The organism is Bdellovibrionales bacterium, assembly GCA_016714165.1.
Classification (GTDB): domain Bacteria; phylum Bdellovibrionota; class Bdellovibrionia; order Bdellovibrionales; family UBA1609; genus JADJVA01.
On the sequence record JADJNU010000002.1, the window covers coordinates 576,715 to 634,385 of the forward strand.

Below are 57,671 nucleotides of genomic sequence, written 5' to 3' on the forward strand. Positions count from 1 at the left end.
CCGAAGGCGGTCATCGTCTTATTTGAGGGATATCAGCGTCCCACCATTCACCTTGGATAAGATCGCAGACATCATGGGGCAGTGACCGCAGACATCAATGATTTGATTGGGCTAAAAGTATTTCAAGCCAAACTCTGGCATTTATTGGAATCGCATCTCGCGAAGTCAATAAGCCTGCCCTCAGGCTCTGATCAGAACATTTGCAGTCTTTAAACAAGGTGTCCCCAGTATCCAAAATTTTTTCTGTCATTTGAATTGCCTTGGCATTATTTGCACGCATCGTCTGAATCACATCGTCCAAAGTCACATGCGGTATCGAGTCATCCCAGCAGTCATAATCTGTCACAAAACAGCAGGGAAGGTACGGGAGACCAGCCTCTCGGGCCAAGGCATATTCTGGAAAATGGGTCATTCCAATAATATCCGCGCCCATGGAACGATAATGGATAGACTCCGCCTGAGTTGAAAAATAAGGACCTTCCACACAAACGTAGGTTTGGCCCATATGGCTCTCGAAAGGCAAACCCTCTGCAAGCCCGAGCGCTCTGCTTGCCATAGACTGACAAATTGGCTTAGCTAAAGACACATGGCCAACGACGCCGTCTCCACAGAAGGTATGATGACGAAGACCTTTGGTCCGATCAATATACTGAATCGGAACGACCATATCTCCAGGCTTATAATGCTGTTGCAGGCTGCCCACGGCCGAAAAGCTAAGGATGGCCTTCGCACCATATTTTTTTAAGGCCCATATATTTGCTCTATAGTTAACTTCACTCGGCAACAGTTCGTGATGATCTCCATGCCGAGAAACAAATAGACACTCATGATCCCCTATTTTGACGGTCTTTAATCCACTCGATGCAGATCCAAATGGCGTTTCCCTGCCTAGTAAGGAAACCGTTTTAAAATTTTCAAACTTTTCGAAACCTGACCCGCCTATAATGGCCCACATATTAAAATCTCCTCATAAATTAAAAAATAAAATATTCATAAAGTTCTCTCGCCTATACCCCGGCGCATCTCACGTAAGGCCTCAACCTCTTCAGATGGCAAAAAACTGAGCCCACCCAATTGCTTCGCTAGTGCCAGTATTTGAGCAGAATGTTCCAATCTCTCCATTCCGTTCACCGCTTCATCTAAATCCTCTCCCCAACTCAAACCACCATGCCGACTCAGTATCATCAAACGGTGATGAGGAAGAAAGGAACCTAAAACCTCTCCCATTCCCACAGTTGTCGGTCGCGCGTAGGGAACTATAGGTATGGAGCCAACAGCCAAGATTATTTCACTCAGACACTCACTCGGTAATTCTGAAAGTTGCGGATGAGATACAGACCACGCCACTGCGTAAGGGGGATGAGCATGGACAACAGCTCTTGCCTTTTTAACTTGTCGGTAGACCTCAAGATGCATCGACATTTCTCCAGAAGGCTTTCCCTCCAAAATGCGACCCTGAAGGTCAATGACACAGAGATCTTCGACCTTAATAAAAGCCTTGGCTACTCCAGAAGGAGTAATGATAATTCTCTCGTCACTTAATCGATAGCTGAGATTCCCATCTGCAGAGGCGAGCATACCTCGATCGTAAAGGCGCCGAGAACCCAAAATGATCTGTTGTCTCACAATCAACTCTAATTCTAAGCTCATATAGAATCCCTTCTGGCAGTTAAGTATTCTATGCAGGAGAAACTGAGTCAAGCTAGACGAACTCAGAATTACGTGCAATATTCCGCCATCATGAAGATTCGACACTTGCATCATTTTAGTCTCCCAGAAACCATCACCGAAAGAATTCAATGGGGACTTGCCCGAGAGCAGTTCAATTTGGAACAAAAGCATTCATTGAGTGAAGCAATATTAGATCTTTCAAGGCAATATTTGGATAGAAAAATAGACGCCAAACTGTGGACGAATCGCCGTCATCGCGCAGCCTATTGGGCTTACTTCCTCCCACTCAACTTTCTGCGTCTCACCGCAGTTCTCGAAGAGGGACTCCGTCTTAATTTTTTGAAGAACATCAAGGAAGTTATTGATTTTGGATCTGGTCCGGGAACGGGATTGCTCGCATGGGATCACCTTCAAATCCCACTGCCTATCCAATGTTACCGATCTATCGACTCAGCTCGCGAGCCGCTGGATATCATCAGAGCTATGGTTGAGAGATTTCCAATGGCCATGAAAACAGAAATTCACCAGAGCCGTACACTTCCGCGATCCTCCCAATCAGAGAGTCTCGCCTTATTGAGTTACTCACTTAACGAAGGACTTTCAATACCCGAAAATTTGGACAGCTATTCACATATTCTCATCTTAGAACCTAGCAGCCGGATGCAAGGACGACAGCTCATGACCTTGAGGAAGGAGCTGCTCGACAGGGGCTACTATATGTGGGCTCCCTGCACCCATCAGATGGCTTGTCCATTACTTGAAATGTCAAAGTCAGATTGGTGCCACGATCGCATTTTATTGCGACGACCTGATTGGCTCATTCGCCTGGAAGACCTGCTTCCCCTTGATAACCGCAGTCTCACCTTTTCCTATTTGATGGCCTCTCGGATCGCGCCTCCCGAATTTTCTGGGGCTAGGATCATTGGTGATACTCTTGAAGAAAAGGGAAAAACAAAACAAGCTCTGTGCCGAGGCCCAAAGAGAGAGTTCTTATCATGGCTCAAGAAAGAAGGGCGGGCTCCTCTTATTCCTCGCGGTTCAAGGATTGAGTTGCCATTGGAATTGACGATCAAAGCAAATGAGCTGCGTCCAAATTCGGAAATTATCATTCATTCAACACACGGAAAAATCTAATTCCAGATTTATAAAACCTTGGAAGATCGAAACCCTGATTCGATTTTAGGCAACTTTTGTATTTGTTAGAATCTCAATAATACTATCGTAAACTGCAACTCTCTCGGGCGTTTCCTTATAAGCTCTTCTTCGAACGCCCATCGCTAAATCAGCTGCCGTAATACTCAAGTTCGGAGACCTATAGGTTGGATCGGCTCCAAATGAAAGAAATAGCTTGGTAGATTCCAAATCGCCCTCACGTGCCGCGTACATCAGCGGATTCCATCCCTTGTTATCAATGTCATTTACATTGAATCCGCCGAGGTTCCAGACCATTTGCGCCATTTCGACCCGTCCGCTTTGGGCGGCCGCAATCAGAAGGGTCGCTCGTTCATTTGAAACAATCCTCTGATCTGAGCCCTTCGCAATTAAAATCTTAACGGCTTCGATGTGACATTTTCGAACGGCCTTCATCAAGGCATTCTCTCCCAGCATGTCTTTGCATGCAACGTCAATAGAAGGGGTATCAAGTAGGTTGAGCACGATATCCTCTGCTCCCATTGTCTCCAAAGCAATCATGAGAGAATTCTTCCCTCTTGTAGAGACGAGATTTCCTCCTCCTCCCATCCAATTTGGATCGGCCCCTTTACTCAAAAAATATTTGACCTCTTTTTGATTTCTCTCCAGAATCGCCTTCACCAAAGGGGAATACCCTGAGGGAAGGATCGTATTCATGCTCGCCCCTTGTTCCAAACACCAGTTCATCTGGTCGACTAAGTTTTCATCTATGGCCCACACAAAGGCGTCTTGAATATCCGCACCGGCCTCTTTAAAAAAGAGGGCCACTTTGGACTTTCCCTTCTCAAGAGCTATGTTGATAAGGTTTCGCCCGCGATGGTCAACTTTCTCTAGACCCTTTTCAGGACTTTGCATCATTGCCACAATGGCCCTCTGAAAATTGAGCTCAGTCGCTAGCATAATCGGGGTATATTTTGTGGATCTTTCAGAGATATCGGCTCTCGCCTTGTTTTTTATCAGCAATTCGATAAGTGGCAAAGCGTTAGCTTCAACAGCAAAATACAAAGCGGTCTTTCCCGTGTCACGATCAATGGTATTAATATCCGCACCCAAATTAATTGCCATCAAAACACCAGAGATATTTCCACCACGGGCCTGTGATATAAGCATTTTCTCGTTCTTGCCTTGATGACCATCCGCCGATGTCTTCGGCTGCACCATTTTTTCAAAAATTCGCTTTATTCGAAATGGAACCATAATCTCCTCAATTGATCCTTTGATCTTATCAAACAATCATTTTATGAGGTCCAACTTATGCCCAAAATCTCTAGAATCAGGTCGAAAGTATTTGACCATTCAACCCCAAATATTGATTTGAACTCGCAATATCAGGATTTTTGTCCAGAATTAAGGGAGCCTCCCATTTGCTGCCCTGAAATGTCTCTTGACGACGAAATTCGTCCAGAAACATTTGATAGGTTTCCATTTTACTCGATGCCCAAGCTGGAGCGACCAATTCATCATGACGACTCGCAACTGCAGCAAGTCGATGCACAGAGAGCTCCGGCCGAAGGTGTTCGAGAAACAAGATCGTTCTTCGAATGTAAATCTCACGAGAGAGAGGGATAAATTGACCATCATTCCAGATCTTCTCGAGCGGAGTGTTTCGCAACACATGAAGATTATGGAGCTTCACGTTATTGATCGGCAAACGATTAACCAGTCTTGCGGTCGCAATAACTTGGTCATCCGTTTCTCCGGGCAATCCAAAAATCAAATGAATCCCAAGGTCTACCTGAGTTTTCTCCTTTATTCGCAAAATAGAATCGATTGCTCTTTTTCCGGTGTGCCCACGTTGCATCCACACGAGTTGTTTTTCATCAAAAGATTGGACTCCCAGCTCAACTCCCACAAACCGACCTGATCTTGTTGTCTCATTCCATAAATCGAGAACAGCATCTGAAATGCAATCAGGCCTGGTCCCAACAACCACTCCCTTTACATCAGGAAATGAAAAAGCCGTTTTAAACTGCTCACGCAAATGAGCAGTTCGACTAAAAGTAGACGTGTAGGCCTGAAAGTAGACCAAAAACATATCCCCATTGAATCGTCGCTGCAATCTCGAGCGAGTCTCCTCAATTTGCCGGCGCAAAGGTTCTTGAGAGTATTCGGGAAAAGCAGCTGACCCCCACTGATCACAGAAAATACAAATTTTTCCGCCTCCCAACCCCTCCCGATTAGGGCAAGTTTCAGAAACGCTAACGGGAATTTTATACACCCTTCCACCAAACCGATGGCGATAAAACTGGCTGATCGCATGATAGGGCAAGCCTTGCCACTGTGGAGCTAATGACATATGTGATGTTTAAGCAAATTATTGGAGTTTGGCAATGCCATTGAGAGATGAGTTTGATGCGAACAATCCGTTTCAGATTGAAATCACCAAAGACGGCAGTCCGACCCTCAGACTAAGGGATTCCTCTGGCCTTGGAGAATCCATGCATAATCTTAAGGGGGCTTTTTCTGAAACTATTTATATTTATCTCCCCACCCTTCAAACGGCCTTCCAATGGCAGGAACCAGAGACTCGCCTGCTTTCAGTAGGGCTGGGGCTTGGCTACAATGAGCTTCTGACCGCCGCCTATTCCCTCAAAAATTTCCCGAACCATCCCTGGCGCTTACTCAGTTACGAAACCAAGGATTTTCTTCGCAGCAACTTCATGAGTTGGCTCGATGGAATCCCTCGAACCACCCAAACTGATTCTGAGTTATTTGGAGTTTATGACGTTATATTGGATTTGGTGAGTCGCGAGATGAATGTGCCACAAGCCGCTGTCCGGAATCAATTAAAGAAAATGGCCGCGACAAAAACCTGGATAATATGCGAGACGCTCAGGCCTTCTGAAGATCCTCCTTTTCGAGCGCACGGAATTTTTTACGATGCTTTTTCATCTCAAACTAGCCCAGAGCTCTGGAATGAAAGTAACCTAGATCAGTTTTTTATTCGATTTGCTGACTTTCCCTGCGTGTTGTCCACCTATGCTGCCACCGGATCGCTCAAGCGGGCACTGAAAAAAGCAGATTTCAAAGTTGAATTCATTCCCGGATTTGGAGGAAAGAGACAGAGCACAACCGCGGTGAGGGATCGTCGTTGCTGAGAATCGAGAATTAATAAGCGATTTTTTTTCTCGCGGAGGCCGGCTTTCGAACTCTTAGCTCTTGGCGAGCAATGCCTTCCTTTTTCTGAGCAAGATGTGCTATCATTTCTTTATGACATCCACTGACGCAGGTGAGGCCCCAATCGCTCCCAGCATTGCGAAGTTTTTCTAGTAGATCATATCGCGTTCTGAACTCTACGAGCATTTCAGGAGTCACCATGTTGTTACCGCCAAACTGAGTTGTGAAAATCTGATGCTTTCCAGATGAATCACGAATGAGTATATTCTTTAGACCCCAGGAATCAAATTCGTAGGTCATTCTTCTGAGGAGTCCATGAGATTCAGAGGATTCTACTGCCAACAATTGATCAGCAACTCCATCTGCCCACATTAATTCCAGTCGGGGATGACTCTCATCTCTTTGTACGACCACCTCAACCTTTCTGCTTTCGCAACTTGGGATATCTACCAGCACTGTCTTCGCCAGGCTCAAGCTTTGTGACAAAACCAATTCTGCCTCAAGACAACGACTATGGGGTTGAGAAAAATACAGGGAATACATGATAGAGAGGAGAAATACTGCTCCTTTTTCTCTCGGGTAGGGATCGGTTCGTAATTTCCTCGCAAGTCCGTTATTTTCGGTATACCTAGCCCTTTTGAGGCTCAATATTTCTTCTACTCGAATCAGATCGGAAGCTATCCCTGCTGTTGGCGTCAAAAAAAATTTCTCCTCGTTAACTAAAAATTGGCCTGAATCCAAAGTCTGAATCCGAATCGCATCGACATACTCTTGCGCTCCCTTACTCCCTGTCAGATTCCAATGAACTTCAATGGCGGATTCTCTCTCTCTGATTTCAATTCGATGAGGAGCCCTTTCAATTCCTTGCTGTGATGAATAATCTATCAAACGAGATCGATTGAGGCTTTCTTGAGGAAGCAATCGCTTGATAAAATCCGTCGCTGACTCACCATTCACTACGGATTTTAGTAATCCCAAATTATGATGGATAACCGAGGGTGCTTTTGAAACGGAGGGTCTAGCCAAACTGTTATTCTGTAAGAGCGACTCTCCAATCGACAGTGAAATGAGAAGACTGAAAAATTTTACGTTCAAATTTTTCCAAGATATTTTCAAAAAAAGAACTGAAAGGATAACGAAATACACAATCTTCCCCTGATTTCCGTCAGAGCTCTCTATCGGACGTTTGTCGGGTCGAGTTAACGAAGGTAGGGGTTCGTCCCAGAATGGATCGAATCTGCTTGCTCACTCTGTCTTGTTGGAATCTGATATTGTGATGAGTACAAAAAAGCTAAGCATTTTGTTGATCCTTCTATTGTCATTGGCAACTCAAGCAACGGAATGGGACGAAAAAGATCAACTCACGCCTGCGGAGTTAAATGAACTGATCGGAATAGAAAGAGGTCCCGTTGAGAAGTCTCAATTGCTCGGAATCGAACAGGCAATCGGATTCTTCTCGCGGGGCGATCTTATTAATTCTAGCAGTCTCCCATTTGAATCCCATGGCATCCTAAAAATCATGCAGGGCAGGAATCGAGCCTATGCAACAAATGACTTGGTGCAAATATTGTCTGATGCGGCCAATAGCATCGCTCTGGATTTTCCGGGAGGAGAGCGACTTCAGATTGGCGACATCAGCGGGGCCGGCGGTGGCCCCCTGGGACGCCACGCAAGTCATCAAAATGGCCTTGATGCCGATGTTGCTTACTATCGTCGCAATCACAACGAACAGAATCCCAGCAACGATCTTGGATTTGATGAAGATTTTGCACCGAATGGAGATATCTCCATAAACTTTGACTCAGATCGAAACGGAGAAATCTTCAGCCGCCTTATTCAGACGGGCCGAGTGAATCGAATTTTTGTCGACGAGGCCATCAAAAGGCACTTTTGCCTCAAATGGAAAACTCAAGCCTCAGATGAAAAGGTGGCCGCAGTTCTCAGAAGTCTACGTCCATTGAAAAACCACCACGATCATTTCCACCTACGACTGATGTGTCCACCAACAAGTCCACGCTGCATAGAGCAGGAACCTCCTCCTCTTGGAACAGGCTGCTAGGACTCACCTATCTTGCTCGCGCAGACTCCAGCAGCTCCATGATTTCCTGGATCACTAGTCCTTTTTCACTTTTGTCGCTTGACCCGATGGCTTTCCTCACACAATGATCTATGTGCTGTTCAATGATCTTTTCTTCCAAAGAACCCAGTGCCGAACGCACCGCTTTGATTTGAGTCAAAATGTCCATGCAGTAGCGCTTTTCTTCAACCATCTTGGCAATCCCACGAACCTGACCTTCAAGGCGCTTCAAGCGATTGAGATGACTCGTGTGAGAAGTTCCCTTTTTTTCCATTAGATTCCTCCAAGATTTTTACTTTTCAATCGGAGGCTATTGAGTACTACAGAGATACTGCTCAACGCCATAGCTAATGCAGCAAAAATAGGAGGGAGCAGGGTCCCCGTTGTCGGAAACAGAACTCCGGCCGCCAATGGGATTCCAAGACCATTGTAAACAAATGATAGAAACAAATTCTGTCGAACAACCTTCATAGTGGCCCTTGAGATTTTCAAAGCGAGCGGCAAAAGCTCCAAATCGCCATTGATCAGAGTCATGTCAGCTGATTCAATGGCGATATCCGTTCCATTGCTCATGGCAATACCTAAATCCGATTGAGCCAAGGCAGGCGCATCATTGATACCATCCCCAGCCATAGCAACTCGGTGACCTGCCGACTGCAGTTCCTTTACCTTCAAGAGTTTGGCCCCTGGCAACACCTCTCCAGAAAATTTCATGATCCCAACCTGATTCGCTACGCCACCGGCAGCCCTTTGCGAATCCCCCGTCATCATCCAAACCTCAATTCCCATTTCTCCAAGCTCACGCACAACCCGGGAAGCGTTCTTTTTTATCGGATCCGCCACTGCTATCATCATGGAAAGACTAGATTCTACCGCGACAAATACAGGTGTATGGCCCAGTTCCCCCCATTCATCCAAAGTTCTCATTACTTCCTCGTTGAGCTGGACGGATTCATTCAACATCAATTTCTGATTGCCCACCAATATTTTCTTCTTTTCTATGAGCCCGATAATGCCAAAACCTGTTAACGACTGAAAGCTCTCCACCTCCACAATAATGCCACCATTATCTTTTGCAAATTCTGAAATCGCTTGACCCAGTGGGTGCTCAGACCGACTTTCCAAGCTCAGCAGCCAGTTGTAAATTTTCGATTTTGCGACGACCTCATTGTTCAATATCTTTGCCACAAGGACTTTTGGATGACCCTCCGTGATTGTTCCCGTCTTATCCAAAATGATCGCTGTTATTTTTTCACCAGCCTCTATTGCTTCAGCACTGCGAAACAAAATTCCTCGCTGAGCTCCTCTGCCAATTCCGACGATGATTGCCGTGGGCGTCGCTAATCCGAGGGCGCAAGGACATGCAATGATGAGCACAGAAACAAATGCAACAAGACCGTATGTTAATCGAGGCTCAGGTCCCACGAGCATCCAGATGCCAAAACTCATGCAAGCCAAAACGAAAACAGTGGGAACAAAAATCGAGCTCACTCGATCCGCAAACCGCTCAATGGGAGCCTTTGAATTCTGTGCATCCTGGACCAATCTAATAATTTGAGAAAGGAAGGTTTCGCTACCCACCTTGCCAGCTCTCATCTGAAAAGCACCCTTTTGATTAAGGGTCCCACCAATAACCTCAGAACCAGATTTCTTTTCTACTGGAATTGGCTCACCAGTCACCATGGACTCGTCAACGAGGGATTTTCCATCTAAAACCTCCCCATCGACAGGAATTCTTTCTCCCGGACGAACCGAAACAATATCACCAACAACAACGTCCTCGATCGCAACCCGTTTAAGCTCACCATTGACAACCACCTGAGCTTCTTTGCTCTTCAGCTCAAATAACCCCCGTACGGCCATTGAGGTCTTCAGTTTGGCTCTGTTTTCAAGATACTGACCGATTAAAATAAATAGCACGATAAATCCAACGGACTCGTAATAGACATGCGCAGAAAGCCCCTCATATTTAAAGAGGTCGGGGCTGAGAGTCAGAACGAGACTATATACAAAGGCCGATAGGGTTCCCAGCCCCACCAAAGTATTCATGTTGGCATGACCCGTTCTCAGTGTGAGGAACAACCCAAAAATAAATCTCTTCCCAGACCAAAACAGAATCGGAAGAACCAAAAACAACTGTATCATGTGATTAAGAAAAGCCGACCAATCCCGAGCAAAAGGAACCAAATCCATTCCTAATAAAAAAAGTGGAATCGTCAATATTCCCGCAACTATCATGCGAATTCGCAAATTTTTATCTTCTTTTGATTGGTCATAATCTTCACTGAGTTCAATATGTTCTGCCGTATCAGAGAATTCTGCGGAATTTTGCAAATGACCTGATTTTATTTCGATCAATTCGTATCCGATGGACTTCGCTGCCTTGCGGACGGCGATGAGAGTTTCTTCAATTCTCCCCAAGTTTTCCTTAATGGTAATGGTCGCCCGATTGGTCACAAAATTAACTTCCATACTTTCAATCTCAGGTATCCGCCTGATGGAAGCCTCAATATTTCTCGCACAAGAGGCGCAGGTCATACCCTGAACCAAGTATTCTTGTCTCACAAAGTGCCCTCCAAGATCAGACAGCATTTAAAATTCGCAAGCTTAGATCATCAAACCTGCTCATGCTTTTTACGATTCTACTATACCCCCGTGGGGTATGTCAAATCATCTCAAATGTTGACTGAATGCTCGCGATAACGCATTCTCTGTCACCATGAGTAGACCTGTTTTGACTTTAACAACCACCTTTTCGTTTGAAGCTGCACATCGTTTGGTTAAGGATTACCCAGGACGCTGTCAGAACCTCCATGGCCATTCTTTTCGAATTACCTGTGAAATAAGGGGCTTGCAGCTCAACCAATATGGCATGCTCAAAGACTTTGCTGACTTTAAGGTCATTAAAGACTGGTGCAAAGAAAACTGGGATCATGCCACACTCTTGGCTGATTCAGATAACCTGACTATTGATTTTTTGAAATCCACCGACCAGAGGCATTTTGTATTTAATGACAATCCCACTTCTGAAGTGATCGCACTTTATCTCCTCGGAAAATCTGCAGATCTAGGATTTCCATTGGATGCCGTAACCATCGATGAAACATGCACCCATTCCTGCACAGTCAGACGTTAATAACGTTCATGTTGTGCATTTTGGAGATCATATACCAATACAGCAGGTGCAGATTATTTTTCCTTCGCACCGTGAATAAACACCCCCCCGTTTTCATCTTGAGAACGAGCGAGTACTTCAATACCAATTAGAGCTTCAAAAAAATCATCGATATTAAACCAAACCCCACCTTTGTCTCCCCACTGAGGACCCCAACTGTTTAATATGCGTATGTGGCTCACCTGATCCTGATCGTTTTTGATGAGGCCTGTAATGACGACTGCGTGATTAGCCGTGTTCACACGATTCTTATCAAGTCCCCACCGCACAGAGGCCAATACAGGCCGAGAAGCCCCAATATATTTTGAAATAATCTTAAGGATTTCAGATCGCCCCTCTTCGTCGTAATACGCCGATAGACCGGAATCCTTTACAAGCTTCCTCAGCCGAGATACGATCTCTTGGCCTGCTGGAAAAACCCAACCAGAGCTTTCATATCTAATGTAACGGTAGGCATTTTGCCCAGCGGCCTTTATTTTCTCTAAAAGATCAGGGTTTCCGGTCAGTGATCGGCCGTAAATTTTCAGCAATTCGGCATCGAGATCCGTTTTGATGGATTTCCAGGGCCCAAGGACATTCTTAGAACTGGAACCATAATTCATGCGTACAGTCTTTAATTGCTCGTGCCGATGATTAACAAAGTCGGCTAAGTCCGAAATTCTTCCGTTTCCGGACATTTCGGCAACCATCCTTGGTGGGGTCCAATCAGATTCTAGCAAATATCCATTTCTTGCGACAAGAGTTAGCAAGGTTAGCAGTGGCAAGCGAGTAAGTTCAGGATTGTTATCGCCTGTTGGCCCATGCCAAATATCATCTAATGCTTTTTCTCTGCCATATAGAGCAAGAAGGAATTCAACGGAGTAACGGCTCTGAGTCCGCGATGTCTTCCACATTAGGTGAAGGTCAAGAAAGTGAGAGACAGCATGCATAAAGCAAGTGTCAGTATAACACTGATCACGAGCTTCAATCCCAACCCACTTGAGTCCAACGACTTTGCCTTTCAGCTTCTTATTCCGGTGTTTGTGCTTAAATTGCGGCTTCCCCACCAATAAATTATGACAAGTCAGGCCGCTATCGACCGAGTCAGAAGCGGCATCGAAGTGCCCGAACGCGAGAATCACGAAAAAAATTACAAAGCCAAATGTTAGGACGTGCTTGAATTTGAACACCAAGATTTCTACCTCTCTCGCTATCTGTCGGGTCTGGAGAGTTGATTCTCAAGCAAAGTTTGAGCCAGAAACAATTTTATCTAACTCTAATCAAACTCTCCCAATATCCTGAAATCGGCGAATGCTTATAGGAAATGGCTCCCGATATTACAATAACCGATAGGCAAGTGACGTTTTATGACCAGATTTATCGGCCGGGCTTTATGAGCAACTCCTATTCCGAGCCAATCCGTTAGATGCCGATGCCATCATGTGACCGATTCAGAACACTAGACCAAAGCGATTCCTGAATTTGACCCAGCTCATCCAGCACATCCAACTCAATTTTGTGACCATCTTGTGTGGTCACAAACTGAGCTTGCCCTATTGTTTTTACTAAAAGTTCCGTCTTAAATTTGAGATTGGGAAACCGACCTTGTCGATTATTAAAATATAAAATCCCCGATTTCAGACAATCAGAAAAAAGGGCCAAACCACAATCATCATTGCGCTCAACAAGAAGATCCGACAACACTTGGTCCCTTTCAAGCTTCACTCCTTTAAGGTGATTAAAAATTCGATTCACAATAAACAAGGTATAAATATCTTGGCGAGAAAAACTTTGAGTTTCATGTGCAATTGCTGTGGTACGAGCCTTGAAATGATCTGCTTCGCTCAGTGAATTTCCCAATTTAAGGGCCATCGGCGACTGGGGGGTCAAATAAAATATAGACGCACCTAAAAGCACCGGCAAGCGAATATTGAAGGCCAAAGTTTGCATCATGCTGCCTAAGGTTTCATTGGGCAATCCCAAAATCTGATAAGATACAATCTGAAATCCCAGAGAATGTGCTTTATGAACGACTCTTATATATGATTCGAGAGTATGAGGACGCTTCGTGGTTTCTCTTACCACCTTATCAGAGCTGACCAAGGCCAAATTGAGATGAGTAAATCCTGCCTTCCACATGAGTTCAAGAAGCTCGTCATCAAGACTCAAGTAACTAATTCCATTCATCGCCACAAATTGCATTTCTCGATGTGGAAATCTCTCGATCAAAGCGCCACACAAACGTTTCATTTCATCCTTATAGAAAGTGAGATTATCGTCCTCAAAATCAATAACGCGATAGCCTTGCTGATAACGAAGTTCTATCTCGCGCAAAACATCATCGGGAGAGCGCCTCCGATATCGATGACCAAAAGTCAAATGAACTGAGCAGAAGGAGCACTTATGAGGGCAACTCCGCGAAGTAATCATAAAGGCCAAAGGTCGGTCGCCGTGTTTGTAAGTCGCTAAAGAAAATGACTCAAGATCCGGATAGGGCAGATCCCCGATGTCAAAGTTCTCCGTGATTGGGTTAAATTGGAGCTCCCCATTAATTTTATATCCGAGACCTCCTACCTCTGTTATCGCCAGCTTTTCCTGAAGGAAAGATACAAAATCAACAATAGATTTTTCACCCTCTCCGCAGATGACAAAATCCACTGAAGCATGCCGCAATACGGACTCTGGTACGGCGGACACATGCGAACCACCCATGAGAACAGGTATGTTTCGAAAACTCTTTACCCTTCTGGAAACCTCGAGAGCCTCTCGAAAATAGGGCGTGAATAAACAGGATATACCAACGACGTCGGGTTGAATTCTCGCAATGTCCTCGGCAATAAAATCGAAGCTCGCACCAAAATGATAGTAATTATAAAAAGTGGAAAATGGGCTTCGATCCAGTATCGGATAATATTCGCGGAGATATTCAAGCTCTTTGGGCCATCGCAGAGTTTGGCGTCCATATCCGGTGTGGTAATCCCGAATTATGACTTCAACCTCCGGATGATATTTCATCAAGGAAGATTTGAGATAGGCGAGGCCTATCGGTTGCAGGCGCAATTGAGTTTCATAAAAATCTTGAATAGGGGGCTGAATGAGGAGAATCTTCAAGAAACGAGATCCGGAACAGAACTTGAATCTGCACACTTTTCCGAACTAAACTCTGAGGTTGACGTGTCTACCAATTCCGCGACCCTGACATAATAACAATGGAAGAGTATTGTTTCATTTCGAAATCTCAACTCTACCGACTCTCGACCAAGCTGAATACGCCTTTTTAGATAACCAGTCGCTCAGATGAGATTTATCACAATAACTTTTGTGAATAATGATATCTCCGAGCTTCCCGTCATCTCCCGCCAAAAAAACTAGCTGCCAAGCATCTGTAACACTCTTCGAGTATCTGTGCAATAGATACGCGAGGATCTGATCGCCCCATGAGTAGCCAGTATACATGATGGCGCATCCGAGAATTCCCGCCTCATTTTCTATGTCGTTTAGATTTTTACATTTTTAAGTCAGCTTTTTGTTTCGACCGAGCGCACGATTATTTGGTTGCACCAATCAAAGGTCTAGCAAAACCAAATTTCAATCTAACACTGACCGAGCGCTAACGAAAATTCACTGTCGCATTCATATATGATCATTGACGTCCAAAGGTCGCAATACACCGTACGAGGAGGTTTTCCAAATGATGAATATTCAGACAAAGGAATTCAGAAAGCCACGATCTCGAGATATTTTTGACTTTATTAACATTCGGCAGGCATCTTGCCTCGACGATGATGATATCGGTGACCTTCTTGTGAAATCGTTCACCGAAACATACGCCGAAAAACTTCCTCACATTGCGACTCCACAAAAGAGAATCTCTGAACTCCGAAATGTCAAAAACCGGAGAGAGAACGGCGAGGTCTGTGTGCTAGAACTTGGCTATCGGATCATTGGGACCTTTTCGTTGATTAGATCGGATTCAAATCAATCGGAGAGTTGGATCCAAAAAGCGGGCAATCTCAGATGCCTTGCGATCGACCCAGAATTTCATGGTCTTGGTTTTTCAGAAGTGCTCTTGAACGAATCAGAGCGGATCGCGCGTTCTTGGTCGCTAAGTTTCATTTGTCTACACGTACAGAAAGGTGCAGACGGTGTCGCAAAGCTCTACAAAAAGAGAGGTTACATTCGCGAGCCTCATGGCGATTTTGAAAGTCACGGACTCCCGGTCGAGGGCTATTTTCTGCGATTGAGTGATATTGGCATGCCTCTGGCGGATCAGTAGATGTTGTTTAAAAAAGGGGGCTCCGCCGAAACACCTGAACAAAGTGCAAGTGCTTTGATACAACGGCGTGCCCAAACAGCTATTCTTGTGGCTTGCATTTTTTCAGCCGCAACGGGAGCCGCATTTTTCGCAGCCCATCAGGAAGAACCGAATTTTTCGAGTTTCGGAGGGAGCCTTGTACGAGTGTTAGCGAATCTCCTTTTTATTTCACTTCCGTTTATGAGATCTGATTGTCGACTCCTTCTCTCCCCCCTTAGACATAGAGCGCTTTGGTTATGGGGAGTCTTCGGTGCACTGACTGTCACAACTTATTTTGCGGCGGTCGCCTTAGTTGGCAGCGGACAGACTGCATTTTTGGGGGCAAGTAGCGGCATTTTTATCGCCGCTCTTTCTCCGATGGTCGCAAGACAGAAAGTCACTTCGATGAACTGGCTTGCCATAGCAGGTTCTCTCTTTGGTCTGTATATGATGTGCCCAAATGGGAAAATCGACGGCTCCTTTCTTGGGACTGCTCTCGCTATCGCCTCTGGTCTATTTGGTGCCGTGGCCTATCTGATGATTGCTCGAACCAAGTCTACATACTCTACTCCTCAAATCATGATGACCTGGTGTCTCTCGGCCATGACGGCACACCTGCTCATCTTCTGTTTTCACGATGTGACGTGGCCGACGAGTCCAGGGGTTTGGTTCCTACTCCTGTTGGCAGGGTTCGCGGCAAGTCTATCGCAGCACTTTACAACCTATGCCTTTCAACGAGCGCCGGCGAGTCAAATTGCATCACTGAGCTATCTTGCTCCAGTCCTGAGCCTGATCCTCGACATGATATTGTTTGGATTTACACCAACGCCAATCGCTGGTATCGGTGCATCGATCATTTTCGCCTTCGGTGTTGTTGTGCCTGTTCTCAAGCGAGATTAGTTTGAAGTTCTCACCTTTGATTCGCCCTAAAAAAATCGACGACTGCCTGAATCGCTCCATCCCGAATCAAGTCAGATTCCTGAAGCATTTCGTGCTTTGCATCCGAGAATAGCTGAATTCGACAGTTCTTTGCTTTGTCGCAAAAAGATTCGAGACCAGACGCGAGCACTAACTGGTCTCTTCCAGCCTGCAAGATCAAAATTGGCGTTTCGGCTTTCCCCGCATTCTCCAATACCTCTCGACTTCCCTGTAGCGCTTTTCGTACCCAGCGATTTGTCTGGCCAAAAATCTTCAGGTTCGGTTCAGATGCCAGAATATTTTGCCCGGCATCGTGCCGCAAACGACTTTGAGTTACAACGTTCTCTTCAAAGGAAATGGTATAAGGGTCGCGAGGCGGTTTTACATAGTCATTGTCACGACCTATCCAGGAATAAACCTGCAATACCAAATGAGCAAGCCACTTTGGCCATCCGTTCAAATTGATTTCAAACATAGGAGCAAGAAGCGCTGCCGCCTGAAATTCAGTTGGATACTCTTCAAGATACCTGGCAGAAACTGCAGCACCGAGGGAGTGAGCGACAAGAAACTTTGGCCCGTTCATATTCTCTGTCACGATTTTTTCCATGAATGAATGGAGATCGGTAACAAAATGGTCGAACTCATCAATCGTGGCTTTCTGTGGCTCGCTCAAAAGCCGCCCCGAATAACCTTGTCCGCGATGGTCGATGAGAAAAACCGAGTATCCGAGCTTGAAAAAATCATACGCGACTTCTGCGTACTTATCCATATTCTCACTATAGCCGTTCACGACGATGACAGATGCTATCGCCCTTGGATTGAGAAAAATCTTACATCTTATTTGAATTCCTTCTTGCCCTTTAAATTCACATGGAATCGAAGTATTTCTAAAAAATGGATTCACAAATGTCGCGATCTTTAGGGAGTACCCATCCTCCGGAATAGCTTCAGCTGAAAGAGAAAGAAGCGAGGCCACAATTAAGGCGAAAATAATTCTGTTGAAGAATCTGCAAGACCAATTGAGCACAGCTCTGGAATATAACCCTATTCCCCTTTTGCACTTCATATTATGCGAAGTTTATGTGAAGTGGTACCCGGGACAGGACTTGAACCTGCACACCTTTCGGCACTAGATCCTAAGTCTAGCGTGTCTGCCAATTTCACCACCGGGGCATATTATCCTTAAACATTCCGATCACTACTTGCTTATAAGCTTCCTATAATCGGGCGCTCGCATCAAATTGGCAAGCTCCTTCTCTGTGTCCATTTCGATTCGAACCATCCATCCCTCATTCATTGGATCGTCATTAATAGTTCCAGGCGCATCACCCAACGAAACATTGACCTCAATGACAGTCCCTGAAACAGGAGCGTATAGATCATTGGCAGCCTTCACGCTTTCAATCACTCCAAACGGCTCGCCCTGGGTTACTTTCGCACCTTCTTCAGGAAGCTCAACATAGACAATCTCACCCAACTGATCCTGAGCAAATTCTGTCACACCAACAGTGACCACATTTTCATCCACCTGAGCCCATTCATGTTCTTTAGTGTAATAGTTTTCTTCAGGAATCTGATAAGTTGCCATTTTTCTCCATCTCCCTTGCTTTTCTCAAAGCTCAAAATTTCAAAAGCACAAACGGTGTTTCAACAATGATAGCCTTTAACTTTCGACCCCTTATCTCTACCATTAAATCGGTTCCGATTTCCGCCAGGTCAGCCCTGACGTAACCCACTCCAATATTTTCATTGAGACTGGGTGAAACCGTTCCACTTGTTACCTTGCCGATTTCTTTATTGTCAAAAGAAAACAACCTGTAACCCTGTCGAGCTATACCACGATCCACCATTTTGAATCCAATGAGCTTAGATTTTAATCCTGAGGCCTTAACCGCACAAATTGGTTCTCTCCCAATAAAATCCTTCTTGTCAGGCTTTATAACCCATCCTAAACCTGCCTCATAAGGATTGGTCTGGTCGTCGATTTCATGCCCATACAAGGGATACTTCATCTCCGTGCGCAGAGTGTCCCGAGCCCCAAGGCCGATGGGAGCAACCCCAAGATCGCCACCCTTACTGAGTAAGCTGTCCCAAAGGGACGCAGTGTGAATTGAGGGTACAAAGATTTCAAAACCATCCTCTCCAGTATAACCTGTCCGTGCAATATAAATCTTGGAATCCAGAAATTCAGACTCAATAAACTCAAAATGAGGAATATCAAAGACCCCGGCGCCGAATATTCTCGAAGTCAGCTCTCTGGCCTTGGGGCCTTGCACTGCGATTTGGCCCCATTTTGAACTCTCATTGACAAGCTCAGCCCCACGATTATTTTCGACAATCCAGGCAAAATCCTTATCCGTATTAGAAGCATTGACACAAAGTAAATAATCTTCGTTCTTTTTTAAACAGTAAATGATGAGATCGTCGACGACACCGCCGACAAAATTTGTCAGCAAAGAGTATTGAGCCTGCCCCTTCTCAAGTCTTCCTACCCAATTGGAAGTCAGCCACTCGAGAGTTTCAAGGGCCTTTGGACCTCGAACTCTCACCTCACCCATGTGGGAAACATCAAACAGACCTAGATTTTGCCTTACATTCAGGTGTTCTTTGCGCAAGCCCGAATATTCGACTGGCATGCGCCAGCCAGCAAATTCTACCATCTTTCCGCCGAGCTCCTCATGGCGCTCACACAAGGGCGTTCGCTTTACTAAGGTCATACAACCCACCTCCCAAAAAAACTTAATCTGCCTCTCCAGAACTGACCTGTCAAAGAATAGGCCCTTTTCCGCACCTCGATGGCCCAAAAATGACAAATTAGGGCCTCAAGGGATTGCCAACTCTAAGGGATCACAGCCAAAAATTGGATTGCATTTTGCTTGTCATCTCCACAAGGAGGCTTCTCGTGAAGGGGTCAGATAGCCAACCGAAAAAATCTGAGAATAAAGGCTCGTGGGCCGGTTTTGCAAGTCCCTGGAATTTGGTGTTTTTTGCAATGCCGCTTCTGATGGGCTGTCAAGACACTTGGTACGGTGGAAAGAACAATATTCTCTCCATGCCATCAGATGATTCGCAACTCACTGGGGCCGCAAAAATTGTCGAAGACCCAGAATTTGGCGACTCAGAGCTCGTGCCGTACACTGGTTCTGGACATACATCGCAAATAAAAGAATTGCGCAGCAATATGAATCCGACCCTCTTTAGCCCAGAATTGAGTCGCCAGATAAGCAACGCAAGGGTTCTCGTTGCCTCTAAAAAGGACGGAAATCCGGAAAAGCTTCAAATTTCTGTGGGAATGCGCCCTCCGCACGGTGGCGTTTCTAGACAATTGGAATTTGAAGTTCCTCTTGAACGTCGTTCTGATGGTCATCTGGGTCACTCCTCCATCAAATCAAAGAGTCTCGAAGGCTCAGCAGATCAAGGGTATCTGATTGACGCAAATTGCAAAGATGACAACTGCTCCAAAGTAGAAGTCGTCTTAAAGCAAGAGACTGTCGGACCTCAAAAGAAACCAGAGGACAAACCCCAAATACAAGCTGAGACGGCTTTTCTATACTCAAAGGAGGAAACACAGGCCCGTGTTAAAATGCCTTCAAAACCAAAGGGAACTCCGGAGTCTTTGTCCAAGATCGATCTAGATAATCCAATCGCAGCGGTGCAAGAAAGTATCGAAGTTCTCGAGGGACCTTCTTTTGTCCGCGTGACGATACCTGGAAAGGATGCCGATCATGATATTGTAGACATCGAAGGGGAACTTCTGAGAACAACCGATCGCACTTCGGATTTGCAGAAGGCGACTATTGGAGACAATTCTTATGCGGGATCCTTAATTGGAAACGACGAAGAAGGCGATATCGCAGTTCGAATCACGATGTCACCCGACAGCAAAGATGGAATAAAAAGCGATTCTCAAACACAAAGCGGAAAGCCTGAGCCTCGCCCTTCCGACAACGGCACCACGGTTGAAAATGAAGAAGGAGATCTGACTATCTTTATTGAGAAGCCCAAAGGACGGCAAATTGTCCCTAGCAGAAGTGCTCCAACGACAGATAAGAGGCTTGATTCAAAAGAGCAACAGGGCGCCCTAAAACCTCATGAACAAAAACCTCATGAACAGGTAAAACCAAAGAATTCCGATCTCAAAGAGACGGTGCAACAAGGCGGATCCCAACGAGCTCGGCCTGTTAAACCTGCTCAACCTATTAAGCCCGTTCAGCCTATTAAACCTGTTCAACCTGTTAAGCCCGTTCAGCCTATTAAAAAACCTATTCAACCTGTTAAGCCTATTGCTGTTCAACCTGCTCAGCCTGTTAAATCTATTAAGCCTGGTCAAGATCAGACACCGAAAATCCAAAGCCCTCAGGCACCGCAACCAACACGTGAAACTCCCGCGGGCAAAAAGGCCATTTCACCACCGGTGCCGCCCGCATCTCCCGCATCGCCCAAAGTTCAAAATGACCAAAATGGCGAAGCGGATCTCCCTAAAAAACAACCTCATGCATTCCAAATCGTGGATAAAGATATCTGGGCAAGTTCTCCCTCCGCCGTCGTCCCCATTGATTTTTCCGATCCTAAGCTAAAAGGGGCGCAACAAATCACTCGCAATCTAGAAAACTTGAGAACAGATCCTAACATCATCAGGTTCATGTCCTATTGGACTCAAGAAAATAAATACCAGCGCTGCGGAAAGGGTCGCACATCAAATTTAAAACCAATCGCCACTCAATTTCTTCATCGATTAAAACCTCTTGTTCCCTTTACAACTCCCATCTTTCAAGCCCTTAATACCACGCCGGAGGTTATGTATATCAGTGCCCTGGAATCAAAGTATGCGGTAAACGATGGCTGGACAATAGAGTCTGCCAAATGTGGAAAAGGGCAAAGCTGTTCGACTGCGGCCGGCCCATATCAAATCACCGAGATTGCTGCGCGCTATTTGCGATCAGTTCGTGCGCAAGCCTTGAATTTTATCACTCTTCCCTTGAGCGCCTCACGCCAGGTAAGTCCAAACGATGATCGCTCCAAATTTTTACCCTCAACTTTTGCTATGGCCGCTTACGCCAAAGACATGATGGACTGGTTCCCAGAGCATCCCGAGTTATGGCCTTTGGGCTACACGGAGGGACAGGGTGGACTCGCTCTATCGATGAAGTGCTCTCAGGAGAAAACTCAAGCCGCACGAACATCTTGTCTGCGCTCCTCGATGGCAGGAAAGGCATTTAGAAACAGAGATCGCTACCGCTCCACGACGCTTGATGAAATCGTTCGTTTCAAAATGGCTCCATGTGATAAACTGGATTACGTTCTTATGTATCATGCTTTGAGATTTGTGGGTGCAAATCCCAGCCGCTTTGGCATGTCTCTGGAGGAAGCAAAAATACCAAAGCAACTTCCTCCTCTCTATCGACAAGGACAGAACAGCAAGAACCTTGTTCAAACAATGCTGAAATGAGGGACTAGGCCTGAGCGAGCTCTGCCAAACGCAGAGTGTTTTCCAGAAGCATAGTGATTGTCATTGGCCCAACTCCACCTGGCACGGGAGTAGCCGCTCTCGCCCATCCCTCAAGCTCTTCGTACCGAACGTCGCCGCACAGTTTTGATTTTCCATCCGGAAGGACTTGTCTATGAATCCCCACATCGATGATGACCGAATCCTTTTTAAAATCATCTTTTCCCAAAAACCTCGATTGACCCGCAGCTGCAACGACCAAATCAGCCTCACGAGTGTAAGATCTGAGATCTTTTGTTCGAGAATGGCAAATAGTCACTGTTGCATCGGCACACATGAGCAAATGCGCCATTGGCTTTCCGACAATATTACTTCGACCAATGACCACAGCCTCAATTCCTTTAAGAGAAATATGATAGTGTTCGAGAATTGCCATGACTCCGGCTGGGGTACAGGGAATAACGCGTGGCTGATTTGTCCACAAATACCCCATCGATTCTGCACGCAAGCCATCAACGTCCTTCTGAACATCCAAGCAAGCCATAATCTCGTATTCGCTGAGGTGCGGGGGCAAAGGGAGCTGGACCAAAATGACATGAATATTCTTCTGATCGTTCAGGCCCCGAATGAGGGACCTCACCTCGTCTGAGGAGACATTTTTCTTCAGGCGATATTCGAAAGACTGAATTCCCACTTCCTGACAAGATTTTATCTTGGATCCCACGTACACCTGACTGGCTGGATCGTCCCCAATTAAAATAACAGCAAGCCCAGGACGAATTCCGGTTCTTTGAAAAAAATCTGCAATTTTTACTTTTAAGGCTTCTCGCCTCGTTTCACTGACTATTTTTCCATCCAAACGAATCACGATCCACTCCCTGACCAGATGAAGCTATTTTTCTCGCATTTTTTGACCTTATAGGCTGAATCCTTCTTATTTCCAAAGGGAGAAACAAATTTTGAGGCAATCTGGCTAGTCCATTGACTCGCCACACAAACTCCTCTATTTATGGGGGTTAACAAGAGAATTTCATATTAGGAGGTCAGGTTACATGGCAGTTAGAGTTAAATTAACCGACGATGGCAGTTCAATTGACTTTCAAACTTCCGATACTCTCCCCTCCTCTCTAAAGAAATTTCGACGTAGCCCCGAAATTGAGGGATTCTACCGATTCATCTACGAGAACGATTTGCGTATCGAAACAGGTGACGTTTTAGATAGAATCATTGTTCGTCGATCCCAGGAGAGAAAATCAAAACGGAAGAAGAGCTAGATTTCTGAGTCTTAAATCCGAGATTTTTCACTTTTTCGGACACCTGGTTCCCCTTCCGACCTTAAACCTCTGCCCTTAATTAGATGCCTTTTTGCAAAGATTCTGACCAAGTTCGGCTAGAGCCGTATTTGGAGGAATTTTTTCATGCCGTTTAATCTGACAGACACAGGACGAGCCAACCAGGGCGGACAAAGTCTCATAGAATATCTCATCCTCGTGGCTCTTATGGGTATAGCAACTGTCGGGATTATTCGAACCCTCCAGGGCGCCCTCAATTCCCGTTATGCGTCCGTGATCCATTCTCTTCAAGGTACCAGTAAGCGCGCGGAAGCAGTGCCAATCAATGAATCAGATCTAAAGCGAAAGGATCTCGGTGATTTTATGAACGGAGCGGCCTCCCGCGACGGGAACAGCGAAAAGTGAACTGTTTAAGGAACAACCAAAAAGGCAACTCCCTCGTCGAAACGACCATCTTGCTGACCTTCATTTTCCCTTGCATCATCGCTGGCCTCTCGCTTGTTGGAGCAGCCGGAGCACGAGTTCTTGCGCAAAAATGTCTCTATGAAGGCCTTATCTGCATCATGGAAACTAAGAGAGCAAGCGAATGCAAGAGAATTGTCAAGCATCAGCTAAATCTCATCATTCCCTTTGGTTTTCTGAGTCGTCTTGTGCTCGAACAGAATGCCTATTCGATCAAAGGAGAGCTTCATTGGCAATGGAACAAACACTGGTCCATGAAAATTCATGATCTTCTCCCTCTCGAGCTGAAACCATGAAAAATTCTTTTCAAACAAATATCCTGAAGAACGAAAACGGAATGGCCCTGATTGTGCTGCTGGCTCTGATGCCAGCTCTCATCTTGCTATTTGTTGGATATTTCATCATTGGACATCAATCGCTCAGACAATCCAGAGCTCTTCACACCTGCCGAGTTGAAGGACTGAAGACGCAATTCACAGTTGCGACAACTCTAGGCATGCTCTTAAAATTAAATCCCCTGGCCCATCGACTTCGAATATCTAGAACAGCGACTCGCATCGCCTTGGCCGCCGCAATTCTCGGACCACCCCATGTGCTTATCGCTGCACAAAGGGCAGACAATTTGGTTGCAGCTAAGCAAGAAGCACTCCAGTTTCGCCAGCAATCGCTATTGAAATCTATGCAGACTCAGCTAAAAATTGGATATTTTGATCTACGGGCCAAGCTCCGCCACCTTGGAATGCAATCCATAGAAGGCATCCAACCTAAAATTGCGATTGCCGCCTTGCCTGCGGAATCCCTCACTCCAAATTACCATCCTTTACCCAACTTTACTGAGCTGAGCAAAATTCAGTTTCGTTGGAGCATCCCTGCCGCAGAGGATCCTTGGCTTGGAAAGAAATCAAAACTCTCTCAAAACTTCCTCAATTCGGCTTGTGCTGTAGGAATAAAGGAAAGGTTTAAAATGTGGAAACCATCTCTGATCGCGGTCAAATAATTATTGAAGCTCTCTGGGTTAGTCTTGTTCTCTTTACTCTCTTGCTCTTCCTGACCTATTTCAGTTCCAAAGTAGAAGAAGAACAGCGAAAAAGCCAATTCCATGTCTGGGAGAAAAGGTGATCACGCGGGCGAAAAGACTCGCAAACAGAATTCGCAAGTGGAGTCTAAAACGCCAGCTTGCCCTTTTGTTCTTGATCTCACTTCTTCCGGTCTTGTTGAGTCTAAATCATGAGACAAAATCAGAACAATTGGGAGATGGCATACTGGGTCCTCAGTCAATAGACACGCTCATTCCTTCCGGATTTGCATTGGTCCCGATTGAGGTACAAAACTCCGAATCACTGGATTCAATTCTTGGAAACAGGGGTGTTGTCAACTTATTGGCCCCCCCACATGAGGCTGGAAAAAAGAGCCGCCTCATCGCCCGCAGAGTCCCAATTCTCCGTGCTCCCCTTAATCCATCCCATTTTGCAGTTCTTGTGCCGGAATCAATCAGTCGGGACATCACCCAAGAACAAGGTCCCTTCTGGGTTGTCATTCAGAATCCAGCCGAAAGCGGAATGAGTTTTGAAAAACAAAAGTCCTCAAATCGACCAAACACAAAAATCATCGATGGAGGCATGGATTGAGAAGAATATTTTTATGCATTTCGATTGCCATTCACCCCATTCAAACCGTTCAAGCAGAAGCAGGGAAACCTGGAATTTTAGTCAAAGCAAGAGATGCTTCCTCCATTGGTTTTGAGGCCTACCTCTTTTCACAAGATAACTTATCGACTTATTCACGATGGAGCCTCGAAAGATATATTGACCCAGAAGTCATCAAGGCCATTCAAAGTGAAAGCGAAGAAATACTTCAAGGAGACAAAGTGAAACCCACACAGAGTCGAATTAGCATTTACAATGATTTGTTGTCGAGAGCCCAAAGTTACAATTGGCCTGTCAAAATAAGAAAACTAATCGCCAGAGTCTGGCTCTTTGCCTACCAGCTTGAACCATCTCTGCCAGAAAAACGAAATCACCTCAGACAGCTCGCCCTTTTCTTTCCCGACTTTAAACCCTCGGATAAGGAGTTTTTGCCTCAAAGCATTAAGGACTGGAAAGAAGAACTTGGCTCCAAACCATTTCTCGGGTGGCAGCCTGATTCAAAGTGGGATGAATTTAGATATTTAGTAATCAATGGCCAGGTTTACGACTTGTCCGAGAGAGCGACAATTCCCATTCCTGATCGTGCAGTTCGGATCACCGGTTTCTCTGATACTTTTATTCTATTTGATCGAATTCTAGAAGGACGAGACCTTTTCCATTTTTCTCCACCAAAAGAGTATTTAGTCAGCGGAGATTGCGAGTCGCCAATATATCATCCCCGTGCGGACCGCAGTTTGTTCAAAGTTTATTTTAGCGATCAATGTGTCAAACATGAAGGGCGTCAACCTGACAGCGCAAGTACAGGTATAGGTGGAGATACAAGTACAAGATCTAATAGCCTCTCTGATCCAGCCTGGCCAGCCTCATTGACCGACGATTTTTCAATCTCAAAAGAGGGATCTGAAATCAGAATTCCAAAATGGGCTTGGATGGTCGTTGGAACCATTGCGATCGGCCTCCTCGTTCGCTCCCAAGAGAGGGAGTCCTCTGCAGCTCACCAAGTTGATGCGAACAAAAAAGCGGAGCCTATTGTCCATCAAGGCTTCTGAATCCCATTGAACGTCACGATTTTTTGCCTGAGAGATCAGTGCTAAATAACACTAAATGAGATGAACGCCCCTAAAAACAACGGATGTCGGAATACCATCCGTAAACTGTGAAAAACAACCCGGCACCCAAGTCCCATCTGGATGTGAGTGGTACATGAGAGGATCTCCCAACAATTTGGGGATTTCCTCGTGAGAACTTTCCTCAATCGCCAGAAGCGTATTTTGAACTGAGGGCCTTTCAATGGGACTGTCGGAACCAAAGAAAAAAGGAATTCCCGCTTCCTGAAGAGCTCGCCAGGGAAATACATATGGATATAAGGGACCCAATTTCTTCCTCAGCCAATTGCGGTCGGATAACCAATGACAAGGCTGAAGGTGACATCTCACTGAATCGGCAGGCATTTGAGAGATTGTCTCAGGTCTGAGCATTTGCGCATGTTCAAGATGAAGTCTTCCTTTTATCCCCTTTTCCCAAACTCCCTGTGCCGCCAAAATCACACGATGAGCAGCCTCATCCCCAATTGTGTGAACCGCTAGATCGAAGCCTGACTCCCAAGCTAGATGCATGAAACCCTGGATATCCGATTTGTTCAAAAGTTCAAGTCCTCGACCCGATCCGGACTGATAATCGCGACTGAGCAAGGCCCCCTCGGAACCAAGAGCACCATCACAATAGATTTTAATACTCTGCGCACGCACCAGAGCCAAATTCTGTCGGCGGGCCCGGATAGCCAGGTTCAGGGCCGCTTCGAAATCATTCGGATTGTCCGCGGAAAATGTTTGCTCGACAGCGATTGTGAGAAGATCTGCCTCTGCCAAATGAACCACCTCGGTCCATTGCTCCTCAAAGCAAGACATGTCTCGAATATGAGTGACCCCTGCTCGGTTGAATTCTTGCATTCCCTTCAAAAGGAAACTCTTTACTTGCTGCCGATTAATTTGGGGAATCAATGCATCAACCAGGGATTTAGCCAAATCAATCAATATTCCCGTTGGGCTCCCGCTGCTATCCAAGACGATTCGGCCTCCGACCACTTGCGGTATACTGCCCTTTTCTCCTCCCTTCACATCCAGCATTCCTAGTCTTTGTAAGGCAACCGAATTGACCCAAACGGCATGACCGTCAGCTCGCGACAGGGCCACCGGAAAATCGGGAAATAGCTTATCGAGAGTACTGCGATGTGGAAATTCACCTTGTGACCAAAGATTATTGTCCCACCCAAATCCAACGAGCCACTCTCCGCGAAAATAACTTGGTTTTAGCGTTTCTCTGCTGAGATCCAAAGCTGATTTGAGATGATGGAGACGCCAACTCGTGGCTACCTGTCCTGTGGCCAACCAATGAACATGGCTATCATAGCAATTATTGACGAGACGATGTCCCATACAACTCCTCAAGAGTGGTAAGGGAACTTTATTTTAAGTTCAAGTCAACTCATGATGCCTAGCGGGTATTCCCACCACGAGGGTTTGTCGTTGGCGTGCCTGATGAGGGCAGCGATGAACCTCCACTGGTTGTTCCAGTGCCACCATAAACGGAGCTTCCATAACCACCGTACATGATCTGTTGCATCTGCATTTGAATTTGATAAAGCTCTATTTGCAGTCGCTGAACAGTTTGCATTCTCATCATTGCATCTTGTTGGGCCTGTTGCTGCTGAGCCATATAAATCCCCATATCCATGCCGCCCATCATGCCCATCATGCCCATCATGCCCATCATGCCCATCGCGCCGCCCATCATGCCCATGTTACCCATCATACCCATCATACCCATCATGCCCATGTTACCCATCATACCCATCATACCCCATCATACCCATCATGCCCATGTTGCCCATCATGCCGCCCATCATGCCCATGTTGCCCATCATGCCGCCCATCATGCCCATGTTGCCCATGTAACCCATCATGCCCATTGCGCCGCCCATCATGCCCATGTTACCCATCATACCCATCATACCCATCATGCCCATGTTGCCCATCATGCCGCCCATCATGCCCATGTTGCCCATCAGGCCCATCATGCCACCCATCATACCGCCCATCATGCCCATGTTGCCCATCAGGCCCATCATGCCACCCATCATACCCATGTTGCCCATCAGGCCCATCATGCCACCTGCCATACCCCAAGGGCCCATGCCGGGCATGTAAAGTCCCCCTCCAAAACCAAGACCCATCATACCCATGGGATATCCAAAAGGTCCTCCCATCCCACCATATAGACCCATGCCACCGTTCATGCCATACGGTCCCATTCCAAATCCGCCGCCTCCGATCCCACCCGCGCAAGCAAAAGCCCCGCCTCCGATGCCCCCACCAATGGCGCCATAAAGGCCATTCATCAAAAACGGATAGCCCATTGCTGCCGCTGCATAGGGCTGCGTTGGCCAACCCAGGCGCGAGTTCTGGTCGATCGCGTATTTGGCCCCCTTATAGGCGAGCACTCCACCGAGAACTGACATTCCAATGGAACCAATCGTCTCTAAAGTCGTGGGCGATCGCACTCTCCCTCGACGGCGTAACTCACATTCAGGGCAGTAAGCTTCGCTCCCATCATCGCCCTCGCCTATTCTGCTCTGGATCCTTTCTCGTTCGCTGTCTAGAGTCCGCTCAAACTCCTTCAAGTCTTGCTTCATCGAAGCAAGCTCGGCAGCCAATTCGTTAAATTCTTCAGAAGCTTCGTAATAATCTTGAATGGCCGCCTTGCAGTCCATTTTGTGCTCAGCCGTCGCAGAATTCTTAATAAATGGGCTGTTGCAAACCTCGGGGTCAACGGCGCCACCATCTTGGGCATAGTCTGGCCAGTGGCTAACATCACAAGAGGGACTCTCGAACCCTGCGATCTGACAGCTGGCGAGATCATTCTCTATATGGGTACAGAAAGTATTTTTTGAAGGATATGGATACCCTCCTCCCGATCCATTTCGTCCTATGCCCCTGGAACCACCGTTAATCAGCCATCTAGGCATACCAGGTGAACCATCTGTCACATTTCCAGGGCTACATTGACGGGCATAGCTATCGGCATTGCGCTCACGATCATCCATGTGCTCGATGACGGTTGATGCCTCGTTCGATTTGAGGACTCTGCGAATGTCTCTCTCAAAATTCTTTTTTTTCCGACGAAGATCAGCCTGTTTTTTCAATTTGCGATCGTATTCCCTTTTCTTTTGAGCGCGCATGCGTTTGAGATTTTGAATTCCATCGTCATCATCGATAGAGCCTTCTCCGGCCCCGTATTCGTAGGGGCAAGCCTGATTTCCGCCCCAAACTCCGGCCCCCCATTGAGCTCTTGCCACTCCCGAAATAAAGAAGCTCGCCATCAACAACGCGAGTAATAATCGTTTCATAAACCCAAACTCCCCACGATATTAAGGTACTTGACTCCAAACTTATCGACAGAGATCACAAGCCCCTTGACTCAAGTTCGTGCAAACCGGACCTAGATCCCGCTAGATCAGGGGTCCCAAAATCAGACCTGGGCACCGACGACAAACTCTCTGATGACCCGACCTAATCTTGATTGCAATCTCCACATCTCAATTCTACACTCAAAATTATCTCATGAAACATTCCATTCTTTGCGTTGATGACGAACTAGACAATGTGGATGCGCTTGAACGCATATTTAGACGTAAATATCGTGTTCTAAAAGCGACCTCTGGCGACGAAGGTCTAGGCTTGTTAAAAGATGAACCTTCTGTTTCTCTGATCATCAGCGATCAAAGAATGCCCAAAATGACTGGGGTCGAATTTTTAAAGAAATCCCTACGAACTCACCCCGAGGCAATACGCATCTTGCTCACTGGTTATACAGATATAGAATCTGTCGTGAACGCGATTAATGCGGGAGAAGTTTACCGGTATTTAACAAAGCCCTGGGATCCAATCGATCTTGCAAACACAGTCGACAAGGCAATTGAGAAATTTGAACTCCGCCAAGAATTGGTCGAAAAAAATCGTGCCCTCCAGACGGCTCTCGTTGAACTCAAATCCCTTGATCAAGCCAAGACCCAATTTATGGTTCTTATTAACCATGAACTCAAAACCCCGCTAACCACCCTTCTGAGCTTTCTCGAGCTTCTCGGGGAGTCACGCCTTTCAGAAGAGCAAAAAAAGTTCCACCTACGCATCGATCAAAGCGCTCAACGATTAAAGACAATCATAGATGAAGTTCTTGAACTGGTTTCAGCCGAAACCGGACAGATAAAAATTCATCAAGTGAAATTGGACCTAGCTCCCCTTCTTGCGAACGTTCAGAGTTTGTGGCGCCATCGCAGTAAGGATCGAAATTTGGATTGGTCAGTCCAGCTAATCCATCAAAAAGTGAAAGGTGACAAGCGCATTGTTGAAAACGTTTTGAGCCGACTGGCCGACAATGCGACAAAATTCGCCAACGAGGATTCGACCATCGAAATTGTGGCCACACAAGACAAAAACGATGAGAACGAAGTGCGAATTAGCATAAAAAATCAGGGAAAAGTACTCTCGCCGAAGACCATCGATAAAATATTGAAACCTTTCACTCTGGACGAAGACATGCTTCACCATTCGAAAGGTCTCGGCATGGGTCTCAGCCTCTGCCAAGCACTCCTTAAAACTCACGGCCGAACTCTCGAAATTGAAAGTTCAAAAGGTTGCGTTGAGATTTCTTTCCGCCTCCCTTCCGGCTGACGGACTGAAATCTTTCAACTCAAATCATAAGCTCACTCAAATGCATATCTCCTTTGCAAAGAGAAGGTAGATCATGTGCTCTGTATTTATTAACCGTCTTCTTTATTTGTTGTTTCCCTTGGTCCCATTGGGTGCCGCTGCTGCCGAGCCACACAGCCGCGGCACTCTCATGGATGAGTTTCAGGAAACTCTCGTGCTGGCCAAAGGAGAATACTCTACTTTCCCAAATCGGGGGGCCCGAGTCGTCCACAATGCCTCAGGGAAAATGGTCAAAATCAGTGACGATGGACGAATGCTTCATCTCCTTGGAAAGTCCTTCGGTGACGCCTCCATGAGCATAGGCTCCAAAGTCATTCGCCTTCTTGTTACGACAACTCAACAAAAAAATGCCGCCAAGGAATTTGCGTCATATCTTTCGAATCGTCCAGGACTCATTTTTCTGCCAGCTCACCCCTGTCACTTTTTTTCCGGGGAACTTTTACGATGGAACGACTGGCTCGCAATCAGAGATATCGCTGCCTCAAACCAAGCCTGCTTTCGATTCAATGTGACGATAGCGGACGAGATAAAAGCCCAAATCAATTCTCACATCGTCTCTCAATTTAGTCGATCTCTTTGGGGCACCCCTTCTGTCATCAGCGATGATCCCATTTCCCTTGAATTTCCAGAATCGGCAAAGACTGAGTCTGCTTCATTGAGTAAAGAACTGGAATCCTGGGGGCTGACACCAAGTTTTTCAAGGAACACAATCGATATCAAACCAATGATCCGTATCAAAATCATGGTTGCCGAAGGAAATCAGAACATTGCCCGCACGATGGGAATTAGTTGGCCCGGGGCTTACCAAGCAAAAATAGTCCCAAAACCACTGTTTAATGAGGACTGGGAGGTTGAACTAAGAGCGCTGGAGTCACAAGGCAAGGGGAAAGTCTTAGCCAGTCCGACCCTTCTCAGCCGCAGCGGAGAATCAGCAGATTTTCTAGCTGGCGGAGAAATCCCCTTGCTCGTTGCCAGCCACAAGACAAAAGAGGTCGTGTGGAAGAAATACGGCATTTCTGTTCAGGTGACTCCTTTCGCCGATCAGCGTGGTCATTTAAAAATTGAACTCGCTGCTGAAGTTTCGAATCCAGACTCGAGTTTCTCAAGCGAAGGTCTTCCGGCATTCAAAACCCACCGAATTCACTCTCAATTCAATCTTCTAGAAGCACAAACAATCACCATCAGTGGATTGCTGAGAGAAGAACAGAGTCACAGTCGTTCGAGTCTACCCGGACTCGCAAATATTCCATTACTGGGCCCTTTGTTTTCAAGTCGGAGTTTTTTAGAAAATCGAACGGAACTCGTTATTCTCGTCTCCCCAAACCTCATTGGCACGTCCTCAGAACCCAGTCAACCAAAGCCAGAAAATCAACTCCATGACGATGGACGATGAGCTACTTGAAATTTGTCAATTCATCGAGGACAAGATTGCACGGGCCCCCGGAGTTAATTTTCGTTCTCTTGATGATGACGGAGGACATGGAAATTCGCATCACATCTTAAAGCTTTTGCAAAACCATACAAATTCCATTTCAAACTGCGATCAACAGAGAATTCTTCAAGAGTTTTGCGAGACGGGACCGCTCATGCACCTCATCGACGACAAGACCGTGACCGAAATTCTAATTAACGGACAAAGAGAAATATGGTATGAGAAGTCAGGAAAGCTGGAGCGATTGCCTGACAGTTTTTTTTCGGCCTTCACTTATGAAAACTTTGTTCAAAAGATATTTTGTGAATCAGGAGTCCATATTGATTTGAGGCGGCCTGCCGTCGACGGAAACTGGCTGGGGTTTCGCTTTCATGCTATAGGCGTTCCCCTTTCTCTCAATGGCACGATCCTGACCCTGCGTCGGCATCCCGAAAACCCGTGGACCATCGACGGACTCTGCCAAGCAGAATGGGCGAGCAGAGATACCTGTCATAGACTTAAGTCCCTTGTGACCGACAACGAATCCATACTCATCGCGGGAACAACTGGAAGCGGCAAGACATCCATCCTCAGCGCCTGCCTTCAAAATCTTCGCTCAAATGAAAGGGCGATCATTTTGGAAGACACAAAAGAGATCGCATTGCCCAACCAAGTCTCACTGCGTCTATTAACGAGAAGTGAAGCTCGGTCAGAGCTCCCCGACTATAATCTATCGGATCTTGTTCGGCAGTCTCTTCGAATGCGTCCTGATCGGCTTGTCATGGGGGAAATTCGCGGACCTGAAGCAAAGGATCTGCTCCTATCTCTGTCAACTGGACACAAAGGAGCCATGGCAACAATTCATGCACGAAGCCCTCACGAAGCTCTCATGAGACTGGAAATTCTCATTCAATTGGGAGCACCCATGTGGAGAACAGAAACGGTAAGAAAGCTCATTTTTCATGGGATTCAATATATCATTCTCACCCAACGTGAAAATCACCAACGTCGATTTGCGGGAGCCTATCGAATTAGCTCTCTTGAATCGAGCGGTTTTCTTCTCGATCGTGAATTCTAAATTCATCAAGCGCTAATATTGAGATAGGAACCAGGAGGCAGAACCGCGCGATCCACCATTTCTCCAGACTCTGGATCTCTAAATAATCGAGGTACAGATGAAACCTGATCGTCCACAAGCTCGGTTTGGTCACCGACTTCTGACTCTCTTTGTCCAACTTCAATCTCAGGCTGCACCCGCTTCATAAAAAAATTATCAGAAAGGCGCTTCACTGATTCGGCATCCCTCAGGTCCTTCGAACGCAATCCCAATAATTCATCATGCCTCTGCCCGGCGATCTGCGCCGTGGAGAACTTAGCATCCCCTCGAGACGATAGTTCCGAAACTCCCACCGGCCGACCAAAGGAGGGCCCTCCGGGTCGCATAGCCGAACCTTCATTCATATCTACTGATGCAATGCGTGGTGTACTTGGGAGAATTCCACTGATTTTTTGCACTTCACACCTCCATGTGTCATCGGAGGCATGCAACCTGCCAAGTGAACTTCATGTCCACCACTCATTGCCTCCACCCTACTTATCGGTACCAAAGTTCAAGGGACAAGGGTCCAAACGTCCAATTTTAAAACACAATCACAGGACCTTTCCCTTGCCCTGATTGATGCTCAGTTCTGCTGCAGACCCTAATCTAATACCAAGCTCCAACAATTGCTCCTGAGCGACCGTGCTCGGGGTATCAGACATCAGACAGGACGCTTTGGCCGTTTTTGGAAATGCAATGACGTCCCTTATGGCGTTCGTCCCTACCAATAACATCGTTAGGCGATCCATACCCCAAGCAATTCCACCGTGAGGAGGAGTTCCATATGACAAAGCCTCAATAAAAAAACCAAATTTGTGGTGAACCTCTTCATCAGAGAGACCTAGTGCTTTAAATAAGGACCTCTGAACGTTCTGATTGTGAATCCGGATACTACCACCGGCAATTTCATATCCGTTGCACACAAGATCGTAAGCTTTCGCTAGCAGATAAGGATATTCGCCTTCCCGTTCATTGGCCAAAATCGACAAATGCTCATTCTTTGGAGATGTAAAAGGGTGGTGCCGAGCCACCCATCGTTTCTCGTTTGAATCATATTCAAATAAGGGAAAATCAACCACCCATAGAAAACTGTCTCGGGACAGATCAACCAGATTTAATTCATGCCCAAGATGGTCGCGAAGGGCGGACAGCGAGGCACAGGCTATCGAAAAATCATCGGCCACGATAAATACCCCACCTCCATTGGTACCACCCGCCGACTGAAACACCTTTTGCAGCAGACTCTCAGAAACAAATTTAGAGATCGATGAAGTCAAAACTCCGTTGGCATCTGACTTAATCCACACCAACCCTTTCGCCCCCATTTGTTTTACCATTTCCGTAAGTTTGTCTAAATCCTTGCGGCTGTACCCGCCAGTTGCTGGTGCTGCCAAGGCTCGAACCACACCCCCTCTGGCCAGCACATCCTCAATAACTTTAAAGCCACACCCCTTAAGAGCCTCGCCTACATCCTTTAGTTCTAGCGGATTTCGCAGATCTGGCTTATCCGAACCAAAACGATCCATGACTTCCTTGTAAGAAAGACGAGGAAATTCGGCCAGCTCAACTCCCTTGACTTCAGCCCAAATCTTTTTTGCCATTCTCTCATTCATCTCAATGAGGTCTTCTTCATCAACAAAACTCATTTCTAAGTCAATTTGGCTAAATTCCGGCTGCCTATCCGCACGTAAATCTTCATCACGAAAACAACGAGCAATCTGAAAATATCGATCCACACCGCCTATCATCAGGAGCTGTTTCAGTGTTTGAGGGCTCTGAGGAAGAGCGTAAAAGTGACCCAAATGAACCCGAGATGGAACCAAATAGTCGCGAGCCCCTTCTGGCGTACTTTTGTATAAAATTGGGGTTTCAACTTCGAGAAATCCTTCATCAGACAAATGCTGTCGGACAACTTTTGCGACCAAATGCCTCACCCTGAGATGTTCCTGTAGTTTTGGAGACCGCAACTCCAGATATCGATATTTAAGCCTCAAGGTCTCTGAGACCTTTTCATCACCGATGTGAATGGGGGTAACCGCCGCCTCGGACAAAATATCGAGGTTCTCCGCTTCAATCTCAATGGCCCCTGTGGCAATTTTATCATTTATCATGCCCGGAGGCCGAGCTCTGACTTTGCCTTTTATTGCTACGACATATTCGTTGCGGACATCCTTGGCTCCTGCATTTTCAAGTCGAGTGGGATCCAAAACAACCTGGACCAGGCCCTCACGATCACGCAAATCGATAAAAACAAGACCCCCATGATCACGACGCTTGTCAACCCATCCCATCAAAGTCACTTCAAGATCAACATGAGTCTTTCCAATCTGCCCACAATAATGGGTTCTTTTCAATTTGCTAAAAAAACTCACTTCATTTCTCCTTTACTCAAGATGGAAACAAATACTCGAAAAATCAGAATTTTTTTCAGGAACCAAATTCAAAAACATGTCTCGTGCCTGAAATTTCGATTAATCTCTCATGATCCCGATTCACAATCAAGGAGAGGGGACCTTCTCCTCTTCTTCCAAAACGAATAGTCACTTGTCGAAGGCATAGGGAAAACAGAAAGGATAGACAGACCCCCTATTCAAGGCGTATTCTCTGTCCCATGCCAAAAGTTATGATTACATGTCAATCGGCCTGTGATGAGAAGGAAGCATTTTCTCGCGTGCGCAAAATACTTGAAGAAGATAAAGACTTACGCAAACTTGACTCAAAACTCGCGTACGAATTTGAGGAATCGACCCTCTCAGGACGCGCAACGGGTCATCACTTCAAAGCTGAGATGTCCGTTTCCAAAGAAAATTTGGGATCCCGAGTTGAAATTACGGTCGACTTGCCCTTTCACCTAGGGCTGGTCAAAAGTATTGTTCAAAAGACTTTGCAGAGAAAACTGGATGAAGCCTTGTTGACCTAAAGAGCAGGTATATGAAAAGCACTAAGAAGAAAAAATCTGCGAGCCTCCGCGGGAACCACAAAACAGCGGCGAAGTCGACTGAACGAAAGAAAAAAGCTCCAACATCTCTGGTCAAAAATAGACACTCTTCTCAACTCACTTCAAAAAATAAATCAAATAAGTCAAATTTATCTCCTATTTTGAATCCAGAAATAGTGTTAAGCCAAAAATCTACTCCTCGAAGAGACCGACCTCCTTTCCAGGATGATTATGATCCCCTGTTGCCTGAAATCAACGATTTCAGCACTCCCGCTCTTGATCGATCAGAAATCATAGAAGAATATCAGCTAGACCTGCCTGAAATGAAGTCGAAAGCGGGGTCCCTTGTTCCTTCTAGCTCAGTGCCTCTGTCAAGCGTCGACCCTGTGTCACGATACATGGCAGAAATTGCGCGCTACCCTCTTCTAACCAGAATCCAGGAAGAAGAGGTTGCTAAACGCTACTTTGAAACAAAAGATCCACGTCTAGCCGAAGTTCTTGTGACTGCCAACTTGCGATTTGTCGTCAAGGTGGCTGCAGAATATTCCAAATTTGGAGCCAGACTCATCGATCTCATACAAGAAGGCAATGTGGGACTGATGCACGCGGTAAAGGAATTTGATCCCTATAAGGGGGTTAAATTGATCACCTATGCTGTTTGGTGGATTCGAGGTTATATCCAAGAGTATCTCATGCGACAGTACTCGATGGTGCGAATCGGAACCACCCAAAATCAGCGGACATTGTTTTACAAGCTGCAAAAACAGAAGCAGGACCTTGAGCAATTGGGTGAAGAAAATGGAATTCGGCAAATCAGCGGCCGGCTTGGTATTCCAGAAGACGAAGTAGCCGAAATGCAGAAACGCCTTTCCGGCCGTGATGTCAGCCTCAGTCAGCCCCTGGGGCAAGGGGAATCATCGCGTCTTTTAGATCTTCAAACAGGAGATCAGGGCACTGAAATGGACGACATGATTGAGTTAAAGGAACACCTTGGACTCCTGAACAATGCCCTTGCCCAACTTCGCCCTCTTCTCAGCGAAAAGGAAACATACATTCTCGATCAGAGATTGCTCTCCGATTCGGCTTTGACCTTACAAGATATTGGAAGTGAATGGGGAGTGACAAGAGAGGCCGTTCGCCAAATGGAGGCTCGCCTCCTTGCCAAAATAAAAGATGCAATTTTAAAAGGGGGACTGCCGCCCTTGTCCGAACCCTCTACCACATCATAGAACCTGCAAAATCCTCTGACTCATTTGGCCATCTTGACTTTGTTCTAGTCATTATCCAAGAAAATATACAATATTGATTTCGTTAATTTTTTTATCAAGTAACCGAATGGAGGAGATTTTATATGAGTAAGTCTATCCTTTATGTGTTTTTTATTTTTTCTTTTCCAGCCTTAGCCGCTCAGACTCTCATCGAAAGAGAGTTTAGCGCTGGGTTTACGCCCTATCCAGTAAACTCTGTCATCGCAATTGCAAGTGATGGAAAAGTGACGGCAACCTTTAGGTATCCCAGATCAGGAAAAATTGAAAACCTCACTGTAGCTACTATTGAATATCAAGTCCTTGGAGGACTTAAAGAAATAGTTAGCTCCATCTCACAGAAGGAACTTGTTGATACAAACCCTGAAGAACCCATGTGTACTGATGCACCCTCGGTACAATACACTATCTCAAGTGCAGATGGCACGTCTTTCCCATTTTATCGAACAAGCGGCTGTCATGAATTTAGATTATAAGGCGATGACGGATGGTCCGCTTTGAGATTAAAACGCCTTCTGGATGGATTCGATTCACTCGTTCAACAGAGTTTTCTAGACTAGGGAGACCTCTGTCATCCAGAGTTTTTCGACGAGACAATCGCTTAATAGATACGTAAATTGATCCTGGCCACCTGACTGGTGGCCAGATTAATAATTAATCTGGCTCGGCCTAGCTAGCTTCCAGCTCTTGGTCCTCAAAGAATTGAGAAAGCTTGGCTCTCAATCGCGAGATAGCTTGTGCATGAAGCTGGGAAACGCGGCTCTCTGTAACCCGCAAAATTTGCCCTATTTCCTTCAGATTCAGGTCTTCGTAATAATACAAAGAAAGCACCAGCCTCTGCCGTTCTGGCAAGTCCTCAATGGCCTTCGTCACCACCTCTTTTACGGCTTTTAAATTCAATTGAGTGTAAGGATTATTGAGTTTGCAGCCTTCAAGAAGATTAAGAATCGATTTTTTATCGACATTGCTAAAGGTCGCTGCGTCGTCGATAGATAAAATGGACACTGGTCTTACTTGGTTAACTAAGTCGTAGAATTCATCCATCGTGATTCCGAGATTTGAGGCCACTTCTTCATCACTGGCCGAGCGACCAAGTTCTGCTTCCATCGCGATGAGAGTTCGATCAAGCATTTTTGCCTTATCACGCACTGAGCGAGGAACCCAATCCTGCGCTCTCAATTCGTCAAGAATTGACCCACGAATGCGAAATTCTGCATAGGTTTTAAATTTGTTGTCACGGGTTGGATCATACTTCTCTATCGCGTCCATTAATCCAATCACTCCGCTCGAAATCAAATCATCCAACTCAATATTAGAGGGCAAACGAATGGCAATTTTTTGAGCGATGAATTTGATCAAAGGGGCATACTCCATTATCAGCTTATCTTTCTGCTGTGGAGTTAGCTTGTTTGGCTCCTCTTTGTATTTTTGTAACAAGGAACTCGCATTATTATTTGACATGTATTCTCACCCTCACCGATTCCAGCTTATCAAAATGAGAAGCGGGCAAAAAGTCCAAATCTTTTCATGCCACACCTACCAGCTGCCTCCAGAAAAACTGTATACCGCCTTTGGCCTCGCTTAGGTGTTCAAAACCATTAAATTTTTCACCAATACCCCGAATCGCTTGACTGGACGGACTCCTTGGCTCAGCATCCAACACCAACTGTTGCAACTTTGTTGCCTTTGCCATGTTTGGATCGGCAGGAACGAATCCGCGATAATCTAGACTGACACACAAAAAGCGATCCGCCACCTCACTCAACCTACGAAAGACCTGAAGACCCTCTTTTTCATCTCTCACCATGTTGCAGAGAATAGAGAAGCGATTTTCTCGACATCGTGAATGCAGAACCTTAATGAGAGCGTAGGCATCCGTTACAGAGGCTGGATCAGGAGTAACAACCACAACAATCTCTCCTGCCGCGGAGTTGAGATAGAGAACGTTGTCATCAATTCCCGGAGCAGTATCAATGAACATAAAATCATAGGAAGTATGAAGTTGATTGATCTTGTCCATCAAATATTGCTTCATAGATGCCGGCAATCTCTGCAATTCGTAAATGCCGCTTCCTCCTGGAATGAGATCTATATTGGGGCCCACTGATACCAATGCCTCATTGATGGGTATGTCCTCAAATAACACTCGGTCGAGCTGATTCCGTGCGCTTACTCCAAATAGAATATCTAGGTTTGCCATTCCCAAATCGCCGTCCAACACCAAGATTCGCTGCCCCGATCGACTCAGAGAAAGCGCTAGATTTGCAACCAAAGTCGATTTCCCAACACCCCCCTTTCCGGAGGTGATGCTAATCGTCCTCGTCCGGCCCTTTCCAATATTGATCCCATTTGCTGAAGAACTCATCTCATTATCTCCCCTCAAATCTTTCGAATTTTTGTTAATTTAAAAATCAAATCGACGACTCTCTCTTTGGTCGCATTTTCCCAATCCTCTGGAATCTTTGGACCTATACCGAACGAAAAGAGCGGAAGTCGAAATTTTTTCTGAAAATTATAAATCAGTCCATGCTGCGAAGACTCATCCAAACAAGTAAAAATCACATCCTGAATACCCAATGGAATATAGCGTTCGGCAAGATCAAAGACGTTAGCGTCATTTGCCAAAATTGATTGAACATAGTGTAGAATTCGACCAGTTTGAAAGGGAGGGAGCAGATTGCGCACAAAATCAACCTCACCCATCGATTTTAGATTCATGCCCGGAAAATCGACCAAGAAGTAATCCGACATATCCAATTTTCTTTGAATAACCCCCCAGTCCTCTTTGCGCCTTACCACGGCAAATGGGACGTTTAGAATTTGGGAGTATATTCGAAGCTGTTCAGCAGCTCCAACCTTAGCGAAATCAGCAGATAAAATGCTCACCTTCTTCTTTTCGTTTATCACAAGATGACTGGCAAGTTTTACCAATGAACTGGTTTTACCTCCTCCAGCCGGCCCTAAAAATACATGGAATCGGTCCTGCGGCCTCCTTTCACTAACCAAAATCTCATCCAATAAGTATTTAGCCACCCAAGCATCTACAAAAGCCCGCTTTTTTATATTTGCCGGATCCATGTGGTTCATGCACTCTTTGAGGAGATGTACAACGTTGCTTGCCGAGATCCCAGCGCGAGTTAACTTCTCGTATGTGGAACTCATTTCGTATGGAATTCCCTCCTCGGCTCCCGGGTGCATACTCACAAATGACTGGGGTAACTTGTGAAATTTCTCTAAAATTTCCTTGAGATATTTGACTTCACTTCTCAAAATCTTCACATCTTGGGATTCGTCTCCATCTGCCAAACTATGCTGAGTCATTTTACGACTTGGTGGATGATCAACGGCACTGAGATTCATCTTTGTCATACCTGAAACAGCGCTTTGTACTGCGGATCGAATACGCTCCTCTGCAAGCCGCGAGTTCGCCCTGCTGATCTCATCAGTTCCTGTGCCTCTATCAACCGAATTGGAAGGGACGGTGGAAGTCCCAGAATTCACCTGATTAGATCTTGACTGAGATCTCAAGCCTGAGCTAGGAGTCAAACCAGAACTTGCCTCGACTTCTTCGTCAATGTCAATGTAAGGCGTCGTTGTCACCGGACGAATGATTCGTTCCACTGGTGGGATTGATGCCTTTTCTATAAATTGCTTTTGTAATTTCGCAGAACTCTGTTGATATTTAGTCTTTGACTCAGCATTCATTTTTTTTTCAGCCAATATCTTTTTTCTCAGAGTCTCTTCCGAAATAGCCGCTGTGACCTCGATACTCGCTTTTCCTCCCAGCCCAAATCCATGACCATTGTCTCGGGCCGAAAGGATGATGGCCTCTGGTCCGAGGTGTAATTTTACCATGTCCAAAGCTTCTTTCATGGATTTTGCTTCAAATTTCTTAACTTGCATGTGACATCTCCACTAAGCCCACCGAAGAGACTCTCGCATCAGGTGAAAGTTCACTGTGGGACAACACGATCAATTGAGGTATGAATCTAGATACCAATTTAAACAGATGACGACGAATACTTGGGCTCGTTAGGAGAATCGGTTGCCCCGCAATTTCCGGGTGACTCTCGATCGTGCGTGAAACGCCTGTTATAAGACGTTGTGCAGCTGCTGGGTCCATTACCAACTGCACACCCTGCTCCGTTTGCAAGAGAGAATTTGCGATAAGCTCCTCCACTTGAGAATCGAGAGTCATCACTGGCATAGCCCCCCCCATCAGACTTGTATTTTGCCGTAATCGAACGATTCAGAGCCTTTCGAACGGACTCAGTAAGGATCTCAGGATCCTTGTATTTTCCGCCTTCATCTCCCAGGGTTTCTAGGATGGTTCGCAAGTCACGAATGGACACCTGTTCTCGCAATAAATTCTGAAAGACCCTTACCACTGTCCCCAATGGCAACAAACTCGGAACCAGATCATCGACAATTTTAGGATAGCTCTTTTTAAAATTCTCAAGTAGTCCGTCAGCTTCTTGTCTCCCAAATAGCTCGTGAGCATGAGTACGAACAATCTCTGTGAGGTGGGTCGCCATAACTGTCGGCAGATCGACAACTGTATAGCCCGCCACCTCTGCTTGTTCCTTTTGACTTTTCGAAATCCAAAGAGCATCCAATCCGAAGGCCGGTTCACGAGTGGGTATGCCATCCATTCGATCAACAACGCTCCCAGGGTCCATAGCTAAATGGCAGTCAGATCGCAGGAGCCCTCCACCAACCTTGTTGCCCTTGATAAGGACCCGATATTCACCAGGTTCAAGCTGCAAATTGTCGCGAATATGAATACTGGGAATCACAATCCCCATATCAAGAGCAAACTGCTTTCTTAAACTCACAATTCGTTCAAGCAGATCTCCAGTTTCTCCCGACTCCACCACATTGATGAGTCCATATCCCACTTCCAGTTCAATCAAATCCAGAGCCAAAAGGTTCTCTACATTTTCTTTCTGTGGTTTAGCAGCCTTTTCTTGTTCTTCCGCTCTCGCCAAGCTTTTCTTTTCTTCTGAAAATTGATTGATAAGCCAAGCAATACCACCCATCAAGCCGCCTATCAAAAAGAAAGGCAACCCAGGTAATCCTGGCACCATTCCCAACAAGACAAGTATCCCACCCACAATGCCAACCGCGCGTGGTTTTGTAAAAAGCTGATTGGCAATTTCAGCGCCAATGTTACTTTCTGTGGAGCTACGAGTGACAACCGCACCAGCAGCTGTTGAAATGATCAGGGCAGGAATTTGAGTCACAAGGCCATCACCAATCGTCAACATTGTATAGTATTCAGCGGCAAGCTTTAAACTAAGACCCTTCTGAAGAACTCCAATCAATAGTCCTCCGACAATATTTATGACCGTAATAATTATCCCTGCTATCGCATCGCCTCGAACAAATTTGCTTGCACCATCCATGGCTCCATAAAAATCGGCTTCCTTTTCGATTTCACGACGCCTTTTTCTGGCCTCCGCTTCAGTGATTAGTCCTGCATTCATGTCCGCATCAATAGACATTTGCTTACCGGGCATGGCATCCAAGGTGAAACGTGCAGCAACCTCTGCGATACGACCAGATCCCTTCGTTATCACAATAAAGTTGATAACCACCAAAATGATAAAGACAATGAGTCCTATGACGTAATTACTCCCAACGACGAAACTTCCAAAAGAAGCAATCACCTGACCGACTGAGGTTGGACCGTTATGACCTTCAGTCAAAATCATTCGCGTCGACGCAACATTTAAAGACAGACGAAAGAGAGTGCTCAACAAGAGAAGACTAGGAAAGACGCTAAAATCTAATGATTTGTCTGTATAAATCGCAACTAGCAATATGAGAAGGGCCAGGGTCAAAGAGAGCGTCAATGAAATATCGATCATCCATGCGGGCAGAGGAATGATCATGACAGTCAAAATTCCAATCAACCCAAACGCGACCAATAGGTCCATATTTTTAGTGACAGCTTCAAAACGTTTTAGGAACTGAAAAATATTATCCATTTATTGCATTACCCTCTTCTTCAGCTTGAAGACGTATGACAGGACTTCTGCCACGGCCGTGTAGAGCTCTCTTGGAATGACCTGACCTATCTTTAAAGTTTTATAGATCGTCCTCGCCAGAGGCTTGTTTTCAACAATGGGGACCTTGTGCAGACGAGCTATTTCTTTGATCTTTTGAGCCAAATGATCGGCACCCTTCGCCACGACTTTTGGAGCTACAGTATTTTCATCGTACTTCAGTGCCACGGCAATATGTGTCGGATTTGTAATGATCACATCGGCCTTTGGAATCTCCTCCATCATTCGACGCTGAGCCATTTCCTTTTGTATGCGCCGAATCCGAGCTTTGATAAGAGGATCACCTTCACGAGATTTTACTTCCTCCTTCACCTCCTGCTTGGTCATTCGCATTTTTCGTTCCAATTCCCACCTTTGAAAAAAATAATCAATACCAGAAACTATGCCCATAAATATCCCAATTCCTCCAAAGAGCTTTAGAAACCCCTCTCCTACATAAAGAAAAAGCTGCTCTACAGAGAAATTCACCAATTTCGGAACAATCGCGACCTCGGATTTCAATATCATTGTTGCCAAAGCCCCAACGACGATGACCTTTAGAAGTGCTTTCATCCCCTCAAAGACAGAATTCAGACTGCAAACTCTCTTGAATCCCTCGACTGGATTGAGTCGTTCGAAATTGAACTTAAGAGCCTCCTCATTATGAAGAAGTCCAATCTGAAGAGCTGAGGAGGCCACACCAGCAATCCATAAGATTCCAAAAACAGGAGCAACAATCATCAGCCCTTTTAATCCAGCAAATTTGGCTGCCGCCATCCAGTTTCCCTGACGAACGAAACTCGCAAGGTGGGATCCCAAGGTTTGAACAAAAACCTCATGAACTTGAACAAAAAAGAATTTTCCTAACAGCCACATAGCTAAAATAGAACAAAGGAGCATCAGTACAGAACCCAACTCACGCGTCTGAGCCACCTGGCCACGTTTTCGAAAGTCCTCGCGTCGCTGGTGCGTCGCTTCTTCCGACCTTTCATCCTGCTCTGTATCAGCCATGTTCCATCCTAGAACTAATGTAGATCAAAATGCTTTAACCATTTGGAAAAGCCTCTCCGCTGTGCCTCTCAGTAATTCGGGCATTTGCCACATCACCATTGGCAATGAGACAAACAAAATCAGAAACCCCGCCAAAATGTTTATCGGCAGACTCGAAACTAAGACATTAATTTGAGGGACTGCACGGCCGACAACCGCCATAGCGACATTCAAAAATAGAACAGAAATCATAACAGGTGACGCAAGCTTAATTCCAATAATGGTAATCTCGTGGAGGATCTGCCCAACTTCCTTGAAATAGACAAATGAGAGAGATTCCTGAGACATTGGGACTAAATCATAGCTGTCTCGAAGTGCCCCAATAAATAAATGATGACCATTAAAACTCAGAAAAAATAGAAATCCCAATGACAAAAAGAGCTGATCTAACGAACTCACTCTGTCGCTTACTGTTGGGTTGAATAGCTGAGTACTCGACAAACCCATGCTCACACTGACCACTTCACCGGCAATAGATAGAATAAAAACAAATGCTCGACTCAGAAATCCAATACACAGTCCGACAAACAATTCCTTCAATGCCATCCACACAATCTGGTAAGACCCCAGGTCCACAATGATTTTTGACCAGTCCAACGTGGGAAACAGAACAAGACTGATACTGAGGCTAAATAGAATCTTCATTGGAGCTGAGACTGTTTCAGAACCAATAACAGGAGAACTTATAATGTATGCTGACACCCTCATTATCACCAGAAAGAAGGCTAAAATTTCCATTTCGTTAAATTGATAAATACTCGACACTATTCCCTCACAAAATGAGAAATATTTTGAAAAATTCCGATCGCAAACTCAGTCATTACGTCGAGCATCCAAGGCCCCGCAATAACAATAACAAGGGCTACGACCACCATTTTCGGAATGAACGTCAAAGTGGCCTCATTTATTTGCGTCACGGCCTGGAGCACACTTACAATAAGTCCTATTATGAGGGCGCCCCCTAACATTGGACCTGCCAACATTGCTGTTGTCCTTATCGTATCCTGACCCAACTTGATAATCAGTTCTTCAGTCATGTTATCTATTCCTAACCAAAACTTTCAACCAACCCTCCTATCAACAGGGACCACCCATCAACCAAAACAAAAAGCATGATTTTAAATGGAAGAGAGATAATCACCGGAGGTAACATCATCATACCCATCGCCATGAGGACACTGGCAGCTACCATATCAATCACCAAAAAGGGAAGATAAATGATAAATCCAATCTGAAAGGCTGTCTTAAGCTCGGATACAATAAATGCTGGAATTAAAACTATCGTTGATACATCCGCGCGCGTTTTAGGAGATTTCGACTTCGACATCTTGATAAACAGTGAAAGATCCGAATCTCGAGTCTGATTGAACATAAATTTCCGCAACGGAACAAGTCCCTCATCAAGAGCCTTCTCTTGACTGATAGCGCCCTTCAGGTAGGGCTGAACCGCGTTCTCATTTATCTTTGTCAAAAACGGGGCCATCACAAACAGAGTCAGAAACAGTCCCAACCCAACCAAGAGCTGATTCGGTGGTAGCTGTTGAGTTCCAATTGCTTGGCGAACAAATGACAATACAATTACAATGCGAGTGAAACTGGTCATCATTATCAAAATGGCAGGAGCCAAAGTGAGAACGGTCAGAATTATGATCACTCTAATTGCATTCACTACCTCGTTTGGATCGCTTGTATTCTTAAATCCCAAGCTCACACTGGGAAGAGTCATTTGAGCGATGGCTGATTGGGCGATCCCAGCTGTAGAAACAAGTAGCAATGGCAATATGAGCCAGTCTCTTCCCTTGATCACAGTGTCCTCATTTCTCGTAGCCGACTCGTTATCAATGTCTGGATGCTCTTCAGATTAACTTCTTCTGTCGTCGACTTCTCTTGAGTTCTATTATGAGAGGACTGAATTTGAACTCGATCGCGAACTTCTCCGACAGACGGAAGGTTAGAAAACTCTTCCAACTCTCCCAAAAAATGACTTGGTGAGGTTGCCGGTATTTCGTCATCGATGAGAGCCAATGGCTTAATGAGATTGATGCTTTGGTCAGTCATTCCCAACAGCAGGCTTTCGCCGGCAACTTGCACAATGACCAAGCTCTTTTTGGGACCCAGGTGATATTGGGATAAAATCCGAATTTTTGTTTGATCCTGATGTCCCAAACGCTTCCTTGTCCAATACTTCGCTCCATAGCCAATTGCGATTGCCAAAGTTAAAATCAATCCTAGACTCATCAACAAGCGCGAAGTGGTTCCCCCAGTTTTATGCTCCTGATTGGCGGTAGAGGCCGTGAGTACCGGAATGTTTTCTTCGTCCTGGATCAGCGAACTCTCGCCTTCCCGATTCTCCTTTCCCGAATTCGAAGTAGGACTTCGCACCAATCCTCTCGCCTGAGCCTTCACCACACCCACATTATCCGGCTGAGTTCCCGACTTCTGCGCAGCAGAGTCCCTCTCGGTCAAATCCACTCGTTTGGGCGGCAGCTCCTTCGGAAAGCCCAGGTCAGTTGCCAGGATTCTTTGAGACTGCAGATCGAGCTCAGATCCCGCTTTGTCAGTGGCAGCGGCCATTTCCTTCACCTTAGATCCGTTTGATCCGTCTGATCCGTCTGATCCGTTTTATTCGTCTGACTCATCTGATTCGCCTGAGTTCTCCAAGCTCAACGCCTTATTCTCTCCCTGGTCAAGGTCATTTGGACCTACAGAAAGCACTGGCCGTTGAACATGAATTCCCGAATCAACGGGCTTGGACGCTCCAATCCGAAAGTCCTCTTTCCTTATCTGTCGGACCTCTCCGGCAAAAGAAGCCTCAAAACAGATTCCAATCATAAAGATAATCAGCGCCCAACGAACCAACACATCTCCCCCTCTATCGAAATGCCCTTTGCCAAAGCAAAAAACGCCACAAATTCATCAAGAAAATCCTAATTGCTACCCAGTTGCTCTACACGCTCTGTTGGCGAAATAATGTCAGTCAAACGAACCCCGAATTTTTCGTTCACCACCACAGCCTCTCCACGGGCAACCAACTTGTCATTGACCAGAACCTCCATGGGTTCTCCTGCGAGTTTACTCAGCTCAATAACTGATCCTTGTCCCAAATTGAGAAGTTCGCTCACAATCATCTTTGTTCTTCCCAACTCCACAGTAACCCTCAATGGAATATCAAGAATCAAATTGAGATTTGCATCTCGCCCTTCACTTTTCGGGTCATTTTTTTTTGCATCATCCTTGGAGGCATCAGAAGTCTTTTCGATTTCGCTTTCAATATTCTTAGCAACATTGGACTTGTCGTCGGACATGGCTTCCCCTCTTTTTATTTTTTTATCTCTCTAGTTACCTGCACAGCTAATGTTCCGTGGTGTATTCCATAGAATGCCTTAAATTTCTTCACGTTTTCCACTTGAACATCTAGCTCTCCAGTCGCATCTTGATTCAGCAATAAGACGTCACCAGTTTTGAGACCCATAAGGTCGTTGAGAGTGATTGACGATTCGCCCAGATTGACCTTGATCTCAATTTTTGTTCCCATCATCTGTTCGGTAAATGTTTTGGCCCAGATATTTTTATCAGTCTGATCGGATTCAACCTGAAATCCAGTTGAAAGCTTTTGCTTAATTGGTTCAATGGTCGAATATGGAATAACCAAGGTAATTGTTCCGTTTGCATTTTCCAACTCAACGTCAAATGTAGAGGCTATGACGATGTCAGTAGGCGGGACAATTCCAACAAACTGTGGATTTATTTCTGTACGAACAAAGGAGCAATCTATTTTTTCGACAGACGACCAGGCAATTTCAAGATCCTCTATCGCCAAATCGACAACCTTGCGAATTATCGAGAGCTCAATTGGGGTAAAGTCCTTTCCTTCAATTTTTGTGTAGGGTCTATCTGCCCCTCCAAAAAAATTGTCTACAAGAGCATAGGCAAGTTTACTCTCAATGACAAAAGAGCAGACCCGCGCAGGTTATTGAAGCGAAGCACACTCATGCAGGTAGGCATTGGAAGAGTATTGATGAATTCACCGAACTTCAAAAATCCGTACTCGCATGATTCAGCGAAGCTATTTTTCTGAGGGCCGAAGAAAGAGAAACTCGAAATGAACGCATGAATTTTCATAAATAACATCCAATTGAGGTAGGCGGCCGCGAATGATTCTGTCCTGACTGGTGAGATCATAGACCACCACCACCTTATCATCAGGTCCACCTGTTTTCTGCTGCCCCTCCCCGGCCTCAGATAGCTCACCATCTGAAACCGCGGCAAGGAGAGCATCTACTTCGCTTTGCGATAGAACCTGGCTCATCCTGACTCCACCTCTTTAATTAAAAATGAACTCTGTAAAATAGACTCGCTTGATCTTCCCTTTGGTCAGGAATAGATTTACCTGATCCTTGATCTCATCTCGCATTCCCTCTTTACCCTCGCGAGTACTGACCTCCGCATAAGTTTTGCTCGAAAGAGTGATGATAATGATGTCGCGAATCTTTGGTTTCAATTTCTCCAATTCACCCTGCACTTCATTTCCATCCACTTCCAGCTCCATATTGATTTTCAGAAGCTTTCGACCACGGCTACCGGCTACGTTAACCAAAAATGTCTCCAACGGAATCAATTTTCCAATAAAGTCTGCTTCCTCGAGTTCTTTCTTTTGGGCGACACTCTCTCCGCGAATCACATCATCAATTCCTGGGTGAGCAGCTTCCTTTTTCTTTCCTAGGTAAATCATTGCTCCCACACCAGCCACAACCAACATATTGATCACAGCTAAAATAATGAACAGGGTTGGACTTTTTCCTGACGAAGCAGGAGAGACCCTTTCTGCTTGAGGTGCTGCGTTAGCTTCTGCCACTTCATCCTCCTTGTCATATCGCCAGGTTCAACCGTCTTTCATCTTGCCAAGAAAATAGATCGACAAAATCTGACGCCCCACAGATCTGCTGAGCAAGTCAGATGCCAACTAGACTTGATTCAAATTTCGATTGAAAACGAGACAAAATACCGCTTGAAAGAATCAAAGTTTGGATTTTGATCCAAGAAATGTCCCTTCTTGAAAATCTAAGACGGACATGGATTTGACAGGACTGAAAGAAGTCCTGACGTTAATTTGTCAATGACAAAGTCGAGGTCATAGCTGAGTGAATGTTTGGATTCGAAGCCAAAATTGAATTCATTTGAACAGAATAGGGCTGACCCGCATAGTTTGTCACAATCCCGCCAGCTTCCCTCACCAATAACAGTCCGGCAGCTGTGTCCCATGGACTCAAATTTTTCTCCCAAAATCCATCGAAAATGCCCTCAACCACCTAACAAAGATCATAAGCCACCGCACCAACTCGACGAATCCCCCTTGTTTCTCTGATTAGTTTCGAAAAAATTTGCATCTGATCAGTCAAAACACCTTCATCGTAAGGTGAAAATCCCGTTGCCAATAGCGATTCGCTCAGAGACTTCCTTTGACTAACTCTCAGCTTTCGATCCTTTCCTTTCTCCCGCACAAATGCACCTCCGCCCTTTGTTGCGTAGTAAGTTTGATCCAATTTTGGCATATCCACAATTCCTACCAACATTTCTCCACGAAATTGAAGACCCACGGAAATGCAAAAGACATGAAAACCAAAAACGTAATTGGTTGTTCCATCCAAAGGATCAATGATCCAAGTTGGAATTTCAGATTCAATGACACCTGGACTTTGGTTCATATTATTAGAGCTTTGTTCTTCACCAACTATTTTATGATGCGGAAAATAGCTTAATAATGAATTCACGATGGCCTTTTCACTGGCGACGTCTGCTTCCGTTACTAGACCTGCCTGATACTTTTCAGTAACCTGAGTTAAGTGTCCGAAATAATCCAATAAAATCTTTCGGCCCTGCTTCACCGCCGAAAACCCTTGTTCCAAAGCGATGCTCAAATCAAGATCCATTTTTCTGTTCTTCACTTTCACCCCCTCAGCCAAATTCAAATGGTCGCCTTTGTTTTGCAAGATTGACCCACTTCGTCTATGTCGCTACGATTGAAGAGTCAAGCTATACTCGGGTTAAGGAGGGGTCAATCATGTTGAGTCAGAGGGGCGGATCAAAAGCCGACACCGTTGTAAAATTGGTTTTGATATTTTTTATTTCACTTCTTTCTTTTTCGGTGGGCACCTTTGTTGGGAAGCAAGTGAGCGATAGCGACTACAAACGAGCCTCGCTTGAGGAAGACTACAAGAGTTTTCGGCAGGCCTCCCACGGCGAGGAATCCAAGGAGGACCCAACAAAGAAAACTGTCCAATGAAGAACTCACGAGCTTAACTGAGGAGTTTGTAAATACCGAGAAGGAAGTTTTGGCAGCCAACAGAGCAGAATCCATCGAAAAGGAAAAAGAGAAGGCTGAAGATCTTGAAAGTCCCGTCAAGGAGGATAAAGCTAGAGCAACTGGATATAAAAAATATTCCAAGGATTCGTCGGAACCCTCCTCGCCGCCGACGATGACGACAGTTGAGCACAGCAACGACAAGGGTAAAAAGATTGCCGAACATAAAAGTCAAACCAAGAATTCTGAAATCGAAAAATCCAGTTCTTCTGTCGCTAAAGAAGCACAACGAGTCGCCGACGGAAAGGCTCCTGTCCCAGACCAAAAGGAGATGCGCAGACCAACGAGCATTTTGCCCTCTGTAGCTACTTCTTCGATTGGCAAGTACACCATTCAAGTCGCTTCTTATGCAAACGAGGATGAAGCGAAAGCTCATGCCAACGAACTTAAGCAGAAGGGCTGGAATGCTTTTTATTTGCCCGCCGAGATCAATTCGAAGACGTGGTTTCGAGTCAGCATTGGACTCTTTACCGATCAAAAAAGCGCCGGGTCCTTTCGCGAAGAATTGATGAAGCAGTCGGCAATTTCCTCTTCAATTATTCAGAAGATCGTGGAGTAATGGGAATTCACGGCAGAGCTCAGTTGGCAAAGGTCCTCTGCCGTTCTAAAAATCAAAGTCTATAGCAAAGATAGAGTCGATTTTTCTGGATTCAATTCATTTCAACTTCGATGTAATGCCAAACTCCGCCAATTCCGTTGCCAATTTCATCACCTTGCACGCGATCATAGGCATAAGTGTACACGGGTTGGCCCTCGTAAGTGAGTTGCGTTTTCTTGTTCGAGCGGATGGCTGTCCCAAATGGTGGTTGTAAGCGCTTGGTTTCTTCGGCCGTCACCAATAGAGGAGGCCAGACCTCAACACAATCACCTGAGCAGACTGATGTTCCCGTCCCCTTGTCCATGTCAAAGGTGTAGAGAGTTTTTCCAATGGCATCAGCCAAGAGATTTTCTCCTTCTCCATTTGTTATGACACTAGTCAAATTTCCTTTGGTAGAACTTGACTGCAGATTGAGAGGACCAACCTCGGCTTGAACCCCTTGCGCAAATAGCAAAACTGCCCCTATCGCCAAAACTGTCATTTGATTCATTTTGTTTCCTTTCTCTTTATGTTTAAAGCACCATTTTTTTAACCTATGCCGAACAGACAATCCTTATTCTGTGTTCATGACCCTCCATATCCTCCTTTTCGACGGAATTTCCATTTTGAATTGAAATAAAATCCTCGGATCCCAAAGTGAAGCTATGATTGTGACTCCCACTCAGCAAAATATAGATACCCGGATTCGCACTCATTAATTCTTCGAAACTCAAACGGATTTCAGTGTGGTGGTGACCGGGATTTATATAGGTCGTCTTTGGAGATTCATCACAGGTTTCGCCGGCCTGTTGGTCTTTCGGCTGCTCAATTGGAGAACTCTGACTCTGACCACCCCCGCAAGCTGAGATCAACACACCAAATCCTACTAAACCTGCCTGAGACAAAAACTGTCGTCTGGATTGCGATCGTATATTTTTCATTCCGCCTCCTCTTTTCAAAGATAAAGTTATTACAGAAAATTGAATCCCCATAGACCCTATTTGGAATAGATACTATTCTGAATTAGAATATATGAGGTCATATGTCTCCATTTTCTAACGAAATTGAATATGTTCTGATACTCGCTCAAACTCTGAATATTTCGCGGGCCGCTGAATTGTCTGGAATCAAACAATCTGGACTATCGAAGGCGCTCATGAAGGTTGAGGGACGGCTTGAAGTCAAACTTTTTTCGCGCAGCAAGAGCGGTCTTCAGCTTACTCATGAAGGGCTTCGCGTGATTAAATTATTGTCTGATCTGAAGAGCAATTGGGATACAGCTTGGCGGGCTTCAAATCGGGATGATTTTATCGGGACGGTAAAAATTGGCTGTCATACGTCGATTGCACAGAGTTCCTTTTCAAACTTCTTTTCAGATCTTGTCGAAAATCATCCCGGTGTAAATATGGATCTGACTTTTGATCGTTCTTTGGCTGTAACGAGGAAAGTCATTAATTCCGAGATTGATTTGGGACTCGTCATCAGTCCGCAACGACATCCTGAGCTTGTTATCTCTCTGCTTCGCCGCGAAACCGTCGGTGTTTGGAAAAGTCAGAAATCCAAGAAATCAATGAATCTGGTTTATTATAATCCAGAGATGATCGACATCTATTCGTACTTACGAGCGTTTGCAGGGTATAAGTTGGTTCCTATTTCAGATTACGTCACGATATCAGCGATTTTAAGAGAGAGCCGCGGTTATGGCATATTGCCTTCATGTACAGCCGAGATCATGGGCGATCTGAAGCTGGAAAAGGAACTGAAAGCAACACAACTCAATTTGGTCTACAGAAAGGACCGGTCTTATAACAAAACATTACAAGCAGTCATACGCATTATTAAGGACGGATTTCAACCTTAAGGCACAGAGATCGACTCAAAAAAAATAGCCTAGCATAACTCCGAGAGAAAAACTGCTTGAGGGGCGAACATTCCAAAAATGGACTCGAACATTTGCATCAAGGAAAATTTTAGATGTCAGCCAAAAAACTGCATCGGCCCTGAGACCGAGACGGAAAAGATCACTGGTAGAAGAGGTGAGCGTTTCTGAATAGAGACGATTTGAAACTGATTGGTAACTCCACCCCATTCCGCCTCCAATCCACAAAGAAAGGCGACGCGCACGCTGTCCTGTGCGCATGAACCATAAATTGAAATCATGACGGTTTTCTCTGACTTCAAAGGTCTGAGATCCCTCACTCAGTGAATTGTAAAAATAGTCGAGCGCAATCCTGTATTTTGTTGAATAAGTGTAGCCGATCTCAAGGGAAGGGACCAGCCTTCGGTCAAACTCCAAACCATTCAACTTTTTCTGATAAAATTGATTCGACGAAGCACCGAGGCTCCAAATCTGTTTGTGAGAAGATTCTTGTTGGGCCTCTTCGCGCATCAATTCCTGTTCTTTCTTTGGTGGATCATTCAAATCTTGGCCAATTCCAGCAAGGCAAAAAGAAGGAAGAATTAAGGACCACGCAAACAAAATCAAACGAGCATATGATGCATGCATCAAAGAGAATCTCCATTTCCGCTATTTTTACAAATTTTGGAAAAATGCTTCCAAGAAATCGGGTCAATAGAATCTCCAAGAATTTGACAAACTCCCTCGGAACTCATTTTCTGATCGTCTGAAAAGATAGCCTTCAAAATATCGGCAGGCTGAACGGGAGTCACTGGTAATTGAATCGCCAAATCACCTTTGATGCGCGCAAGAGCATCGATGATTGCCTTTCCCAAGCGCTTTCTTGAATCTAGCAGCGTCAAGGAGGATTCCCCATCCGGCACTTCCGAGATCAACTTAAGAATTCGAGCCAAACGAGATCCAGTCCGATAGATTTGACCGCTGTGAGATATACCTCCATCCTCCTTTGCCCCCTTTTCCAATCTTTCCTTGAACTTGTCCCAGTTTGGCAGGTCAACTGGCCCAATATCCAGCCGACGATAATCCAAACCCGCACTCATAGAAATAGTCTTAGATATAAACCTTGAATCGTGACTGTATAAAAATCCCCAATAATCAGCGAGGCCCTCATTCCATGAGCGAATAAGTTGAATATTTGTCTTCATGATCGAGGTCGGCTCGGATTTCTCAGACAAACGATCTAAGCCCCAAATGGGATTCAGATCTTTCGTCAAACTTGCATGAAAATGAGCATGAAAATGCTCATGAGCGATGACTCCTCCATTCATAGCAATCGGCAGGCCATCTAAATTTGAGGGAGAAACAAGAGTCACGTCCCATTTTGAAAAATAACGGGCGTTATCATGATCTATCCCACCATCTGGAAGCTGGATCTTCATCTGTACTCCAACCCGCCGGGGCCAGGATAGATTGGATTCAATACCTAATTCACGATCCAGTTGCTGAAGCCGCTCAAAATGGGCATAGGTCGCAATTGCCAAGGCACTTTCAACATCTGCAGGCATAAATCGACGGTGTCCCCTTGGTATCAGGCGCGGCCTCGCAATATCTCCCACAAACTGGCCATCTTTTATTCCTGCACTCACGTAAATTTGGGCGGCAGAACCGTCCAAACAATCCGCCTGTCGGAGGGTCCTAATTTCTACATCCTGAAGATGATACTCTCCCTGCGGGTCCGGCCATGGCAAAAGGTAGGTAACAGGGCCTTCAATTTGATCTCTTTGACAACTGGACATGAACATGAAAATCGGAATAGAACCTAAGACGACGGCAAAGGGAAGAATGGCTAGCTGGAGGCTGCGGGATGCATGGGTTCGCGACATTGTGGTCAACTTCCTCCGCCAGGGGTTCTTCTCAAGTTTTAACCGATCGAGCAACAGGCGACTTTACCGAATATTACGCGACGCGCTATAATACTGAGAAAACACCACCTTCGCAAGAAAAATTTCCCAATTTTTTTAGGTATTTGGTACCTATCTGAGAGCTGAGGAACCCTATGATTCAAGAGACATTTCTCCATCAATTAAACCCTTCACAGAAGAGGGCTGCAGAAGCCACGGCAGGCCCCCTTTTGATTCTTGCTGGTGCAGGATCGGGCAAGACAAGAGTTCTAACCTATCGTATAGCGCAGCTTATTGCTTCAGGCGAGGCAAGCCCCCAACAGGTTCTAGCTGTCACCTTTACGAATAAGGCCGCAAGGGAAATGGAACACCGTACAGTACAGCTCCTCAAAAAAATCGGTATTCCAGTCTTTGAGCCTATGTGGATCAGCACTTTCCACTCGATTTGTGCCCGAATTTTACGAAATGAAATTCACCACTTTGGCTATCCCGCATTTTTTGGAATTTATGACGATTCTGACCAACAAAGCATGATAAAAAAAGTCCTCAATGCCCTTAACATCAATGAGAAAATCCATCCGCCAAAAAATTTCCAATCCAGAATAAATGAGGCAAAACAGCTCGGGCTGACGCCACAACAGATTGGACAGCGCGGCCATTTTATCATGGATGACAAATCTCTTGAGGTGTACAAGCGCTACGAAACTGAAATGGAAAAGGCCAGTGCTCTCGATTTTGGAGATCTCTTACTGAAGACTTATTTGCTATTTGCACAGTTTCCCCAAGTTTTGGCCGACTACCGCGAGAAGTTTCAGTATATCCTCGTCGACGAATATCAGGATACGAATCATATTCAGTATTTGATGGTCAAACAGCTGGCCGAGGGACACAGAAACCTCTGTGTCGTGGGTGATGAGGATCAAAGTATCTATAGCTGGCGAGGAGCAGATATCACCAACATTTTGAGTTTTGAAAAGGATTTTCCCGAGACCCAAGTCATTAAATTGGAACAAAATTATCGATCAACCAAAACAATCGTCGCCGCAGCCAGCTCTATGATTCAAAATAATCAGCAACGCAAGGGTAAGATTCTGTTCACTGAAAATGATTCAGGAGACAAGATCACCTTACGTGAAGAACGCAACGAATACGAAGAAGCCCGCTATGTCGTCGAACGAATTGAAGGGATCATGAAGGCGCGTCCTGATCGTCAATTTCGAGATTTTGCTATTTTCTATCGAACCAACGCTCAATCAAGGGTTCTCGAGGATTTGCTACGGGGACATTCTGTTCCCTATAAGCTGGTTGGGGGAATCAAATTTTACGCGCGCAAAGAAGTAAAAGACATCATTGCTTACTTGAGGCTATCGCTCAATCCAAAAGACGATGTCGCTTTAAAAAGAATCATCAATGTACCCGCTAGAGGAATTGGGCGGACCACCGTCGACAGAATCGAGGAGGAGGCTCTTGCGAGAAACATCTCCTTCTATGAGGCTCTTCAAATTGTGGCGGAACGCCGCCTCGTTCATTCGGGGGCAACTAAAAAATTGCAAAATTTCACCCACCTGCTCGAGGAGATAAAGGAGAGAGCGGAATCTCTGAAAGTGTCAGAAACATACCACCTTGTCCTTGACCTCACGAAATATGCCTTGCTGCTAAAAGAGGAAAACACTCCTGAATCACAATCGAGAATCGAAAATCTGGAAGAACTTGACAATGCCATTCGCCAATTCGAAGAAGAGCGAGAGGAGGAAGCTTCGCTTCAAAACTTCCTTGAGGAAATGGCCCTTGTCTCTGAAGTAGATAGGATGGCCGACGAAGACAACTCAGTGACTCTCATGACTCTGCATATTTCCAAAGGCCTCGAATTTCCTGTCGTGTTTATTGTCGGCATGGAAGAAGGACTTTTTCCATCTTCGCGTAGCTTTGGTTCTGGAAGCGACGACGACGTGGAAGAAGAAAGACGTCTTGCCTACGTCGGAATCACCAGAGCACGCGAGAAGTTATTTTTGACCCACGCGCGCTCCAGGCGAGTCTGGGGGCAAGAACAGAATCACGCTCCGAGCCGCTTTCTTTCAGAAATTCCCAGCGAGTTTCTGGAAAACTCCTCAAGCTTGAGTTCATCTTC

The 57,671-nt window shown here is 45.6% G+C and carries 58 protein-coding genes, 1 tRNA gene and 3 pseudogenes (2 of these 62 only partly in view); 24 read left to right on the forward strand and 38 right to left on the reverse strand.

The annotated features are described in order from the left end of the window. Positions 1–60, forward strand: the 3' portion of a protein-coding gene (locus IPJ71_13975) for a L,D-transpeptidase (protein ID MBK7844772.1). 987 nt of this gene lie to the left of the window's left edge; only the last 60 of its 1,047 coding nucleotides appear in the window; its start codon lies beyond the left edge, outside the window; its stop codon occupies positions 58–60. A 34-nt stretch (positions 61–94) separates the two neighbouring features. Here IPJ71_13975 and IPJ71_13980 read toward each other — a convergent pair whose 3' ends face one another. Both IPJ71_13980 and IPJ71_13985 read right to left on the reverse strand, forming a co-directional pair. Then, a complete protein-coding gene (locus IPJ71_13980) occupies positions 95–955 on the reverse strand; it encodes an MTAP family purine nucleoside phosphorylase (protein MBK7844773.1) in 861 nt (286 codons plus the stop codon). A 35-nt stretch (positions 956–990) separates the two neighbouring features. Next, positions 991–1,650: a class II aldolase/adducin family protein gene (locus IPJ71_13985; protein MBK7844774.1), complete on the reverse strand. Its 660-nt coding sequence runs from the start codon at positions 1,648–1,650 to the stop codon at positions 991–993. 90 nt (positions 1,651–1,740) lie between these two features. Between IPJ71_13985 and IPJ71_13990 the strand changes: the two genes are divergently transcribed. Then, positions 1,741–2,805 (forward strand): hypothetical protein, encoded by a 1,065-nt coding sequence (locus tag IPJ71_13990; GenBank protein ID MBK7844775.1) that lies wholly within the window; start codon positions 1,741–1,743, stop codon positions 2,803–2,805. Positions 2,806–2,850: 45 nt separating this feature from the next. Here IPJ71_13990 and IPJ71_13995 read toward each other — a convergent pair whose 3' ends face one another. Both IPJ71_13995 and IPJ71_14000 read right to left on the reverse strand, forming a co-directional pair. Then, entirely contained in the window at positions 2,851–4,059 is a 1,209-nt protein-coding gene (locus tag IPJ71_13995) for an ankyrin repeat domain-containing protein (protein ID MBK7844776.1), read from the reverse strand. Positions 4,060–4,135: 76 nt separating this feature from the next. Continuing rightward, positions 4,136–5,158, reverse strand: coding sequence for a TIGR01212 family radical SAM protein (locus IPJ71_14000; GenBank protein ID MBK7844777.1), 1,023 nt, complete (start codon positions 5,156–5,158; stop codon positions 4,136–4,138). A 34-nt stretch (positions 5,159–5,192) separates the two neighbouring features. Between IPJ71_14000 and IPJ71_14005 the strand changes: the two genes are divergently transcribed. Next, complete coding sequence (locus IPJ71_14005) at positions 5,193–5,960, forward strand: hypothetical protein (protein ID MBK7844778.1); 768 nt, start codon at positions 5,193–5,195, stop codon at positions 5,958–5,960. A gap of 10 nt (positions 5,961–5,970) precedes the next feature. On the opposite strand, the gene IPJ71_14010 is transcribed toward IPJ71_14005, so the two are convergent. Next, positions 5,971–7,125: a hypothetical protein gene (locus IPJ71_14010; GenBank protein MBK7844779.1), complete on the reverse strand. Its 1,155-nt coding sequence runs from the start codon at positions 7,123–7,125 to the stop codon at positions 5,971–5,973. Between the two features lie 130 nt (positions 7,126–7,255). On the opposite strand from IPJ71_14010, the gene IPJ71_14015 reads away from it, so the two are divergent. After that, the gene (locus IPJ71_14015; protein MBK7844780.1) at positions 7,256–8,038 is read left to right on the forward strand and encodes a penicillin-insensitive murein endopeptidase; all 783 of its coding nucleotides are present in this window, start codon (positions 7,256–7,258) and stop codon (positions 8,036–8,038) included. Between the two features lie 7 nt (positions 8,039–8,045). Here the strand turns inward: IPJ71_14015 and IPJ71_14020 are convergent, their stop codons facing one another. Together IPJ71_14020 and IPJ71_14025 are read right to left on the reverse strand one after the other, a co-directional pair. Then, positions 8,046–8,330: a metal-sensitive transcriptional regulator gene (locus IPJ71_14020; GenBank protein ID MBK7844781.1), complete on the reverse strand. Its 285-nt coding sequence runs from the start codon at positions 8,328–8,330 to the stop codon at positions 8,046–8,048. Next, a complete protein-coding gene (locus IPJ71_14025; GenBank protein MBK7844782.1) occupies positions 8,330–10,621 on the reverse strand; it encodes a copper-translocating P-type ATPase in 2,292 nt (763 codons plus the stop codon). The genes IPJ71_14020 and IPJ71_14025 overlap by 1 nt, the downstream gene beginning before the upstream one ends. Before the next feature lie 154 nt (positions 10,622–10,775). Here IPJ71_14025 and IPJ71_14030 point away from each other — a divergent pair, with 154 nt between their 5' ends. Then, complete coding sequence (locus tag IPJ71_14030) at positions 10,776–11,192, forward strand: 6-carboxytetrahydropterin synthase (protein ID MBK7844783.1); 417 nt, start codon at positions 10,776–10,778, stop codon at positions 11,190–11,192. Positions 11,193–11,245: 53 nt separating this feature from the next. On the opposite strand, the gene IPJ71_14035 is transcribed toward IPJ71_14030, so the two are convergent. Together IPJ71_14035 and IPJ71_14040 are read right to left on the reverse strand one after the other, a co-directional pair. After that, the gene (locus tag IPJ71_14035) at positions 11,246–12,400 is read right to left on the reverse strand and encodes a hypothetical protein (protein ID MBK7844784.1); all 1,155 of its coding nucleotides are present in this window, start codon (positions 12,398–12,400) and stop codon (positions 11,246–11,248) included. 232 nt (positions 12,401–12,632) lie between these two features. After that, entirely contained in the window at positions 12,633–14,321 is a 1,689-nt protein-coding gene (locus IPJ71_14040) for a B12-binding domain-containing radical SAM protein (protein ID MBK7844785.1), read from the reverse strand. Positions 14,322–14,901: 580 nt separating this feature from the next. Between IPJ71_14040 and IPJ71_14045 the strand changes: the two genes are divergently transcribed. Together IPJ71_14045 and IPJ71_14050 are read left to right on the forward strand one after the other, a co-directional pair. Then, complete coding sequence (locus tag IPJ71_14045) at positions 14,902–15,486, forward strand: GNAT family N-acetyltransferase (GenBank protein ID MBK7844786.1); 585 nt, start codon at positions 14,902–14,904, stop codon at positions 15,484–15,486. Then, positions 15,487–16,404, forward strand: a complete 918-nt coding sequence (locus IPJ71_14050; GenBank protein MBK7844787.1) for a DMT family transporter — start codon at positions 15,487–15,489, stop codon at positions 16,402–16,404. It begins immediately after the preceding gene. Positions 16,405–16,414: 10 nt separating this feature from the next. On the opposite strand, the gene IPJ71_14055 is transcribed toward IPJ71_14050, so the two are convergent. The 4 genes from IPJ71_14055 to gcvT form a co-directional block, all read right to left on the reverse strand. After that, entirely contained in the window at positions 16,415–17,449 is a 1,035-nt protein-coding gene (locus IPJ71_14055) for an alpha/beta fold hydrolase (protein ID MBK7844788.1), read from the reverse strand. Between the two features lie 61 nt (positions 17,450–17,510). Further along, a tRNA-Leu gene (locus tag IPJ71_14060) sits at positions 17,511–17,595 on the reverse strand. A gap of 25 nt (positions 17,596–17,620) precedes the next feature. Continuing rightward, the gene (gene gcvH / locus IPJ71_14065) at positions 17,621–18,010 is read right to left on the reverse strand and encodes a glycine cleavage system protein GcvH (protein ID MBK7844789.1); all 390 of its coding nucleotides are present in this window, start codon (positions 18,008–18,010) and stop codon (positions 17,621–17,623) included. A 31-nt stretch (positions 18,011–18,041) separates the two neighbouring features. Continuing rightward, the gene (gene gcvT, locus IPJ71_14070; protein MBK7844790.1) at positions 18,042–19,139 is read right to left on the reverse strand and encodes a glycine cleavage system aminomethyltransferase GcvT; all 1,098 of its coding nucleotides are present in this window, start codon (positions 19,137–19,139) and stop codon (positions 18,042–18,044) included. Between the two features lie 185 nt (positions 19,140–19,324). Here gcvT and IPJ71_14075 point away from each other — a divergent pair, with 185 nt between their 5' ends. Beyond that, positions 19,325–21,871: a hypothetical protein gene (locus IPJ71_14075; protein MBK7844791.1), complete on the forward strand. Its 2,547-nt coding sequence runs from the start codon at positions 19,325–19,327 to the stop codon at positions 21,869–21,871. A 4-nt stretch (positions 21,872–21,875) separates the two neighbouring features. Here the strand turns inward: IPJ71_14075 and folD are convergent, their stop codons facing one another. Then, positions 21,876–22,739, reverse strand: a complete 864-nt coding sequence (gene folD, locus IPJ71_14080; GenBank protein ID MBK7844792.1) for a bifunctional methylenetetrahydrofolate dehydrogenase/methenyltetrahydrofolate cyclohydrolase FolD — start codon at positions 22,737–22,739, stop codon at positions 21,876–21,878. Positions 22,740–22,920: 181 nt separating this feature from the next. Between folD and IPJ71_14085 the strand changes: the two are divergent. The 6 genes and pseudogenes from IPJ71_14085 (at position 22,921) to IPJ71_14110 (ending at position 26,317) form a co-directional block, all read left to right on the forward strand. Next, positions 22,921–23,106, forward strand: a pseudogene (locus IPJ71_14085) (hypothetical protein). 180 nt (positions 23,107–23,286) lie between these two features. Beyond that, the gene (locus tag IPJ71_14090) at positions 23,287–23,565 is read left to right on the forward strand and encodes a Flp family type IVb pilin (GenBank protein ID MBK7844793.1); all 279 of its coding nucleotides are present in this window, start codon (positions 23,287–23,289) and stop codon (positions 23,563–23,565) included. Positions 23,566–23,723: 158 nt separating this feature from the next. Next, complete coding sequence (locus IPJ71_14095) at positions 23,724–23,918, forward strand: hypothetical protein (protein ID MBK7844794.1); 195 nt, start codon at positions 23,724–23,726, stop codon at positions 23,916–23,918. After that, entirely contained in the window at positions 23,915–24,619 is a 705-nt protein-coding gene (locus IPJ71_14100) for a hypothetical protein (protein ID MBK7844795.1), read from the forward strand. Before IPJ71_14095 ends, IPJ71_14100 begins: the two co-directional genes overlap by 4 nt. A gap of 118 nt (positions 24,620–24,737) precedes the next feature. After that, positions 24,738–25,250, forward strand: coding sequence for a hypothetical protein (locus IPJ71_14105; protein MBK7844796.1), 513 nt, complete (start codon positions 24,738–24,740; stop codon positions 25,248–25,250). Next, a complete protein-coding gene (locus IPJ71_14110) occupies positions 25,247–26,317 on the forward strand; it encodes a hypothetical protein (protein MBK7844797.1) in 1,071 nt (356 codons plus the stop codon). Before IPJ71_14105 ends, IPJ71_14110 begins: the two co-directional genes overlap by 4 nt. Positions 26,318–26,368: 51 nt before the next feature. Here IPJ71_14110 and IPJ71_14115 read toward each other — a convergent pair whose 3' ends face one another. From IPJ71_14115 to IPJ71_14125, 3 genes are read right to left on the reverse strand one after another with little or no spacing between them, the layout of a single operon-like run. Continuing rightward, positions 26,369–27,703, reverse strand: coding sequence for an amidohydrolase family protein (locus IPJ71_14115; GenBank protein MBK7844798.1), 1,335 nt, complete (start codon positions 27,701–27,703; stop codon positions 26,369–26,371). Between the two features lie 58 nt (positions 27,704–27,761). Then, positions 27,762–28,115 carry a hypothetical protein gene (locus IPJ71_14120; protein MBK7844799.1) on the reverse strand — a complete coding sequence of 118 codons (354 nt, stop codon included), beginning with the start codon at positions 28,113–28,115 and terminating at the stop codon, positions 27,762–27,764. Continuing rightward, positions 28,105–29,673: a hypothetical protein gene (locus tag IPJ71_14125; GenBank protein ID MBK7844800.1), complete on the reverse strand. Its 1,569-nt coding sequence runs from the start codon at positions 29,671–29,673 to the stop codon at positions 28,105–28,107. The genes IPJ71_14120 and IPJ71_14125 overlap by 11 nt, the downstream gene beginning before the upstream one ends. A 214-nt stretch (positions 29,674–29,887) precedes the next feature. Here IPJ71_14125 and IPJ71_14130 point away from each other — a divergent pair, with 214 nt between their 5' ends. The 3 genes from IPJ71_14130 (at position 29,888) to IPJ71_14140 (ending at position 33,525) form a co-directional block, all read left to right on the forward strand. Further along, positions 29,888–30,997, forward strand: a complete 1,110-nt coding sequence (locus IPJ71_14130; GenBank protein MBK7844801.1) for a hybrid sensor histidine kinase/response regulator — start codon at positions 29,888–29,890, stop codon at positions 30,995–30,997. Between the two features lie 73 nt (positions 30,998–31,070). Further along, complete coding sequence (locus IPJ71_14135; GenBank protein ID MBK7844802.1) at positions 31,071–32,429, forward strand: hypothetical protein; 1,359 nt, start codon at positions 31,071–31,073, stop codon at positions 32,427–32,429. After that, positions 32,413–33,525, forward strand: a complete 1,113-nt coding sequence (locus tag IPJ71_14140) for a CpaF family protein (protein ID MBK7844803.1) — start codon at positions 32,413–32,415, stop codon at positions 33,523–33,525. Before IPJ71_14135 ends, IPJ71_14140 begins: the two co-directional genes overlap by 17 nt. Before the next feature lie 5 nt (positions 33,526–33,530). On the opposite strand, the gene IPJ71_14145 is transcribed toward IPJ71_14140, so the two are convergent. Both IPJ71_14145 and aspS read right to left on the reverse strand, forming a co-directional pair. Beyond that, positions 33,531–33,962, reverse strand: a complete 432-nt coding sequence (locus IPJ71_14145; protein MBK7844804.1) for a hypothetical protein — start codon at positions 33,960–33,962, stop codon at positions 33,531–33,533. A gap of 135 nt (positions 33,963–34,097) precedes the next feature. Then, on the reverse strand, positions 34,098–35,918 hold the full coding sequence (gene aspS / locus IPJ71_14150) for an aspartate--tRNA ligase (protein ID MBK7844805.1): 1,821 nt from the start codon (positions 35,916–35,918) through the stop codon (positions 34,098–34,100). Between the two features lie 251 nt (positions 35,919–36,169). Here aspS and IPJ71_14155 point away from each other — a divergent pair, with 251 nt between their 5' ends. The 3 genes from IPJ71_14155 (at position 36,170) to IPJ71_14165 (ending at position 38,225) form a co-directional block, all read left to right on the forward strand. Next, positions 36,170–36,466: a polyhydroxyalkanoic acid system family protein gene (locus IPJ71_14155; GenBank protein ID MBK7844806.1), complete on the forward strand. Its 297-nt coding sequence runs from the start codon at positions 36,170–36,172 to the stop codon at positions 36,464–36,466. Positions 36,467–36,477: 11 nt separating this feature from the next. Then, positions 36,478–37,713, forward strand: coding sequence for an RNA polymerase factor sigma-32 (locus IPJ71_14160; protein ID MBK7844807.1), 1,236 nt, complete (start codon positions 36,478–36,480; stop codon positions 37,711–37,713). Between the two features lie 122 nt (positions 37,714–37,835). Beyond that, a complete protein-coding gene (locus IPJ71_14165) occupies positions 37,836–38,225 on the forward strand; it encodes a hypothetical protein (protein MBK7844808.1) in 390 nt (129 codons plus the stop codon). 193 nt (positions 38,226–38,418) lie between these two features. Here the strand turns inward: IPJ71_14165 and IPJ71_14170 are convergent, their stop codons facing one another. The 15 genes and pseudogenes from IPJ71_14170 to IPJ71_14240 form a co-directional block, all read right to left on the reverse strand. Beyond that, positions 38,419–39,210 carry a FliA/WhiG family RNA polymerase sigma factor gene (locus IPJ71_14170; protein MBK7844809.1) on the reverse strand — a complete coding sequence of 264 codons (792 nt, stop codon included), beginning with the start codon at positions 39,208–39,210 and terminating at the stop codon, positions 38,419–38,421. Between the two features lie 64 nt (positions 39,211–39,274). After that, complete coding sequence (locus IPJ71_14175; GenBank protein MBK7844810.1) at positions 39,275–40,114, reverse strand: MinD/ParA family protein; 840 nt, start codon at positions 40,112–40,114, stop codon at positions 39,275–39,277. A gap of 14 nt (positions 40,115–40,128) precedes the next feature. Continuing rightward, a complete protein-coding gene (locus IPJ71_14180) occupies positions 40,129–41,652 on the reverse strand; it encodes a flagellar biosynthesis protein FlhF (GenBank protein MBK7844811.1) in 1,524 nt (507 codons plus the stop codon). Beyond that, positions 41,642–43,739, reverse strand: a pseudogene (flhA, locus tag IPJ71_14185) (flagellar biosynthesis protein FlhA). The gene IPJ71_14180 and the pseudogene flhA overlap by 11 nt, the downstream one beginning before the upstream one ends. Continuing rightward, positions 43,740–44,807, reverse strand: coding sequence for a flagellar biosynthesis protein FlhB (flhB, locus tag IPJ71_14190; protein MBK7844812.1), 1,068 nt, complete (start codon positions 44,805–44,807; stop codon positions 43,740–43,742). 24 nt (positions 44,808–44,831) lie between these two features. Beyond that, positions 44,832–45,611, reverse strand: a complete 780-nt coding sequence (gene fliR / locus IPJ71_14195) for a flagellar biosynthetic protein FliR (protein MBK7844813.1) — start codon at positions 45,609–45,611, stop codon at positions 44,832–44,834. Continuing rightward, positions 45,611–45,883 carry a flagellar biosynthesis protein FliQ gene (gene fliQ, locus IPJ71_14200; protein MBK7844814.1) on the reverse strand — a complete coding sequence of 91 codons (273 nt, stop codon included), beginning with the start codon at positions 45,881–45,883 and terminating at the stop codon, positions 45,611–45,613. Before fliQ ends, fliR begins: the two co-directional genes overlap by 1 nt. An 11-nt stretch (positions 45,884–45,894) precedes the next feature. Further along, positions 45,895–46,572 carry a flagellar type III secretion system pore protein FliP gene (fliP, locus tag IPJ71_14205; GenBank protein MBK7844815.1) on the reverse strand — a complete coding sequence of 226 codons (678 nt, stop codon included), beginning with the start codon at positions 46,570–46,572 and terminating at the stop codon, positions 45,895–45,897. 77 nt (positions 46,573–46,649) lie between these two features. After that, positions 46,650–47,420 (reverse strand): FliO/MopB family protein, encoded by a 771-nt coding sequence (locus tag IPJ71_14210; protein ID MBK7844816.1) that lies wholly within the window; start codon positions 47,418–47,420, stop codon positions 46,650–46,652. Positions 47,421–47,468: 48 nt separating this feature from the next. Continuing rightward, positions 47,469–47,708: a hypothetical protein gene (locus IPJ71_14215; protein ID MBK7844817.1), complete on the reverse strand. Its 240-nt coding sequence runs from the start codon at positions 47,706–47,708 to the stop codon at positions 47,469–47,471. A 65-nt stretch (positions 47,709–47,773) separates the two neighbouring features. Then, positions 47,774–48,151 (reverse strand): flagellar motor switch protein FliN, encoded by a 378-nt coding sequence (gene fliN / locus IPJ71_14220; protein ID MBK7844818.1) that lies wholly within the window; start codon positions 48,149–48,151, stop codon positions 47,774–47,776. A gap of 14 nt (positions 48,152–48,165) precedes the next feature. Continuing rightward, positions 48,166–49,155: pseudogene (gene fliM, locus IPJ71_14225) on the reverse strand (flagellar motor switch protein FliM). Positions 49,156–49,170: 15 nt separating this feature from the next. After that, positions 49,171–49,701 (reverse strand): flagellar basal body-associated FliL family protein, encoded by a 531-nt coding sequence (locus IPJ71_14230; protein MBK7844819.1) that lies wholly within the window; start codon positions 49,699–49,701, stop codon positions 49,171–49,173. A gap of 250 nt (positions 49,702–49,951) precedes the next feature. Then, positions 49,952–50,116 carry a hypothetical protein gene (locus IPJ71_14235; protein MBK7844820.1) on the reverse strand — a complete coding sequence of 55 codons (165 nt, stop codon included), beginning with the start codon at positions 50,114–50,116 and terminating at the stop codon, positions 49,952–49,954. Positions 50,117–50,155: 39 nt separating this feature from the next. After that, positions 50,156–50,791: an inositol monophosphatase gene (locus IPJ71_14240; GenBank protein ID MBK7844821.1), complete on the reverse strand. Its 636-nt coding sequence runs from the start codon at positions 50,789–50,791 to the stop codon at positions 50,156–50,158. A 116-nt stretch (positions 50,792–50,907) separates the two neighbouring features. Between IPJ71_14240 and IPJ71_14245 the strand changes: the two genes are divergently transcribed. Together IPJ71_14245 and IPJ71_14250 are read left to right on the forward strand one after the other, a co-directional pair. Continuing rightward, complete coding sequence (locus IPJ71_14245; GenBank protein MBK7844822.1) at positions 50,908–51,129, forward strand: hypothetical protein; 222 nt, start codon at positions 50,908–50,910, stop codon at positions 51,127–51,129. Positions 51,130–51,178: 49 nt separating this feature from the next. Continuing rightward, positions 51,179–51,766, forward strand: coding sequence for an SPOR domain-containing protein (locus IPJ71_14250; GenBank protein ID MBK7844823.1), 588 nt, complete (start codon positions 51,179–51,181; stop codon positions 51,764–51,766). A gap of 91 nt (positions 51,767–51,857) precedes the next feature. On the opposite strand, the gene IPJ71_14255 is transcribed toward IPJ71_14250, so the two are convergent. Next, a complete protein-coding gene (locus IPJ71_14255) occupies positions 51,858–52,295 on the reverse strand; it encodes a hypothetical protein (GenBank protein MBK7844824.1) in 438 nt (145 codons plus the stop codon). Positions 52,296–52,338: 43 nt separating this feature from the next. Next, positions 52,339–52,725, reverse strand: a complete 387-nt coding sequence (locus tag IPJ71_14260; GenBank protein ID MBK7844825.1) for a hypothetical protein — start codon at positions 52,723–52,725, stop codon at positions 52,339–52,341. A gap of 101 nt (positions 52,726–52,826) precedes the next feature. On the opposite strand from IPJ71_14260, the gene IPJ71_14265 reads away from it, so the two are divergent. Continuing rightward, positions 52,827–53,645 (forward strand): LysR family transcriptional regulator, encoded by an 819-nt coding sequence (locus IPJ71_14265; protein MBK7844826.1) that lies wholly within the window; start codon positions 52,827–52,829, stop codon positions 53,643–53,645. 15 nt (positions 53,646–53,660) lie between these two features. Here the strand turns inward: IPJ71_14265 and IPJ71_14270 are convergent, their stop codons facing one another. Continuing rightward, positions 53,661–54,290 (reverse strand): hypothetical protein, encoded by a 630-nt coding sequence (locus tag IPJ71_14270; GenBank protein ID MBK7844827.1) that lies wholly within the window; start codon positions 54,288–54,290, stop codon positions 53,661–53,663. Further along, on the reverse strand, positions 54,290–55,525 hold the full coding sequence (locus IPJ71_14275; GenBank protein ID MBK7844828.1) for a hypothetical protein: 1,236 nt from the start codon (positions 55,523–55,525) through the stop codon (positions 54,290–54,292). Before IPJ71_14275 ends, IPJ71_14270 begins: the two co-directional genes overlap by 1 nt. 173 nt (positions 55,526–55,698) lie before the next feature. On the opposite strand from IPJ71_14275, the gene IPJ71_14280 reads away from it, so the two are divergent. Next, a protein-coding gene (locus tag IPJ71_14280) for a UvrD-helicase domain-containing protein (protein MBK7844829.1) crosses the window boundary here: on the forward strand, positions 55,699–57,671 show its 5' portion. Its footprint extends 298 nt past the window's final position; 1,973 of the gene's 2,271 nt are visible here — the first part of the coding sequence; it begins with the start codon at positions 55,699–55,701; the stop codon falls past the right edge of the window.

Bases quoted from the DNA above. Each gene is read 5' to 3' on its own strand.
- IPJ71_14000 (MBK7844777.1), bottom strand. From the start codon at position 5,158: ATGTCATTAGCTCCACAGTGGCAAGGCTTGCCCTATCATGCGATCAGC.
- IPJ71_13980 (MBK7844773.1), bottom strand. From the start codon at position 955: ATGTGGGCCATTATAGGCGGGTCAGGTTTCGAAAAGTTTGAAAATTTT.
- IPJ71_13990 (MBK7844775.1), top strand. From the start codon at position 1,741: ATGAAGATTCGACACTTGCATCATTTTAGTCTCCCAGAAACCATCACC.
- IPJ71_14030 (MBK7844783.1), top strand. From the start codon at position 10,776: ATGAGTAGACCTGTTTTGACTTTAACAACCACCTTTTCGTTTGAAGCT.
- IPJ71_14275 (MBK7844828.1), bottom strand. From the start codon at position 55,525: ATGTCGCGAACCCATGCATCCCGCAGCCTCCAGCTAGCCATTCTTCCC.
- gcvH (MBK7844789.1), bottom strand. From the start codon at position 18,010: ATGGCAACTTATCAGATTCCTGAAGAAAACTATTACACTAAAGAACAT.
- fliP (MBK7844815.1), bottom strand. From the start codon at position 46,572: ATGACTCTTCCCAGTGTGAGCTTGGGATTTAAGAATACAAGCGATCCA.
- IPJ71_14020 (MBK7844781.1), bottom strand. From the start codon at position 8,330: ATGGAAAAAAAGGGAACTTCTCACACGAGTCATCTCAATCGCTTGAAG.
- fliN (MBK7844818.1), bottom strand. From the start codon at position 48,151: ATGTCCGACGACAAGTCCAATGTTGCTAAGAATATTGAAAGCGAAATC.
- IPJ71_14125 (MBK7844800.1), bottom strand. From the start codon at position 29,673: ATGAAACGATTATTACTCGCGTTGTTGATGGCGAGCTTCTTTATTTCG.
- IPJ71_14210 (MBK7844816.1), bottom strand. From the start codon at position 47,420: ATGGCCGCTGCCACTGACAAAGCGGGATCTGAGCTCGATCTGCAGTCT.
- IPJ71_14245 (MBK7844822.1), top strand. From the start codon at position 50,908: ATGTTGAGTCAGAGGGGCGGATCAAAAGCCGACACCGTTGTAAAATTG.
- IPJ71_14095 (MBK7844794.1), top strand. From the start codon at position 23,724: ATGGAAACTAAGAGAGCAAGCGAATGCAAGAGAATTGTCAAGCATCAG.
- IPJ71_14045 (MBK7844786.1), top strand. From the start codon at position 14,902: ATGATGAATATTCAGACAAAGGAATTCAGAAAGCCACGATCTCGAGAT.
- IPJ71_14270 (MBK7844827.1), bottom strand. From the start codon at position 54,290: ATGCATGCATCATATGCTCGTTTGATTTTGTTTGCGTGGTCCTTAATT.
- IPJ71_14180 (MBK7844811.1), bottom strand. From the start codon at position 41,652: ATGCAAGTTAAGAAATTTGAAGCAAAATCCATGAAAGAAGCTTTGGAC.
- IPJ71_14255 (MBK7844824.1), bottom strand. From the start codon at position 52,295: ATGAATCAAATGACAGTTTTGGCGATAGGGGCAGTTTTGCTATTTGCG.
- IPJ71_14005 (MBK7844778.1), top strand. From the start codon at position 5,193: ATGCCATTGAGAGATGAGTTTGATGCGAACAATCCGTTTCAGATTGAA.
- IPJ71_14090 (MBK7844793.1), top strand. From the start codon at position 23,287: ATGCCGTTTAATCTGACAGACACAGGACGAGCCAACCAGGGCGGACAA.
- IPJ71_14050 (MBK7844787.1), top strand. From the start codon at position 15,487: ATGTTGTTTAAAAAAGGGGGCTCCGCCGAAACACCTGAACAAAGTGCA.
- IPJ71_13995 (MBK7844776.1), bottom strand. From the start codon at position 4,059: ATGGTTCCATTTCGAATAAAGCGAATTTTTGAAAAAATGGTGCAGCCG.
- IPJ71_14015 (MBK7844780.1), top strand. From the start codon at position 7,256: ATGAGTACAAAAAAGCTAAGCATTTTGTTGATCCTTCTATTGTCATTG.
- IPJ71_14140 (MBK7844803.1), top strand. From the start codon at position 32,413: ATGACGATGGACGATGAGCTACTTGAAATTTGTCAATTCATCGAGGAC.
- IPJ71_14155 (MBK7844806.1), top strand. From the start codon at position 36,170: ATGATTACATGTCAATCGGCCTGTGATGAGAAGGAAGCATTTTCTCGC.
- IPJ71_14170 (MBK7844809.1), bottom strand. From the start codon at position 39,210: ATGTCAAATAATAATGCGAGTTCCTTGTTACAAAAATACAAAGAGGAG.
- IPJ71_14265 (MBK7844826.1), top strand. From the start codon at position 52,827: ATGTCTCCATTTTCTAACGAAATTGAATATGTTCTGATACTCGCTCAA.
- fliQ (MBK7844814.1), bottom strand. From the start codon at position 45,883: ATGACTGAAGAACTGATTATCAAGTTGGGTCAGGATACGATAAGGACA.
- IPJ71_14160 (MBK7844807.1), top strand. From the start codon at position 36,478: ATGAAAAGCACTAAGAAGAAAAAATCTGCGAGCCTCCGCGGGAACCAC.
- IPJ71_14135 (MBK7844802.1), top strand. From the start codon at position 31,071: ATGTGCTCTGTATTTATTAACCGTCTTCTTTATTTGTTGTTTCCCTTG.
- IPJ71_14175 (MBK7844810.1), bottom strand. From the start codon at position 40,114: ATGAGTTCTTCAGCAAATGGGATCAATATTGGAAAGGGCCGGACGAGG.
- IPJ71_14100 (MBK7844795.1), top strand. From the start codon at position 23,915: ATGAAAAATTCTTTTCAAACAAATATCCTGAAGAACGAAAACGGAATG.
- gcvT (MBK7844790.1), bottom strand. From the start codon at position 19,139: ATGACCTTAGTAAAGCGAACGCCCTTGTGTGAGCGCCATGAGGAGCTC.
- IPJ71_14165 (MBK7844808.1), top strand. From the start codon at position 37,836: ATGAGTAAGTCTATCCTTTATGTGTTTTTTATTTTTTCTTTTCCAGCC.
- IPJ71_14260 (MBK7844825.1), bottom strand. From the start codon at position 52,725: ATGAAAAATATACGATCGCAATCCAGACGACAGTTTTTGTCTCAGGCA.
- IPJ71_14120 (MBK7844799.1), bottom strand. From the start codon at position 28,115: ATGATGGGTAACATGGGCATGATGGGTATGATGGGTATGATGGGTAAC.
- flhB (MBK7844812.1), bottom strand. From the start codon at position 44,807: ATGGCTGATACAGAGCAGGATGAAAGGTCGGAAGAAGCGACGCACCAG.
- IPJ71_13985 (MBK7844774.1), bottom strand. From the start codon at position 1,650: ATGAGCTTAGAATTAGAGTTGATTGTGAGACAACAGATCATTTTGGGT.
- IPJ71_14115 (MBK7844798.1), bottom strand. From the start codon at position 27,703: ATGGGACATCGTCTCGTCAATAATTGCTATGATAGCCATGTTCATTGG.
- IPJ71_14130 (MBK7844801.1), top strand. From the start codon at position 29,888: ATGAAACATTCCATTCTTTGCGTTGATGACGAACTAGACAATGTGGAT.